Consider the following 57671-nt stretch of genomic DNA (forward strand, 5'->3'; position numbering starts at 1 on the left):
GATTCCGATTCAGATCAACTGAACTTATGGGGAAATTTCTTTGGACAGTAGTGGGTTTGTGCATTCTTTTCATGCTCAGATAATGATGAACCGGTCAATCTAACGATTACGCCTGTCGTGCCGGACGCAACATTGTCATTGGCGGTACAAACTGATAATAGGGTAAAAACGAAAGGCGGGTTTATTGCGGATGGAACAGGCGATATCACTTGGGACTACAAAGTGAATACATTGACTGCTGTGGTATTTAATAATGGAGCATACGGTGATATCCTGGGGAAAGGGCATATTGCTGATGTCTTTACTAGTAAATATAATATAGCAACTAAAACTCCCACGTTAGAAGTAGAAGTACATTCTGGTGGAATCATGTTGCTCCTCATTGCTAATTTGGATGTGGATGGTCAGATTGTGAAAGATTTAAGAGCTTCTGCAGCGAGCAGTGATGCTTCAAAACATTTGAGTTATCAAGACGTTTTAGCTCTCACAACTTCTTTGTCTGATGAAGGAGATGTCAAGGGCTTAACAATGAGTAGTGAGCTGTTAACGGGGTTGAATATTGTTCCTGGAGTTAATTATATTGGGTTTGATAATAAAGGAGCAAATAAACCTTATAACGATGGTACAGAAATATGGGGGCAAGGTCCGGTTGATTTAGTACGTACAGTTTCTGCAATTACTTTGGAGAAGATTGACTTGCCAACTGTCTCTGGTGAAATTTATCAGAGTGTAAAGTTTGAACCGAAGGAAGTATTTGTTGCAAACGTAAAGAGTACGGCTGGTATTGGAGCGTCAAGTACTGATAATATCACAATAGAACAAACTGCTAAAGATGGTGTTTATTACTTGGCTCCTGCAGAATACTTCAAAGAGACTGGCTCTTTGAAGTATGGTATATCTTCAGAAGCTCCTGCAGGTACCGTTTTATTGGAAAAATTATCGGAGGTGACACTAGAAGTTGGAAATGCTTTCGAACCGAAACTTTCTCCCTGTTATGTATATCCGAATCAAAGAGGAGAAGCAGATTTTGCAAAAACAGAAGATATAACGGATCCTAGAAATTATACTTTACTTGTTGTAAAGGGTGATTATACATATCGTTTAATAGATGATCCTACAAATACACCTGTAACAGAGGAAAATCGTTATTATACTGTGATTGTAAACGATAAAAGATTTGGTGAGATGGATTATTCTGGTAGTACTGAACATGAACATATTAAGCGTAATACGAAATATAATATTAAGCTTAGTATTCAGGGATCGGGGTCTGATAAACCTTTTACCCCTGCTGCTTTCGCTCACGTAGCCGCAAAGATTGAAGTTGCCGACTGGAATGTAATCAACATCGAACAGCCTGTAGATTAAGAAATAGGGTAATAATAAGATATAAAAATAAATTATTATGAAACATATAGCAATAATAAAGCAGTCTCTTATACTGGTAGCCGGTTTGCTTGCTGCGCTGTTGACCAGTTGTATCAAGGATGATCTGGCTGAATGTAGCAAGCTGACTTTAAAGGTTGAAGGTTTGTCTGGTAATGAAATAACCGATATTACCCGTCTGGGGCTGGTTACGGATGCAACATTGTATATCTTCGATGCAAACAAGAACTTCTTGGAAGCGCGTGATCTGGATAAAGATTTTATCTTGGCAAAAAATGAGATTAAACTGGATAAGTATCCGGATAATACTAAATTGTATATTGTGGCTTGGGGTAACTTGGAAGGAGGAAACCAAACTGTTACTCAGCCTAAAAATATGGACGATCTGAAACTTCAATTGAAAAGTACCGGTGACGGTTATGCGCAGTCGCCCGACAGTTTGTATTTCGGGACGAAAGAAGTGACTTCTTTGGGTAGCGGTATCGTTGGTGGAGACGGTGAAGTTGTCATCCGCTTGAAAACCGGAACTTATACGATTAAGACTGATGGTTTGCAGACTGCATTGGATTTTTACGGATTGAAGAGTTCCGGTGATTTTGATTTTTATATCAATAAAACATTAGATACTTACGATGCTGCCGGTAAGCAACTTGGCGACTCCATCCCCTATAATCCGGAAGGACAGTATGATGACCAGGCTATCGAATGGTTGACTACAGGCGTTATCGACAGTGAGAACACCGGCGGAAAGCAGAACTCTTTTTCGGGTGAAAGAGTGGGTGTCAGAGTGAAAAGTCAGAATGGCGCTGTCGATAAAACAATCTATGAAGATATTAATGGAAAATCATTCGATATACCTGAAGGTGGACGTTTGGATGTTATTATTCAGTTCGAAGATGGTAATATTTCAATCCGTTCGCGTGTCACTCCTTGGGGTGTCGTAAACGATGATATCGAATTTTAATCTCTAAAGAAGTAAAGATATGAAACTAAGAAATATAATAGCAATCGGTTTATCGTTGGCTGCCCTGGTGAGCTGCTCGAAAGACAGCCAGCCAATAAACGTGAAGGACCTGAAGGATGCCAAAGTAAATATCTCTTTGAAACCTTCCCTTTCCGGATCAAACCTGAAAGCGGGCGGAGATGATTATGCTCTGGATGGCGAGACGAATATAAATAGTGTAACAGTCCTTTCTTTTTCTGCTGATGGTTCGCAGATTTTGGTTGATCCGTATTGGACAGACGGGATGTCGACTGCAGATGATGTAACAACTATCCTAAGTGTCCCGACAAAGGCAACAAATGCTTTGATTGCCGTTCTTGCCAATGTTCCGGAAAATGCATTTAGTGGAGTAACTACCTATGCTGCATTTCAGGATCGTTTGGCTCAGTTATCTGATCAGTCGCAAACGAATCTGGCCATGAGTGCCCAAGTGATTGCAGCCAGTGCTGAATTAGCAGAGGGTGACAACTATATCGGATATACTTCACAAACGAATATCAATAACATCAATACTCCGTTGGAATTAACCCGTCTGGCAGCCCGTATTGAGTTGGTCGGCGCAACGACGAATTTCGATTCGAAAGCATCTTTGAGAGGACGTACCGTCCGGATTAACAGTATCTATCTGGCTAACCAGAAGACAGCTTCCCGTTTTGCCAGTACGGCTTATTGGGGTGCGGTGATGGCTGAAGGAAATTTGGCTGATGGCTCTCCTGTAACAGTGGGACAGAACTTGCCGATCGCAACTGTTCCTTTCCGCCAATATGTAATGGAAAATACAGATGAGAACAATCCGACACAGGTTGTGATCAATGCTACTATTCTGGCTTCTAATGGTTATCAGGAAGAAACAAAAGCATTCGCTGCTACTGTTAATGAAAATGGTACAGTGCTTCCCGGTCGAGGCGAGGCTCACAAATATGTGAAGCGTAACTACATCTACCGTCTGAATATTTCTTTCGGTCCGAACAGTTTCACTGGTATTAGAGACGAAGATCCGACACCTCCAACGCCTCCTGCTCCGACAACGGGTGATCTGACAGTTAGCGTTCAGGTAATTGGCTGGGGAGATGTTCACCAGATATCCATAGTAAAATAAGTACGAGGGTAAAATAAATAAAAGTATAAACGATTAAAAATATAAACTGATGAAACTACGGAATATTTTTTTAGCAAGTTTGGCAGTTTGCACAATGGCAAGCTGTTCAAAAGATGAAACGATAGACTATTCGCAAATGGGACCGGTGGATGCTTATGTGTCTTTTGGGGTGACTGCAGCTTTGCAAACAAAAGCGGATGGGGAAGCATTAGCTAATGAGGGTAAAGTGCAAAAATTGACGGCCTTAATTTATAAAGGAACTGATGACAATGCAATTTTTGTTACTTCTGATACAAAGGTTAGCGAAGGGAACATTAGTGAGATCAAACATCTTACAGTAAAAGTGACTCCTAATACCGATGGAACATCCTCAGACGATGACTTTATTGCTGTTTTTTTGGGTAACTGTGAGTTGACGACTAACCCTGCAACTTTGGGTGATTTGAAAAAGCTTGTTTTGACTAAAGATGCAAGCGCATATAATATTGGTGATGTTCTTCCTATGGTTAGTAAAGAAATTAAGTTTAAAGGACTTCGCCCTATTATCAAGAAGGACAATGGTGATATTGATTATTTTGAAAACTGGGTTAAAGATGGTGGAGGTGTAGTCGCAAATGCTACTGCTTCTACGACTGATCCTGAAACTCCGCCGAGTGGATATAGTGAGTCTGATCATGTTGTTTTAACGCGTTTGATTTCAAGAGTTCAGGTTGAGTCTGTGACATTAAAGTTAACAGAATATCCGGGGGCTAGTATTACCTTAAAACAGATAGCTTTGGCAAATGTTAAAACTAAATCAAAATTTGCGGAAAGTGAAGGGGCTTATGTGAAGGGTTATAAATCTGAAGCATATACTGCAGTACAGTATTGGATTGATCCGACTAGCGACGTTGTTAAACATTTTGCAAGTAGTGAATATAATGTTAGCGCCAATAATAATGAAGTGAAAAAGGAATCTTTTGCTTCTGATAAATTTGTAAAATATGTCTTTTCGAATCAAGCAAGAACTGGAACGGAAACGGATAAAGCTCACGAAGATGGCATATATGAAACAGGTGTAATCCTTGCTGTCGATTTTAAAAATGCAGCAGGAACTGTAACGAGAAAACATATGCGTGTTCTTCTTAAAGATAATAAAGAAGGAAGTGTGCCTGAAGTTTTGAAGAATTACATATATAAATTGAACATTACAATTACTGGAGAAGGTTCTGAAAATGAAGATGATATCAAGTTGAACGCCCATGTTTCAGCTATTATTGAGGTCGCTCCTTGGAATGTAATTGAACAGAACGAAGAAGATGCTAATTAATTGATTAAAATACTACCTATAAAAAGGCAATCTGCGATGCAGGTTGCCTTTTTTTTATGTCTGTTCTTTTGATATATTGTTTTTGAATTGTGAGGAAGGGGAACGTACTTCCTAAGAATTATAATTCGTTTATCTCGTCAGCCGAAAGACCGGTAGTCTGCATGATTATCTCTATGGGAAGGTTCAGTTTTTTCATATTGCGGGCCGCTTCATGCATCCCTTCGATCTTTCCTTCGATCTTTCCTTCGATTTTCCCTTCGAGTTTGGCAGAGTCAAGAACATCGTTTTGTATCAGTATGGCATTGACATGTTCGTCATATTCCAGGCGTTCCTTAGGACTCATGCTGTAGTAGGCAAGCTTTTGACGTGCTTCTTCCAGGCCGGGAGCTTGGGTGCCGGGACGTATACGCCCTGTTTTCAAGTATTCAATCCATTCCTCGAGAGGCGTAATGGCTACTTTGTTGAATTCGTATACGCGAATCAGGAAGTATTCGGGAGATAATTCTTCAGGAAGTTGACGTACGAGAGCCTCTTTTGCTTTTGTGCTAATTTCCAGACGATTGCCGGTGTGTACGCCTTTGAATATATTTTGTCCGTGATAGAGGTAATCGTCCCCTTTTCCTATATCGAAATAGAGGATACTGACAGAGTATATCTTTTTTACTTCGTCATAACGTTCCCCTAATGATATGTGTTCCATACTGACTTTTGTTATCCCAGAGCGGATGCGTTCGAGATAATAAATCTCGCGTGCATTATTTACTTCTATGATTATTACTTCTCCATTGCTGTTTTTAGCTTTGATATCCATGTGGTTGAACTTGTCGTCAGCTGTAAACTGGTTGCTTTCACTTTCGAGCAGTTCAATGATTTCAACCTTTTCATTCAGCAAAACAGTGAGGAACCCTTCCAGCACCCCAAAGTTTGCCTTGTTCCGTAACAGGCGCTTTATTGCCCAATCAAAACGGATGTATCTGTCCTCTTGTTCCATAACCGATTGTTTTTTAGTAAGTATATGCAAAGTTACTCTTTTTTCCGGGTGGCTATATATATTTATCGATATTTGGGAGGTGTGCCAAAAATCCTATAGAGCAACTTGTGCCCCTGCAGCCATTGAAGTACCTGTTTGGAATATAATTATCAAGTATATGATGCATATAATGTGTTATTAAGATGATAAATATGGCTAAGAATAGCTATATTTGAGTGGTATTTATTGCGTGTAATTGCTTGTACGCTTTGAAAAACAACCTAATATAATTCAATTTGTAAAAAGTGGGCAATGAATTTGTAAATTCTTGTCATACAGTAGTTGAGAAGTTGAAAAACATCTGTTTTAAGGTGTTTCTATCGTATTTTAAGGGCACATCTATCAATTTAATACATTGGTATTTTCACCTATTAATCTTGACATTCTCACCTATCGCATAATCTTAATATTCACCCTACTTTTGCAATGTAAGTTAAACGAAAAAATATTAGGTTATGAAACTGAAGAATATATTATCGATTATTTGCTGCTTAGTTGCAATGGCATCTTGCTCTATGGAAGACGACACTATGATGAATGATACATCAAAAGAACTTCTGAACCGGAATTCAGACAGAGAAGCGGTATTAAGCATTAATTTATCGTCCAGCGCTCTTCTGACTAAAGCGACTGAACCAGCTAATGGAGATAAAGAAACAAAGTTGGAGAATTGCGTACTGGCTTTGATGGAAGGAAATGATGTTTTGGCTGTAAGAACTTCCAGCGATATAACAGATGGTAAAGTGAACGATGTAACATTCCTGACTAAGGTTAGAAGCGGTTTGAGCGTTATCGCAATCGTCAATGTTGCTAATCCAGCTGATTATTTAAGCGCGACAACTCGTACCGCATTAAATAAGGTGGTTACTGTCGATCCTAACAGTGCGGCATCCTTGGTTAAACAGGGTGAAGAGGCGGTTAATTTTCCTGTAGGGTTCGGTTCTGCCTCTACGGCTCCGACTGCAGAAAACACAATGCCTGTGGTAATAAAGGTTGCTCAAGTAGCTGCTAAAATCCAGTTGTCTGAATTTAATGTTACATACGCAACAGGTACCATGCAGAAAGAAAAATCAGTTACACTGACTTCCGTATCGTTTGAGAATATCAATAAGAAGAGCAATGTATTTACAGAGGCTACTTTGGATAAAGATAATACGCAAGGAGCTACAATGGCTAAGGCTTTGGCAGCCGGTACAAATGAGATTGGCACTACTGTTTATTCTTACGCTAACACGAATGCCGCCTCTCCTGTAAAAATGACATTGACATTCCGTATCGATGACGAAGGCAGTATGCAGGGTGGAACCGTTACAAAGACCTATATGATTAACAAGTCTAACGGTTCTACCTCTTTTGAAGGAAGCGGAAGCGACAATTATGTGAAAGCAGGTTATCTGTACCGTATCAAAGTAAATATGACGGTTAACACGCATGCTGTCGATACAGACGTTGTTTGCTACACTCAGGATTGGGAACACAATGAGGTGTCTGTAGATATGAGCGAAGTTAGAGTAAATAACTAATAAGAGTATAAACGGGTAAATTTATATATTATGAAATTGAAGAATATAGTTGGATTAATATCTGCAATAGGCCTGATGCTGGTTTCCTGTTCGAAGGAATCGATGGTCGACGGGCCGGATGTAACAGCAAAAAGTGATACCTCTTTTGATATCACACTGGTCTCCGAGGGAGTTGAAACAAAGGCTCCTGCTCCCGGATATACCTATGCGACAGCCGACGAAATAAAGATTCAGACTTGTGCGATCGCTATCTTTGATGCTTCCGGCAAAATGGTAGGGTTTAAGTATTCTACTTTTAACGGAGTATCCAATGATACTTATGATTCGAAAGAAGCGTACAAAGTTACGGATATTGAAACGAGGTCAGGGGACGTGAAGGTCTTGGTTGTTGCCAACCCTGTTTTATCAGAAGCGGAACTGAAAGCTTTGAATACCTATTCTACTTTTAAGGCGCAATCGGTCAAACACGATAATGCAAATGCAGCTCCGCTTACCGCTTCAAACCTAATCAAGTTCGGCGAGGTAACCGAAACATTGGGAACTGCCGTTAAACAGACAATCGTCGTTCCGCTTACCCAGGTGGCGGCACGGGTCGATGTGACATACAATGTGACGATAGGCAGTGGTTGGACTACTGAATTGGAGAATAATACGGTAAATGGCATAAATATTCAATCTAAGATCTTTTTACCTGAATATGATATTAACGGATATAACTTTGGTACTTCGACTTTAGGCAATAAATCCAATGTTGTAATCTCTGAAAATAAGATATCTTTCTATACATACGAGAAAAATGAAGCAGTAACAATAATGGTACCGGTGAAACTTAGTTACAACAGTCTGTATGTCGAGAGTAAGATATATCAATTGTCTTTGTTACCGACTTATGTAAAAGACAAGTGTTCGACAAACGGTTTTGTACATGGCCACTATTATGAAGTGACAGGTAATCTGTCTATCGATAGGGCATTTGATTGTAAGATCAAGTGGGAGGTTAAATCATTTAAGTCTGCGACTGTTACAATTCCGGCATTTGAATAACAAATAAAAAACATTGGATATGAAACGATATAAGAATTTATATATTATCACCTTCATTTTAGGCTTGTTTCTTTTTAACGCTTGTCAGGATGAAGATCTGATCAAGAAAGGTGGTCAGGTAGAGGAAGGAATCCCGGTTGTAGCGAAATTGTCTTTCGCATCGGAAGATAGAGGTAACAAAGTTGTAACGAAAAGTGCACTTTCCCCGACAGTCGAATATACCGTGCATGATATGTACGTTTATGTGTTTAGACTGCAAAACAATGCTTACGTGAAAGAATTCGGCTCCCTGTTTACCGGAAGCGAGCTTGGCATTACCTCTCAGAAAGGTGACAATGGCGGAACTACGGCTGGGGCTATCACGCTGAATATAACCTCGGGTGCGAAGAAGATTTTTGCTATCGCAAATGTAGGAGAAAGGACACAATATGAGCTGACAAAAGCATTGGAAGATGTTGAAACATTGAGCGATTTGGAAAAATTGGCCGTAGACTTGACCAGTCCTGAAGCTCCGGTAGACCGTGGTAGCGGCCGTTTTCTGATGAGCGGTTCTTTTGCCCCTGATGCAAATACGGCGACGGCTTCGTTGACGGGCGGGGATGTCTCAATCGACGGAGAAGGCCACCTTACGACTAACGGGAAAATCTATTTGATCCATCTGGACTCCCGTATGGACTTTAAAGTAAGGACATCTCCTAAAAGCGGAAAAAAGCCGAATGGAGAGACTACTCAATCAATCACATTCGTTCCTAAAGGATATCGTGTCGTTAATGTACCGGTTTCTTCTTATTTATTTGAAAGAACATATAGCGATGTAGTAGGAAGTACGCATGATGTTGTGGGCGATTCCGAGGAGGCTGATGCTGCTACCGGCTATCATGATACAAAAATAGACGGGGAGTATGTGAATTTCGATGAACAAACTTTTGATGGTGGCAATACGATTGGCGGTAACTTCTCTTTTTATATGTTTGAGAATCGTAAGCGGGCATTAAACTCAATTAACGATTATGCGGAGAGAGAAAGACAGTATAAGGATCCTAACAATGGTAGGAATGGCGATTATATCAATGCACATAAATATGCGACCTATGTTGAAATGATCGGTTCTTACTATGAAAAATACCTGGATGAATCAGGCGATCTTAAAGAGAAAACGGCGGAGGTGAAATATACCATTCATTTGGGATATGTACATGGCGCTTCTGACTTCAAAAGTGAACGTAATACCCAATATACCTATAATGTGACGATCAATGGTGTCGATAATATAGAACTGGAAGTAACTTCTTCGAATGACGAAGAAACGGGAGTTATCGAAAACCAGCCCGGTGCGGAAGGCGATGTTGTGAAATCCAAACAATTCTATTATGTGGATGCCCATTATGTGGTTGACCGGATTGTGTTTAACAAAGATAATGTTTCCGAGGCGGCCTCATTCCGCGTAAAGACACCGTTTGATGAGGATGGACGGGGTGATGATGCCAAAGATTATAAATGGGTTTGGTTTGTGAAGAATCAAAAAAATCATCAGACAGGAGGAATTACATATAAGTATTCTGATTTGAGGCAACGGTCAGGAAGTAACGTATCAGGGTATCCAGCAGAGGAAGTAACCGGGTTAAATAGTGGTTTTACATCGCCTTTTGAAACCTCAAAGAGGGTCGAAAAAAGAAATATAAGTAGAGGAAACTATTATTATACTAATCGCGAAGAACTCCCTCCTGGTACTGAAAAATGGGAGTACCCAAGCAGCGGTTATGTTAAATTCCCTCAAAATGCCGCAGAACGAATCAATATTAAAGATCTGATTGCGCTCTTGAAGGAAAAGAAAACTGAGACGGTTGGTGAAAATTCATTATATGATTCTAATGGTAATGCAGCCTTTACAGTGTTTATCGATGAGTATTATTATTATACGAATCCGATAAACGGAACATCTGTTCATTGGAGCAAATTTGTAAATGGCAATAGCCGGGAGATGCATATCCTCTGTGATACGGAATTTAGTTCTGACCACGAAAGTAGTATGACAACTTCCAATTTCCTGATCAGCCAGAAACCGATCAGAACATTTTATAGGACTGACCAAGCTACAGCCTGGGGTATCGAGTCTGTTAATGAGCAGGTACATAGTTCCGGGAAAGCAGATGGACGCTTGCCGATAGAAGGTTATACTGGAACGTTAGCGAATCGTTCCGGGTCAAATGGTCGGTACAATATGTATATGAATATAGGCTATACAAATTCCGACTGGTCAAAATATATAGATCCGGCGACTAACTATTTGGTGAAGGTAAATAATTTAGCTTTATTGCAGCAAGCCTGTCTTCAGAGAAACCGAGATTTGAATGGTGATGGTAAAATTGAACATAATGAAGTTCGGTGGTATATGCCTGCTCTGAATCAGATGACCGGTCTGTTCTTGGGAAAAGATGCCCTTCCTTTGGATGTGCAACTCATGAAGAATGGGGTAACTGTTACGAGAGATGAATCGAAAGAGGATAGTGGAAATTATCGTGATTTCCATTATACGAACAGTAATAATGTTCAGTTCTGGGCAGAAGAGGGTGCCGCTACGGGATCTCAAGGTATGAATAACGGATTCTGGGATTATCGTTGTGTCCGTAACTTGGGAGTACCTTATGAGTCAAATACTGCACCGGCAATAGCAAATGAAGTAACGGATTATGCGCAAACACAGACGCTCAACGATGGAAACGTTTTGATTGATTTGTCAGCCGTAACGCCAAATGCCCTGCGTGCTATCACTGACGGAGGAGGATCTATTGCGATTACCGATGAATTAAGTGAATATAACAGGCCATATACAAAATTCATTGTTGCAAAGGACTTGACAACCCAAAAAATAACGAAAGCACAGGTTTATGCTAATAGTGTGGTTAATCCGTGCCCAAGCGGATGGCGTGTTCCAAACATGAGAGAGTTTACCATTATGAGGGCGTATAGCGGCTTTAATTTCAATTCCGTTATCTTCTCTCAGACAATGTCTTCTCTGAGCTATAAAAAAGCGAAACGGAATGTTTATCATACGTCAACAGATGGAACCATTACTTTGGGGGATGACAACGACGGGGTTGTTCGATGTGTAAAAGATGAAAAGTGATTTGAATCAAAAAAGGTAGAATCAGATATTCAGGGGCTGAACATTATTACTCTTTGTTCAGCCCCTTCGTGTAGGAACCGGTGAAGTGAACTTTACATCATCAGGAATTAGCGGTCGACAACGTCGCGGAAAACGATTGTGTTGTACACGCTTTTCAGATATTCGTTTGCCGTTTCCTCTTTAAGAGGCAGATTGATCAGATAGGGGAGGCCACCGTATTTGCAGTATTTATCGTAACTCTCCGTATTGTCGTTGAGCTTGTGAAATTCTAAAAACTCAGGATACTTCTCTTTATAATATTCTTAGGCTGCTTCATTTTGAGGAAAGTTTTAATTATACTTCAACTTTTTGGCCTTAAACCTCTCATTTTAGCTGTGATTTTAAAGAATACCTCCTGTTTTGAGATTCCTGCCTCCGATTGTATGATAAACATACCTTGTATGAGGTATTTTTATCATCACAGGAGGGTGTGTCTATCTATTTTCATTTTGACATAACTACCGTTTATTCTTGATTTTCATACCGCCGTCCGGATCGGTGGACCCGCCGTACCTTTGCAGTGTCAGGTTAAGGGTAATACCTGAACATTTAAGGGAAATTTTTTTAAGGGTTCACAAATTAAAGTATTGTAGTTATGAATTTCAAGGGTATCACATTAGCAGTTCTTTCTTTCGTATTAGTAGCAGTTTCTTGTTCAGTAGAAAACGACACCTACATGAATGATGTAAATAAGGAAATGGCAACAGTTTCCGACGAATATGCTTATGTAGCTTTTAATATGGGAATGCAGACAAAGAGTTCTGTCGCTGGACAGCAAACCTCTATCGCTGAGACTGAAACAATATCAAACGTAACATTCTTCTTATTTGAAAATGGTAAAGTCGTAGGTTCTGCTACAGCCGGCGAAGGAGATGCTTATCAGGCTACGCGAATTCTGACAAAAGCAAACGGATCCAAGAAAGTATTCGCTATCGTGAATTTATCAGCTGAAACACAGAAAAGACTTTTAAGTTATTCTACGGAAAACGAAGTTCGTACAGCCGCTTTGAATGAAAGTGATATGAACGCATTGGTTAAGGTTGGCGAAGGCTCTGTAGAAGTTGTCGACGGTGTAGCAAGCACTCCTTCCAAATATAATGGCGAATATCCTACGGCAACAGCTTCTATTACTGTTAGCCAACGTACTGCCCGTATCGAAATAAGCAAACTGACTGTTTTCTATGCAGATGGTTGCACAAAATACCCGGTAACCCTTACAGGTATTAGCTTAAAGAATCAGAATCTGGCAGGTCAGGTAGAAGGTATCGCTTCTTCCACTAACTACAATTCCGACAATACCCAAACAATCAATGAAACAAAAGAAATCTCTGATAAAACTGTTGAATTTGAAAGCGTATCTACAAAAACTTTTTATACCTTTGCCAACGAAACAAGTGTAGAAGACTCTAAAACTGCTTTAGTATTGCATTTTTCAATCAACGGTAAAGCATACGATCGTGAAATCAAGATCAAACACATTGATACCGAGAAAGTAGAAGCCGGTTATATTTACCGTTTGACAATAAACGCTAAAGTTCAGAGCAATGATGTAGAAAGCGCTGTTGAATGCCACATTCTGGATTGGAACTATAACGAAATCAATTTGGGTGATATCTATGCTAAATAATTGAAATAGAAACAGACAATAAATAATAGGGTAAAATGGAACGTATGAGAATTGAAGGTATCTTTCTGATGCTAATAGTTTCTTTGGCAACTTTTATAGGGTGCTGTGATGAAAAGGAAATTTCAGCTCCGACTGGTCCGGTTTCCATCTCATTTGCGATATCTTCTGCTTCCGAACAGACAAAATCCGGTGACGTAGAAGCCGCAACAGAAGATGAATTATTTGTATCCCGCTTTTATCTGGGCGTATATAACGCTGAAACGGGAGTGTTAATAACAAACTATATTTGTAGTGATGTATCTCGTGCAGACCAGAATTTGGAGATTACAAGTCCCGGTAATAGCAGTAATTTGTATACGGTAAAAAATCTCTCTGTCCCTATGAATGAGAAAGTGAGATTGTTGGCGATTGCAAATTATCCTGAGACTCTGAATTTGAATCAGTCATATTCTTTATTAGCAAACACTGTGGTAAAAGATGCTTCTTTGGCAACCTTGAACTTTGATCCTAAAAGTTTGATAAAAGTAGGTACTGCGGTTCATACTTTTACGGTGGAAGACCGGACTGAGAAGATCGATTTGGCTCAGCTTGCCGCTAAGATTCATATAAAACTGACCATGGAAGAATCAGCTCCGTCTGATCCTGTCTATAATATCCAGACAAGTGGTGGAGACGATGTGCTGGCGTTAATCAATAAGATTATTGGGCAAAACAATGGTTCCGTCAAAGAAGAAGATTTTAATGGAAGTTCTTTGGAAGGGAAAATCGAGATTTGTAAGAATGGTACATCTCATGGTTTTGGAGTTAGCAATGTGACTGATCATCAAGGAGGAGAAAAATGGATGGTTGTTAAGTGTGATTCCGTAAAAACTCGTACAGTTGAGAGTTGGAGGCTTGAGAATCATTCATTGGTCATCAATAATATTGCAATTTCAAGTCCTCTGGTTTTAGAGGGGGGCAATTCTGCGGCAGAAACAGGAAATCTGTTGCCACAGGCAACAGATATGATTGATATTTTTAAAGGAAATATAATCGAACTGACATTTTATACGTATCAGAAGAATACAAATGAACTGATAATGGTTATGCGGGGGGATTTGCAGAAAATAGAACAAGTAAGTTCATGCAAAAAGGTTAATGGCATTATTCATGGTAAGTGGAATACGTCCAGTGGTTGGGGACAAGGAGATGCTTTTGAAGCCGGTGCTGATCAGATCAATTTCCCTACTGACTGGTCGGATTGGGTACCGGGGACTTTTAGCGCAGTGCCTGGTACAGAAAACCGAATAAATGGACTTACTTATGAGATTCCGATTCAAACTGCGACAGGTATCTTAAGAGGTAACTATTATAACGTAACAGGTACGGTTAAACAGGCTATCAATAGCTTGTCAATCGATGTGAAAAGCTGGAGTGAGGACGATGTGCCGGTACATTTTAATTAAGGGGGAGGATATGGAAATGAGAAATAAATATTGGTTCGTATTATTGACTTTTATTTTAGGGTTTGTTGCTTGTACGGAAGATCGCTTGGGAGATCAGGCGGATTTGCAAGATGGACTTAATCTGCTGTTGAGTGTGCCACAAAGTACGGTTGTGTCTCCTATGACAAAAGCAGGACAAGAGGATACTAAGATTGTTTCCGATCTGAATATTCTGATTTATAATAGTGGTGAGACAAATGCATTGCCGATAAAATCATATTATTATACGACTTCGGAGGAGATGAAAGGCTTATCGGCATCCAATACGTCGGCTAATCCGGTGACGTTCAATTTTCCCTTGTCTAACGGCTCTTATTCTGTTCGCGTAGTGGCAAATGCCGGTTCTGAGATGTCAGGCATGACATGTGGAGAGGTGGATACCAAGACTTTTGGTTATAAGAATGATGGTTCTATTTATATGGTAATGTCTGGAAGTGATGATGTGACAGTCGCTAATGGCCGTGGAGGGGCCTCGATTTCTCTGGAACGTATATATGCAATGATAACCGTGCAAGTTCAAAAGAATCTGGCAACAGATATCGATATAACACCAACCCAAGTGGAATTGATACATGTACCGGCTACAGGATGTTTGACGGGTACGAATGCGATTGGTACAAATTGTTTGTTAAAAGACGGTACAGGAGGATTTTTGAAAAGTGACTTAGCTGCTGACCATGCAACAGCTGTTCCCTTTTATATGTATGAAAATATGCAGCCGGAGGGTAAATGTTCATTGGTGGATGAATCTGGGAAAAAACTATCGGAGGCAACATCTCCTGCTCTTGGATATGATAAAACGCCAGCAAGTTTCTCAAAACCTATCAGCCAGAAGGAGATTATAGCTACGGACCAGGTTTCTTCTTATATCGAGGTGACGGCGAACTATAGTCGGGATAAGGCTCCACTTGGAACGATAAAATACCGGTTCTTTTTAGGGAAGAACGCGACTACTAATTTCGAGGTGCAGCGAAACCATCATTACAAAATAACGTTGATGCTGGGTGGGCAGGGCGGAAAAGATGAAGTCTCCTGGCGGGTCGACGCAGATATGGAATATGAAATCAGTACTTCTGATATTTATATAGGTTATTTGGACAAATCGACCGGAACGGTGACTGTCACGACTAAGGATGGGAATTTGTTAAATTCCTTGCGATTAGAGAATGATAATAGTAATGGAATTACTTTGTCTGGACCTTATGGAACAGGGAATACCCGTACCTTTATAGCTACGGCTCAACATACAAATTTAATGCAGGATGCCTACAAAACAGGTTCTTTTAAGATTACAGCTAATTTTAAAAATGGGACAACTAATAGTAAAACGGTAAAGGTCTCCCAAGTATCCCGTTTGGTTGATCCGATTGCCATTTATAAGAGAGCTGCGAATGTGGAGCCTGTGGATGTTAAGGTGAAAGAGTATACAAGAGGAGATTTAGATTATCATATTTTGAAATCGGATGGACCGTGGAGTCTGAAGATCGAAAAAGGAGACTGGTTTACGCTTTCATCCGGAACTCGGAATATCAGTGGCGAAGGTCAGGTTCTGGAAAGTACAGAGAGTGGGGATGTCCGATTTACTTATACCCCCAATAGTCCAAATCCGGTGAATGATTATGATAGTAATGGTTCATATGCAGACTCTGATAAGGCCCGGTATGGTGTGGTCCTGATTAAATACCATAATAATAATTGCGAACATCGTATTTATTTGCGTCAAGGATATCATCCGACTACAATGTCGGGCTCTTATGTTGCTTGGTCGATGTTCAATTGTATTGGGAATGGAAGCTATGATCGTAGGACCGGTGAGTTGCCTACGCAAACTGGATATTTTTACCAGGCGGGAAATAATACCCGGTATCATCCTTATTCTCCGGGTTTTGGACAGTCTTATGGAGAGTCTTGGTGGAGTTGGAATAATGTGTCAGATTGGACGACAAATCAGAATACGCCTTGCCCGCCCGGGTATAAGTTGCCGACAAGTGGTGATTATTCTGGCATTGCGGAAAATAATAGTTTGTTGCAAGGATTTGTCCATGATGAAGATCCGGTTGCCGGTTGGACGCGGGGTAATGATGGAAAAATTTCTTTTAACAATGAAGATGAAGGAATTCATTGTAATCCTGCGAAAGGGACTTTGATTGTGGATAGAAACTCTGGGAAAAGTCTTTTCTTCTCTTATGGGAAGGGGGTATTGACTTCACATAGTCAGTCTTATCTCGAACAAAAATCTCCTACTGATATTAATTTAGATGAGATTGGAGTGGGATTGAGAAGAGCAGGCAATGGTCAGTTAGTCTATCAATTAGGTACTGGGTCTGCCGATCGTTATGGGGCAATTTATTTGACTTCTACTAAGTCGAGTAATGGAGATGCTGTCACTTCACTCGATTTATGGTATGATATGACATCTCCTGAAAAGAATGGAAAGGTTCTTTATAATCCTTCCGGAAGTAAAGATGCGGGTTTTGTCCGCTGTGTAAGAGATGGAAGTAGCGGTTCCGGAGGTTCAGGTGGCGATATCGGAGGTGATGCTGAAGGTAAACCCGGGGGAAAATATATATTTAGTTCTGTGAGTTCTTTTGAAAGAAAAATAAATGTTATTGCAGTTAAGAATGGTTACCCTGCTAATATATTAGGCTTTTTCAAGGTTGATCAAGAGAATCGTTCTATTACTCAGATTCTTAGTGATAGTAGACCTGGTAATCCTCCTGTTACTATTGATAGTGATATTACGGATGTTCTATTACAAGAGTCAGATACCAAAGAAGAATGTTTTTGTACTGTCTCCGAATTATATGGAAGTGGTGATAAAATCTTTAAGTAGGTAATATAATATAGAAATCCTCTCATTAAAACATGTTCTCTACCAAATGCGAATTTAGAAGAAATCGTATTTGGTAGAGAACAATTTGTTTCATATCGGTTCCCTTTAATCGGTATTTCTCTCTCTTCTTACTTTTTTCATCGGTATTTATATCATCTGGATAATTCTTGGTAGCTTTGCCCGCGAAACTTGAAAGGTGTACCTATTGCGAGTGGTAAAGACTTATTATATTTTTGTATCGGAATAAACAGTTTTATCACCATTGTTGTTTAATAATAGGATAGAAAAACAAAAGATAATTAAAAAATGAAGTGTATGAAAAAAGTACTTTTCCTCTTTTTGCTTCTGGCTGGCATGACTAACGTCTATGGGCAGAAGTTTGCGGTGAAGTCAAACTTGCTGTACGACGCTACTGCAACGATCAACCTCGGGGTTGAGATGGGATTGAGCAAGAAGTGGACACTGGACTTGTCCGGAAACTATAACGGATGGAAGTTCGGTGACGACACACGTTGGAAACACTGGATGATCCAACCTGAAGCCCGCTATTGGTTGTGCGAGAAGTTTAACGGTCATTTCTTTGGAGTTCATGCTCATTATGCCGATTATAATGTCGGCGGAATGAAATTCCTGAGTGATAATATGGAGAAAAATCGTTATCAAGGTAATCTCTACGGTGCCGGTCTGTCTTATGGTTACCAGTGGTTGTTGAGTAACCGTTGGAGTATGGAAGCTGTGATCGGTGTTGGTTGGGCGCATCTGGACTACGACAAATATCCGTGTGCCGTTTGTGGTGATAAAATTGCCGGAGATAAAGATTATTTCGGAGTGACGAAAGCTGCTCTTTCTATTATTTACTTTATTAAATAATCGGAGCTATGAAGAAGACAATAAAATTATATATGGCAGCCGCTTTGTTGGCTGTTATTTCGCCGGCTATCCTGGCTCAGGCCCCGGTAAAAGTAGTTTGTAACGAACTGAAACAACAAGGAAAAGAGTTGCTGATCGACGCTGTTATTACTGTAGACGGCAGCCAGATCAAGTCGCGCGAGAATCTTACGCTGACTCCTGTGCTGGAATCCGCTTCACAGAAAGAAGGTCTGCCATCCATCCTGTTGAACGGCCGGATCAGCCAGAAAGTGTATGATCGTGAGATTGCCTTGAATAACTTGCAGGACGAACCGCGTTTTTTGGTGGTACAGACTGGAAAGAGCGAAAGCGTGATTAACTATAAGATGACGATTCCTTTCGAATCATGGATGAAAGATGCCCGTTTCGTGCTGGTACCGAATATGTGCGGTTGCGGCAAGGAAGCGCAGGGCGAACCGCTGTTGATTGCCGATAAGGTCATGACACGTCCGGACAAACGCTATGAAGTGATGCCGACGCTGGCTTATATCTCTCCGGAAGCTGAAACAGTGAAACATCGTGCCGAAGTGGGTACGGCTTATCTGGATTTTCAGGTGGGACGATATGCTATTTTGCCTGATTTCCGTAACAATGCGGTCGAACTGGCTAAGATCGACAATACGATCAAGACTGTAGTGGATGATAAGAATATCACCTTGTCGGGTATCGTATTGAAAGGATATGCTTCACCCGAAGGTTCTTATAAATCCAATGCGGTGCTGGCTGAAAACCGTGTAAAAGCGTTGCGTGGTTATATTGAAAAGAAACATGATTTCAAATCGAGCTTCTTTAAGCTGGAAACTGTACCCGAGGATTGGGAAGGTTTCAAGGCTAAAGTGGAAGCCGATAATCAGGTGCCTGACCGTGATGCCGTTTTGGCTATTATCAATAGCGATAAAGACCCGGATAAGAAAGAAGCTGAATTGAGAGCTTTGAATGGCGGGGCTGCTTATCGTTATGTATTGGCCGGTATTTTCCCGTCTCTGCGCCGTTCCGAATACCGTGTTGATTATACGGTACGTGAATTTACGGTTGAAGAAGGCCGCGAGATTATCAAGACTCATCCGCAGCAGTTAAGTTTGAGTGAAATGTTTGCGGTTGCCAACAGTTACGAAATCGGCAGCAAGGATTATAATGACGTGTTCGAGATCGCTGTCCGTATGTATAGCGATGATCCGGTAGCCAATCTGAATGCCGCAAATATCGCTTTGTCAAAGAAAGATTTGAGCGCTGCACGTAATTACCTGGCAAAAGCGGGTAACAGTCCGGAAGCGATTCATGCACGTGGTGTGTTGAACCTGATGGAAGGCAACTTGAGTGAAGCCGGCAGATTGCTCGAACAGGCAAAAGCAGCCGGAGTGAAGGGTGCAGCTGCCAATTTGGACGAATTGCGCAAGAAAGAAGCCGATAATCAGCTCTTTGATAGCTTTGAGTAGTATAATTGATACTTTTACATCGCAGCGGTTGACTTATAAGCCTGTATCTTTGCGATATAATTATTGCATATAAAGAGATTGCGTATAAAAAAGATTGAGGACTTAATAAGTAAGATTATGGAACGTGTAGCAGATGTCGAAAAAGTTTTGATGAATGAGATAGACAACCAGGATGGTGTCTACTTATATCTCGAAGGTAATGCATGGTGCGCGTATGAACGTTCTGCTTATTATCTGGCAAGGTTAAATGTGCCGGTGGTACTACAGAAAGAGGTAATTCGCGACGGGTACGATGTAGTTTTGCTAAAAGCATTGTTCGCTGTAGATGATATGTGTTTGCCGCTGGCTCCTAAAACAGAGCTGAAAAAGGTGGCAGATGATAAATTACAGTTCCATGTATATGCCAATATTGATGGTTTTCCTGAATGGAAAGCTTCTCAATTAAATAGATTACCTGCATAAAAGGTATAAAGAGAACTTTATTAAACAGCCGTGAGGCTTGAATAAATACTAAGTTGTAAAATTGAGGGTGTATTTTGTCCCGAAGGCTGATCTTAGATCCCCTTCGGGACTTTTTTTGTCCGGGATAGCTCACTTTTTCTTAGTTTTGGACCTTCTGTAAATTGAAAAATATACATTAACCCCCTGTTTCGACTGTTTTTCTATTTCGTTCGAAATCTTGATCGATTTTGGATTGACTTTTTTCATGGTTTTAACCGGCTCGGATGACAACAGAGAAAATGAAGTGCCGAGCCCATACCAAAAAGCCTACAATTTGATTACCGAAAGACGAAAACACCGGCAATGTGATAAACCTTAACTCCCGGAGAATCGAATATTTGCGAGCAAAGACGAACCGCGTTCCAAATATCCTAAGGAAATTTTGGAGGCTTATTGCTGTGAGGTGCGCAGAAAATTCCCTTGAAGTAACGCTTCAGCGCTCTGAAGGTTGACTTCGTACTATATGAAGTCCGACTTCGGGGCAACAAAGTTCCGGATCAGAGCGATAAAGTCCCTCTTCATGGCGATAAGGTGCCAGATCATAGGAAAAAGCCCCTTTTTGATAGTAGAAAAGTAGATTAGCATTTGTTCGGTTTCGGATGTTTTTTTACCCTGAAAAACGCGTTTTATACAATAAGCCCTCCGCCGCAGGCTCTCTTTTGCCGTTTCGTTTCAACGAACGGTTTTTGAGCTTAGGGATGTGCCAAAACTGCCCTGTCCCCGCGCTTGACGCGGGGCCGCAATAGAACAGTCCTTATCAATCAGTTGTTTATACGGTCGGTTTTAATGCGATCCCGCGTCAAGCGCGGGAACGGGATAGTTCACTTTTTCTTAGAAATGAACTATTCGTTTACAGGGTGCGGTAGACTAAGACCTGGCTGCCGGGCGAAAGGGTGATGGTGAAGCTGTCTCCTGTCGCTTCGTTGAGAGTCCCTTGCCACCAAGCTGTCAGCTGGCGGTCGTTTATCGGCCAGCGGAGACCGGATGTTGTTATCCTGCCGCAGGGGGAGAGGGAGAAAAGGGATACTTGCTGCCCGGGGTGGCTGTCCAGCGTTGTTGTTTGCCGGATGGGGGTGAAGATGCCATAGTCCGAAAGCATTTCCACACGGTCGAACAGGGAGGCATAATCAGCCAACAGGGAAATGTTGCCCAGTGTATGGTCTTCGCGTAACCCGGTGGCTCCTAATATCAGGACCTCTTTTTCTCCGGATTGGTGGGCAAAACGGACGGATTTTGTCAGGTCGTTGATTTCCTGGTCTTCTACGATGTGGATACGGCCGGCATACAGTTCCCGGAAGCGGGGTTGAATGCTGTCCAGATCACCGACAATGGCTGTCGGGGTGATGCCTGCATCATGCAAAGCCTGTACGGCTCCGTCGCAGGCTATGATGACGGAGGCTTCGCGCAGCAGGCGGAGCGGCAAAGTGGTTTGCGGAAAATTGCCGTTTGCGATGACGACGCAATTATAAGGTGCTATCATTTGTTTTTATTCCTTTCTTTTTCCAGGTGTATAATCCGACTGCAGCCAGTATGGCATAGCAAATATATAGAAACATGGTGGGGTATAGTCCACGCAGGTAATAAAGATAGACGGATACGCAGTTGACGATGATCCAGAATATCCAATGCTCGATGATCCGGCGGGCCAGCATCCAGGTGGCGACGATCCCGACGGCAGTGGTAAACGCATCACCGGCAGGGATAGGCGAATCGGTGAAATTATGCAGGATATAATAGAGCAAGGCATAAATTGCAAGGATTGCGAGGATTATTCCCGTAAGAAGTGGGAACGTCATGTTGCGGTAGAGGATTGCTTCATTCGCCGGGGCGTTCTGATTTGTTTTTTCCTCGTTTATTGCTTTTTTACGGGTCCATTGCCAAAAGCCATATATGCTGATGGCGACATAATAGATGTTCAACCCCATGTCGGCATATATTTTTGAAAAGAAAAAGACGAACACATAGACCAGGGAGGTCAGGAAGCCGACTACCCACATGGCACGGTGCTGCCTGATCTCTAAAAGCAGATAAAGCAACCCCGTCAATACTCCGAAATATTCCAATAATTGTTCCATTGTTTAAAACTTGAATGTTACCCGGCCCATGGCATTTATCCCCGCCTGGGTGAAATAGCCGTCTTCTTTGTAACGCTCACCGTCGACCATTGCTGAGTAAACCCAGGCATTCGTCTCGTATTGCTCGTTAAATATATTGTTTATTGTGACATCAAGAGCGATTTCTTTCATAAACTTCGGCTTGAAGACATAGCCGACACGCAGATTGCTTACAAAGTAAGGATCGATGGAGCGGTCTTTGCTGGAAGTATTGTCGATATATTGGCGTCCGACAAACTGGGAGTTAAAGCTTGCACTGAGTTGTTTCCAATTGAAGTTGAACATGCTGTTGGCGATGATATCCGGTGAAAAAGCGATATTGGTCGTTCCCAGCTTATTGTGATCCTCACGCTGATAGCCCCAATCGCCGTTAGGGAGGGTTTCGTACACTTCGATGCTTTCTGTGAAATTCTTGATTTTGTTCCGGCTCAATGTCAGGTTCCCGCTCCAATCCAGCCAACGGGCGATTTCCACGCCTCCGGTCAACTCGATCCCCATGCGGTAGCTGTCTTTGATATTGGAGGTAAGGGCTTCACCGATTTCACTGATCTTACCGGTCAGGATTAATTGGTTGCTATAGTCCATGAAATAAAGGTTTGCACCGACGTGAAAACGGGAATTTCCGAAACCATAGCCTGCTTCGTAGTCGTATAAGGTTTCATGTTGCGGACGTTCGTCCGGGCCGGCCTCTGTGAAGTTGTCCCGGTTGGGTTCGCGGTTGGCTACGGAGAATGAGACGAAAGCATTGTGCCCGTCTTTTTGGAAATTAATACCCGCTTTGGGGTTGAAGAAGTTCCAGTATTTATTGATATTTACGTTGTCACCGGCTTTATCGTCACTTCCTTTGATTGTGTAGTGGATGCCTCGGTATTGCATATCCAGGTAGCCGTTCAGGTGAGGATGGAACTGGTAGTTGGCCTTTGCGTACATATTATAATCCAGCTTATTGCCGGTATTGCGGTAGTATTCATAATCAGGTTCGGGAAGGCTGTTCGATTGTTTTGCCCACATGACGCGGCCGAAATGGTTGCCGTCATAACGGTTGATAGCGGCTCCTACTGAGAATTGCAGGCGTTCGCCCCGGAAATTGGCACTGTAGATGGCTCCATAGAAATCATTTTCCAGCCATTTGCGGCGAACGAGATCGGTCTTGGTGATCGTATCGCCCTGGCTGTTGATATAAGGATTCAGTTTGTAGCTTTTAAACTTAGCGCCGCCTTTATAATCTTCATAGTAACCTGCTCCGTGTGTGTAATGGAGAGTCAGGTTCATGTTCCAGAGATCGTTTAAGCGCTGGCTGGCGGTCAGATGGTAGTTTTGCTGCCGATAGTTGTCTGTCTGGTTTTTGTAGTATTTGGTCACTCCATCCTCTTTATATTCACCGCAGGGATTGTATGTGCGGTTGGAATCCAGCATATAGGACGGAACACCGGTCCATGCCTGATAGGTTTTTTCGATACTGCCGAATGTCTGGAAACGAATCAGCGTGTTGTCTCCGTAATAGGCGGCCGATGCGAAGTAGGAATGCATATTGGCATCGGCCCGATCTATGTAGCCGTCGCTTTGGATATTGGAATAACGGGCGTCGAAAACAAAATGGTCATTGAGAAGTCCGGTACCGAACTTGACTGTATTCTTGACAGTTCCGAACGAGCCGGCTGATACCGAATATTCGGCGTAGGGCTTCAGTTCCGATTTTTGTGTCTGCATAGAGACGGTTGCACCGAATGCGGCAGCCCCATTGGTAGAAGTCCCGGCACCGCGCTGTATCTGGATATTGTCAACCGAAGAGGCGAAATCGGGCATATTCACCCAGAAGACGGTATGCGACTCCGAGTCGTTCACGGGTACTCCGTTGACTGTGATATTGATACGGTTGGCATCTGTTCCGCGAATGCGGAAACCGGAGTAACCGATACCCGTTCCGGCATCCGAAGTCATGATAACGGACGGTGATTGTAGGATCAGGTAGGGGATACCTTGTCCGTCGTTCCGTCGTTTCAGTTCGTCTTGTGTTAACTCGCTGTAGGCGACAGGCGTCCCTTTGGCGACTTTGGTTGCTGTGACAACAACTTCATCCAGTGATACGTCTTTGGAAATTTTCAGTGAATCGGCAGGTTCGACAGTTATTCCCTGCGCAGTCAGTACAGCCCATGATGAGGCTAAAATAAATACACTTTTCATCCTTTGTTTTTTTGATAACCTAAATAAAATAAACGAACGGTGAAAAGGAGTGTCGGAAGAAATATACCATGCAAGCCCGGAAGGCTTGGTTTTTCAATTCCCTACGCCGGCATTATCCGTACAGGTAATATGGGTATGTTCTCAGCCTATGGTATTGAACCATAAGCACCCCTTTTGAATTCGGGTACAAAGAAACGTAAAAAGAGGGAATCTTACAATATCTGATACGGATATGAAAGAAATAATAATATTTGTTTGAAAACTCATTGATTATTTGTATATTTGCGGGCGATTAAGCGAAGATGAGGAGGGGGCGGGCAGTCCCCTTCTTTTGTTCTTAACTGTATGTGTATGATTGAAAAGGACGTAATAAGTCAGTTGGTTGAAGAGAAATTAGCTTCTTCCGACAATTATTTGGTAGACGTAGTAATTAAACCGGGTAACCTGATTATCATAGAGATAGATAATGATGAGGGTGTTTGCATCGACGACTGTGTGGAGTTGAGCCGTTATGTGGAAGGTCACCTGGACCGGGATGCGGAAGACTTCGAGCTTGAAGTGGGTTCCGCCGGTATAACATCTCCGTTTAAAGTGCTTCGCCAGTATGTGAAAAATATAGGCAATGAAGTGGAAATGCTGCTTAAAAACGGTACGAAGTTGGCAGGTGTATTGAAATCGGCCGATGAAAACGGGGTAGTCGTAACTGTTGAAAAACAGGTAAAACCCGAAGGTGCCAAGCGTAAGGTGGCTGTACAGGAAGACCAGTCATATACATTCGATGAAATAAAATATACAAAATACTTAATAAGATTCAAGTAAAAGATTATGGCCAAGAAAGAGGAAACAATCAGTATGATTGACACACTTGCTGAGTTCAAGGAGTTGAAGAATATAGATAAGGATACGATGATCAGCGTGTTGGAAGACTCATTCCGCAACGTGATCGCTAAAATGTTCGGTACGGATGAAAATTACGACGTAATTATCAATCCTGAGAAAGGAGACTTTGAAATCTGGAGAAACCGTACGGTTGTTGCAGATGACGAACTGGAAGACTCTAACCTTCAGCTGACATTGACTGAGGCCCGTAAGATCGACGCTGATTGCGAAGTCGGCGAAGAAGTAACCGACGAAGTGCATTTTGCAGACTTCGGACGTCGTGCCATCTTGAACCTGCGTCAGACGTTAGCTTCAAAAATACTTGAATTACAGAAAGACAGCTTATTTGCTAAATATAAAGATAAAATCGGTAACATCATTGCTGCCGATGTTTATCAGGTATGGAAGAAAGAAATCCTGTTGCTGGATGACGAGGGTAATGAGTTGCTGCTCCCGAAAACAGAACAGATCCCGACAGACTTTTACCGCAAAGGTGAGACAGTACGTGCAATCGTACAACGGGTGGATAATTACAACAACAATCCGAAGATTATTCTTTCCCGTACAGACAAATTATTCCTGCAGCGTTTGTTTGAACTCGAAGTGCCTGAAATCAATGATGGTCTGATCACTATCAAGGCAATAGCCCGTATTCCGGGAGAGAGAGCAAAAGTAGCCGTAGAGTCGTACGACGACCGTATCGATCCGGTTGGCGCCTGCGTCGGAATGAAGGGTTCCCGTATTCACGGTATCGTTCGCGAGCTGAGAAACGAGAATATCGATGTAATTAATTATACATCCAATGTATCGCTGTTTATCCAGCGTGCATTAAGCCCGGCTAAAATTTCCTCTATACGAGTGAACGAAGAAGAACATAAGGCAGAGGTTTATCTTCGTCCTGAAGAAGTTTCATTGGCTATCGGTAAGGGTGGTTTGAATATCAAACTGGCCTGTATGTTGACCGAATATGCAATTGACGTATTCCGCGATGTGGAAGGTGCAGATGAAGAAGACATCTACTTGGATGAATTCTCGGATGAAATCGATGCTTGGGTTATCGAAGCGCTGAAAAATACAGGATGCTATACCGCGAAGAGCGTGTTAGCGATGAGCCGCGACGAGATAATTGAACGTGCCGACCTCGAAGAACAGACTGTTGACGAGGTACTTGCTATCTTATCTGCCGAATTTGAAGAAGAGGTTGAAGAGAGAGAAGAAAAAGAAGAGGATGAAACTCAGGAATAAGTATTACGACAAAGTTTGATATGCCCATAAAATTAATACAAGTACAAAGGAAATTAAATGTAGGAATCAACACAGTTGTTGACTTCTTACGCAAGAAAGGGTTCGAGGTTGAGGATAACAATCCCAACACGCGAATCGGTGATGAACAGTATGCTTTGCTCGTAAAAGAGTTTGGTAAAGATTTACCGGACGGAGGGCGTGAGCGTGAGCGGGTTGTGCCCGAACGCCCTCATAAGGAAATTGCTTCTGTGAAAGAAGAAAGGAATTCGGAAATAAAGACTGTGATACCGGAAGAATTCAAGCCCAAAATTGTTACAAAGGGCCGGATCGATCTGGACAGACCGCATAAAAGAACACAGGAAGAACGACCTGAACCGGTTTCTGCTCCTGTGGAAAAGAAAGTAGAGGTGCCTGTGGAGGCTCCTGCTGCAAAAACTGCTGAAGCTCCGGCTCCGGAGGTGAAAACCCCGGAAGTAAAAGTGCCTGAGGTGAAAGTTCCGGATGTAACACAGCAGCCAGAGGAGAAAAAAGAAGAAAAAGTTATAGTAGTGGAAAAGGAACCAGCAGAAGTGGTTAAACCGGAGCCTGTAGAGGAGCCGAAAACAGCAACCATAGAGTCAACGACCGTAAATACTGAAGAGCCGGCGGCTTCTGCCGATGGCGGGTCTGACGATGAGTTATTCCGGTTGAATACTCCGAAGTTCGAGTCTAAAATCAAGGTGACAGGGAAGATTGACCTGAATGCATTAAATCAGTCTACCCGCCCTAAGAAGAAGACTAAAGAAGAGCGGAAGAAGGAACGTGATGACAAACGTGAGAGGTTTGCCGGTAATAAACCGGGACAGTCGGGTAACGGTCCTTTCAACAAGGGACCGAAAGATGCAACAGCAAGACCCGGTGCTCCTGTCAAACCGGGCGAAGGTAATCAGGATGCAAAGAAAAAGCGTAACCGTATTAAGAAAGACCGGGTAGATGTTAACAATACACCGGGTACGAACGCGCGTCCGACACGTCCGAATCATTCGAACGACGATCGTAAGCCCCGCTTGCGCAAGCCGGTGAAGGCGGAGATCAGTGAGGAAGATGTACAGAAGCAGGTAAAAGAGACACTGGCTCGCCTGACCAACAAAGGAAACAAGAATAATAAAGGTGCCAAGTACCGTCGTGACAAACGTGACGCCGTGCAGAAACGTGAGCACGAATTGATGGAACAGGAGGAAATGGAAAGCAAGATCCTGAAGCTGACGGAATTCGTTACAGCCAATGACCTTGCCAACATGATGGACGTTCCTGTAACCCAGGTTATCGCTACTTGTATGAGTATCGGCATCATGGTTTCCATCAACCAGCGACTGGATGCGGAGACTATTAATATTGTAGCTGAAGAATTCGGCTTCAAGACAGAATATGTAAGTGCCGAAGTGGTGGAAGCCATCAAGGCCGATGAAGAAGACGATAATGAAGAAGACTGGGTTGCGCGTCCGCCTATCGTAACCGTGATGGGACACGTCGACCATGGAAAAACTTCTTTATTAGATAACATCCGTAATGCAAATGTAATTGCCGGTGAGGCCGGAGGTATCACACAGCACATCGGTGCTTACAACGTGAAGCTGCAGAGCGGACGCCGTATTACATTCCTGGATACTCCGGGTCACGAGGCGTTTACCGCTATGCGTGCCCGTGGTGCCAAAGTAACGGATATCGCGATTATCATTGTGGCTGCCGACGATAATGTCATGCCGCAGACGATTGAAGCGATCAATCATGCTTCGGCTGCCAGTGTTCCTATCGTCTTTGCTATCAACAAGATCGATAAACCGCATGCCAATCCGGAAAAGATTAAGGAGGAGTTGGCTAATATGAACTACCTGGTGGAAGACTGGGGTGGTAAATACCAGAGCCAGGAAATATCAGCCAAGAAGGGTATCGGTGTAGAAGAATTGTTGGAAAAAGTACTGTTGGAAGCCGATTTGCTCGACTTGAAGGCAAACCCGAAGAGACGTGCCGTAGGTTCTATTATCGAGTCTTCCCTGGATAAGGGACGCGGATATGTTTCTACTGTATTGGTTGAAAACGGGACTCTGAAAGTGGGAGATATCGTGCTGGCCGGTACACACTTCGGTCGTGTAAAGGCTATGTTCAACGAACGTAACCAGCGTATCGAAAAGGCCGGTCCTTCCGAACCGGCTCTGATCCTGGGATTGAACGGTGCTCCACAGGCCGGTGATACATTTAACGTACTGGAAACAGACCAGGAAGCCCGCGAGATCGCCAACCGCCGTGAGCAGTTACAGCGTGAGTTGGGTCTGCGTACGCAGAAGATGCTTACATTGGATGATATCGGCCGTCGTATTGCAGTGGGTAACTTCCAGGAATTGAATGTGATCGTGAAGGGTGACGTGGATGGTTCCGTTGAAGCTCTGTCCGACTCGTTGATCCGTCTGTCGACAGAAGAAATCCAGGTGAACGTTATTCATAAGGCTGTCGGCCAGATTTCCGAATCGGATGTCGTACTGGCTGCCGCATCAGATGCTATCATCATCGGATTCCAGGTGCGTCCGGCATTGCCTGCACGCCGAATGGCTGAAAAGGATGGTGTCGAAATCCGTCTGTACTCGATTATCTACGACGCAATCGAAGAAGTGAAGAGTGCAATGGAAGGTATGCTTTCTCCGGAAATCAAAGAAGAGATCACTGCCAATGTGGAAGTACTTCAGGTATTCAAGATCACGAAAGTGGGTACGATTGCCGGATGTATGGTACGTGAAGGTAAGATCAAACGTTCTAATAAAGTACGTGTGATTCGCGACGGTATCGTGGTTCATGCGGGAGAACTGGAATCTTTGAAGCGTTTTAAGGATGACGTGAAAGAAGTGGTTGCCGGATTGGATTGTGGTTTGAACCTTGTAAACTACAATGATATTCAGGTTGGCGATATCATCGAAGCGTACGAAGAAACAGAAATCAAGAAGACGTTATAAACATGAACTGGTTGGACATTACATTGCTATGTCTGGCAGGAATAGGATTTGTGAAAGGCCTGTTTGATGGAGTCATCAAACAGGTTGTTTCGCTTATAGCCCTATTAGTCGGAATTTTTTTCTGTACGAAAGCGGCGCTCTGGCTCAGAGGGTATATTCTGGCGTTGGGGTGGTTCCCCGAACAGGGAGTGACGGTGCTCAGTTATGTGGCGGGGTTTCTGCTGATCGTGGGTGTCGTGTTGCTGGCAGGAGAGATTCTGCACCGGGTGGTAGGGGCTACGCCGCTTAGCGTATTGAACCATCTGGCAGGAGGTGTTTTCGGACTTTGTTTTATGATGCTTTTTATCAGTCTTCTGCTAAACGGTATGGAGATGATAGACAGGGGATCGGTTTTGATTCCCCGCCAGACAAAGGTCGAATCCCGCTTTTATAATTCAGTTAAAGAGATAATCCCAACTATTTACTTCCAAAATTTGTTTTTTAAGGAAGAGTAAGCAGTTGGTTTAATAATATATAATGTATAATGGAAGATTCAAACGATATATTGAATGAGGTAACGACCAGTGATTATAAATACGGGTTTGTTACCGATATCGATACGGAGGTGATTCATCGTGGATTGGATGAGGAGACCGTTCGTATTATTTCTGCCAAGAAGAATGAACCGGAGTGGTTGCTCGAGTTCCGCTTGAAAGCCTTCCGTCATTGGCAGACGTTAGAGATGCCTACTTGGCCTCACCTCGATATTCCGGCTATCGACTATCAGGATATTATCTATTACGCTGCCCCGAAGAAGAAGGAAGGGCCGAAAAGCCTTGATGAGGTTGACCCGGAATTGATGAAGACTTTCGATAAGCTGGGCATCCCTTTGCATGAACGGGCACAACTTAGCGGAATGGCTGTCGATGCCGTAATGGATAGCGTATCTGTAAAGACGACGTTTAAGGAGACACTGGCCGAGAAAGGTATTATCTTCTGTTCCTTCAGCGAAGCCGTCCAGCATCATCCTGACCTGGTACAGAAATACTTGGGAAGCGTAGTCGGCTATCGTGATAATTTCTTTGCCGCACTGAACTCGGCTGTTTTTTCCGACGGCTCGTTTGTCTACATCCCGAAAGGGGTACGCTGCCCGATGGAGCTTTCTACCTATTTCCGTATCAATGCGGCAAACACCGGACAGTTCGAACGCACATTGATCGTAGCAGATGATGAGGCGTACGTCAGCTATCTGGAAGGTTGTACCGCCCCGATGCGTGATGAAAACCAGCTTCATGCCGCTATCGTCGAAATCGTGGCGCACGAACATGCCGAGGTGAAATATTCGACTGTCCAGAACTGGTATCCGGGCGATAAAGAAGGAAAGGGCGGTATCTATAATTTCGTAACCAAGCGCGGATTGTGCAAGGGCGAAGGAAGCAAAATCTCCTGGACACAGGTAGAAACCGGCTCTGCCATCACCTGGAAATATCCGAGCTGCATTTTAGCAGGCGATAATTCGGTTGGCGAGTTTTATTCCGTAGCCGTGACCAATAACTACCAGCAGGCGGATACCGGAACGAAGATGATCCATCTCGGACGGAATACACGCAGCACGATCGTATCGAAAGGTATTTCCGCCGGACATAGCCAGAACAGCTATCGTGGACTGGTGAAAGTATCACCCCGTGCCGAAGGTGCCCGCAACCATAGCCAGTGCGACAGCTTGTTGCTGAGTTCAACTTGTGGCGCCCATACTTTTCCGTATGCCGATATTCAAAATGAAACGGCTGTGGTGGAACATGAGGCAACGACAAGCAAGATCAGTGAGGAACAGCTGTTCTATTGCCAGCAGCGCGGTATCTCGGTGGAAGAAGCGGTCGGCTTGATCGTCAACGGATATGCCCGCGAGGTGATGAACAAGCTTCCGATGGAGTTTGCCGTAGAGGCACAGAAGTTGTTGACCATTTCTCTGGAAGGGAGCGTGGGATAAAACAATGGACAATTGTCAATTATCAATTAATAAAGCTATGTTAGAAATAAAGAACTTACATGCCAATGTCAATGGCAAAGAGATATTGAAAGGGATTAACCTTTCTGTCAAGGCGGGTGAGGTGCACGCTATTATGGGGCCGAACGGTTCCGGGAAAAGCACCTTGAGCAGTGTACTGGTCGGCAATCCGGCGTTCGAAGTAACGGAAGGGGAAGTGACCTTTAACGGGAAGAACCTGTTGGAGCTTGAACCGGAAGATCGCAGCCGCGAAGGCATTTTCCTTAGTTTCCAGTATCCGGTGGAGATTCCGGGAGTAAGCATGGTCAACTTTATGCGTGCCGCCCTGAACGAACATCGCAAATATAAAGGTTTGGAACCTGTTTCGGCTACCGATTTCCTGAAGCTGATGCGCGAAAAGCGTGCGATTGTCGAGTTGGACAATAAACTGGCAAGCCGTAGTGTGAATGAAGGTTTCTCCGGTGGTGAGAAGAAGCGTAACGAGATATTCCAGATGGCGATGCTGGAACCGAAGTTAGCTATCCTGGATGAGACGGATAGCGGACTGGATATCGATGCGCTCCGTATTGTGGCAAACGGTGTGAACCAGTTGCGTACGCCGGAAAACGCTGCTATTGTTATCACGCACTATCAGCGTTTGCTGGATTATATCAAGCCCGACGTAGTCCATGTCCTTTATAAAGGCCGTATCGTTAAGACCGCCGGTCCCGAACTGGCCCTCGAACTCGAAGAAAAAGGCTACGACTGGATCAAGAAAGAGATGGGAGATGAGTAATTATGAAAGCAGAACAACAATATATCAATCTCTTTGCACAGTGTGAGTCGATGATTTGCAAGCATGCGGCGGCGGTGATGAACTTGCCGCGTGCGGAGGCTTTGGCTGATTTTGAGCGATTAGGGTTCCCTTCGGTGAAGAGTGAAGATTATAAATATACCGATGTGGCGCAGGCTTTCGCACCGGACTACGGGGTGAATATCAACCGCGTCGAAATCCCGGTCAATCCGTATGACGTGTTCCGTTGCGATGTCCCCAACCTGAGTACTTCGCTCTATTTTGTGGTGAACGACACTTTTTATGACAAGATGTTGCCAAAGGCGCATCTGCCTGAAGGCGTTTATGCAGGAGGTATGCGGACATTCATGGAGAAGTATCCTGAAGTCGCTTCCCGCTACTACGGAAAAGCCGCTTCAAGCGGGCGGGATGCTATCATCGCCCTGAATACGATGCTGGCGCAAGACGGCTTTGTGGTTTATGTACCGGAAGGAGTTGTGGTGGAACGTCCGATCCAGTTGGTGAATATCTTCCGTAGCGACGTCGACACAATGGCCAACCGCCGTATCCTCGTCATTATGGAACCCCGTTCGGAAGCCAAGTTGCTGGTGTGCGACCATAGTATCGACGATGTCAAATTCCTGGCAACGCAGGTTGTCGAGATCTTTGCCGGCGAAGGAGCCTTCTTCGATTATTACGACCTGGAAGAAAGCAGCGAGTCGACCACCCGTTTCGCTTCTGTGCATGTGAAGCAGGAAGCCGGCAGTAACGTATTGGTAAACGGTATTACGCTGAATAACGGCCTTACCCGTAACAACTATTATATCGAACTGAACGGTGAACGGGCCGAGACGACCTTGTGCGGTATGTCCATCCTGGATAAGGAGCAGCAGGTCGATACCTATAGCCATATTACACATGCCGTTCCCTGTTGTACCAGTAACGAATTGTTCAAAAACGTCCTGGACGACCATGCTGTCGGCGCTTTCAGCGGACGTATCTTGGTGAAGGAAGATGCGCAGAAGACGGCAGCCTATCAGACGAACCGTAATCTCTGTGCAACCCGTGAAGCCCGTATGTACAGTAAGCCACAGTTGGAGATTTATGCCGACGATGTGAAATGCTCACATGGCATGACAACCGGTCAGCTGGATGAAAATGCCTTGTTCTATATGCAAAGTCGTGGCATTCCCCGTGATGAGGCACGTATGCTGTTGAGCGTAGCTTTCACATCGGATGTAATTGACCATGTACGTTTGGATGCATTGAAGGACCGTTTGCACAAATTGGTAGAAAAACGTTTCCGGGGAGAACTGGCCAAATGTGCCGGTTGTCGGGTTTGTAAATAAGTATAATCTATGCAGCTAACACATATCGCAATCTGGACAAACGAGCTGGAACGCTCGCGTGACTTCTATGTCAAGTACTTTAAAGGGAAAAGCAATGAGAAGTATGTGAATCCGAAGAAAGGCTTTGCCTCTTATTTCGTAACATTCGAGGGAGGCGCTTCCCTTGAAATTATGCAGCGTGCGGATATTACCCGGGAGAGTACGGATGTTTTTATTGGTCTTGCCCATTTCGCCTTCTCTGTCGGATCGAAAGAAAAGGTCGATGCAATGATCGAACAGTTTCGTACGGACGGTTTCCGGATTACGGGTGAACCGCGTACAACCGGTGACGGCTATTATGAGGGTGCCGTGATGGATCTGGATGGGAATATTGTGGAGGTGATTGCCTGACCTAATTCAGATAAGTCAGGAAAGCCAGCAGGGGAATGTAGTCTTTCAAGTTGGCGTGAAGTTTCTTCAACGCTTGGGCAATATGGTATTCCACTCCTTTGGTTGTCATATTAAGAGCTTCTGCAATTTCTTTATGCGACTTGTTTTCATAGCGGCTCATGATAAAGATACGGCGAGTCTGTTTAGGCAGGCTTGCCAGTGTTTTATTGACGATCTCCTGAGCTTCCGCCGTAAACAGTTCTTCAGGGTTACAGGCTTCAAGTGTGGAGATGCGTGTGTTTAGTTCCCATTCGGCGTGGTTTTTCAATTGCTCGCCAACATCTTCCCTGACTTGTATATGTTGCAGGTAATTAAGGCATTTGCGTTTAATGATAGTGAGTATGTAGGCCGGGATGTTGGAGTCGGCTTTTAAAGACTGGCGGTTTTCCCAGTATTGCATTAAAGCCTCGATTGTGAAATCTTCCGCTACGGCTATATCTCTCACATACATATTAGCGAAGCGGATAAACCGCCCCTGATAATCTGCAAATAGTTGATTGAAAGCCTTTAAGTCTGCTGAATATTCCATACTTCCTCTATCTTAATAGATTAGCATGTAAATATAGTAAATATTAAAGGAAATGCTATATATATTTATTTCAGATAGATAATCTTTCCTGTTTTTGCCGACTCTCTTGCTGCATCGAGAATTTCCATCACGATCAGATTGTTCTCTAATGTAGATTGCGGATCCTCCTGCGCTTTCCCCTTTACCACTGCACAGAAGTAGGAGAAAGGATTATCATAGGGGGCAGGGCGGGCAGCCGGGTTGAGTTGCCGGACCGGTGACTTCTCGCCTGTCCGGATCAGCAGTGTTTCCTTGTCCGGTATCTGGATGTAACCGCTTTTCCCGTATATCTCGGAAGTCTTCATATTAATCGGCCAGTTCCAGGAGGCTTCGATGATGCATTGGGCTTTCGGATAGGTCAGGATAACAGTAGCCTGGTCTTCCACTTCTTCGTATTGATCCGGCTTGATGGTCTGGAAGGCGGATACGACTGATACCGGTTTCTGGTTTCCCATCAGCCAAGTCATCAGGTTAGCGCCGTAGCAACCGAAATCCATCACGGCGCCTCCACCGTTTAAGACCGGGTCTTTAATCCAGGGGATCATTTCCGGATGTGTGTTGCGTTCTACCGGACCGGTATGTCCGTCCCGGAAAATAGCTTTACGTATTTCTCCTATTTCTCCGTTCCGTATAAGTTGTGCGGCTTCCTCATGGGAGCCATACCAGGTAGTTTCGTAATTGGTCAGCAGATGTATCTGGTACCGGGTGGCAAGATCGGCCATCTCCCGGGCCTGTTCGCTGCTTGTAGCCAATGGTTTTTCAACCATGATGTGCACTTTTTTAGGAGCGAAGAACCGAACCACATCCTGGTGGTAATAAGTCGCGTTGAAGCAGGCAACAGCCTCGGGATGTTGTTTGTCGTAAAGTTCCTGCATCGTGGGATATACGATATCCATGCTGAAACCGAACCGTTTGGACATGCGTTCCGCCAACTGTTTGTTCGGTTCGACAATACCGGCTATGACATAAGGTTTGTTTTTGTCATTCAAAACGCCCCCCACATGCGAGTGCGTCAGCCCGATGATTCCTAATCTGACGGGCGTATCCTGCCCGGCCTTTACCGTCAGGACGGTGAGGCAGAGCAGGAGTATATAAATTATTCTTTTCATACGTTGTTATTTTATAAACCGAGTGAAGGAGGAAGCGATTCGTTGGAGGATGCCCATTCTTTGTTGGGAGTATCTCCCATGATAAACGAGAGTGTGCCTCCGTTCATAATGTCTTTATGGAGGATGTAGCTCTTGTCGTATGGTTGGCCATTAAGTGTGGCAGACTGGATGTATATGTTCTTGTCCGATGCCCCTTTGGCTTCGATTGTGAATTTCTTTCCGTTTTCGAGGGTGATTACACTTTCTTCAAATGTCGGACTGCCGATCACGTAGTATGGCATACCCGGGCAAACCGGATAGAAACCGACCATGCTGAACACCAGCCAGGCAGACATCTGTCCGGCATCGTCATTACCGGAAAGTCCGTCGGGAGTCGTGAAATATTCGCGGTTGATGATGTCATGCACCCACTTCTGCGTTTTCCAGGGTTCGCCGGCATAGGCGAAAAGGTAGGCGATGTGGTGTCCCGGTTCATTGCCGTGCCAGTAGTAGTCGCCTTCGAAGAAAGTATCCAACCGATCGATGAAACGTTCTTTTCCACCCATCTGCTGCATGAGCCCGGCGATATCTTGCGGAACATACCAAGTATAATGGTAAGGAGTGCCTTCCGTTATGAAATTGACAAAATCATAAGGGGCAAAGGGTTCAATCCAGCTTCCGTCGGCATGCCGTCCACGCGCATAGCCTGTTTCGGGATCGATAACGTTGCGGTAGTTTTCCGCCCGCTTGATCAGTGCGTTATAATCGTCCGTTTTACCTAACTTCTTGGCTACTTGTGAGAGGACGAAATCGTCATAAGCATATTCCAGCGTGCGGGAAACCTGTTCGCGGCGGTGGAAAGCTTCCATAACAGGGTCTTCCAATGGGACGTAGTTATATTTCAAGTAAGATTCCATTGCCCGGCGTCCTTTTCCATCGCGGTAGCTGTTGGAATCCGTATTGGCTTCAAAGGCGTTTTTGCGCATCAAGGTGTAAGCCTCTTCGTAGTCGAAGCCCGGCGCATCTTTGACGATAGCGTCTCCGATCATGGCGATACAATGGTCTCCGATCATCGCAGCCGTGTAGCTGTTCCAAGATGGGAAGATCGGCAGCCAGCCGCCTTGTTGTCCCTTCAGAACAAGCGAATGGGCCATATCGCCATTACGTGTCGGGTTCAGGATGGAGAAGAGGGGATGAACGGCACGGTATGTGTCCCATTGTGAGAAATCACAGTAATAAGTGCCGTGGTCCATCTTCATGATTTGTTCTCCGCCGTCGAATTTCGGATAGGAACCATCCGTGTCGCTAAATGTACGCGGCAGGAAATGAGCATTGTATAGGGCAGAATAGAATTTGACTTTCTCTTCTTCGTTATTTCCTTTTACGGCAATTTGTCCCAATGCCTGGTTCCAGGTGTCGGAAGATGCCCGGCGTACTTTGTCGAAGTCCCATCCCGGTATCTCGGCGATAAGGTTCTTGCGTGCATTTTCTATGCTTGTGAAAGATGTGCCCACTCTGACCAGTGCTTTCCCTGGTTTGTCGGAAGCCAGTTTAACCCAGGCACCGACGTTGTGTTTCCGGCCTTGCGTTGACTTCTTGCCTGAGGTCACGGCTGTACTGTCCCAAACGCCGTAATCGGCGATCTCTTCATTCAGCTGAATGACGAAATGGCCGCTGAATCCGGCCTCTTTGCCGCGTCCCTGATAGATACGGTGTACGGGGTTATAGCCGGTAATTTCTTTTTTCTCCGGATCGATTTGAATAAAGGCGACACCTTCGTCGCTGTTCGGTTCGATCACGATGTAATGGTCACCGTCTTGTTGAAAGGTGAACTGCATGATACCGGCACGGGAAAGTCCGGTCAGTTCGGCATGTATGCCGTAATCTTTCAAGTCGACTGTGTAATATGAAGGGGTTGCTGTTTCTGCTGTGTGGTCGAAAGATGAGGCGCGTTTGAGCGGATCTGTCTCGAGTTTGTTATTTAGCGGCATGATTGTGACGCTCCCGTAGTCTTGTGTACAGGAACCGTTCATCCAGTGGCTTGCCCGGAATCCTTGGATTGCATCTTGAAAATAATAGTAGGGCGGATAACATTTCTGTTCGGTAGCCTGTGTCTGTGCCACCCAGTTGGTCATACCATGGGGGACACCGACGGCCGGCATGATCTGTCCGCGTTCTTCCGTCGAGTTTTTGTCTTTTCCCTGTACGACACGGATATCCGTACCTATCAACGGGTTTACGTACTTTTCAAATTTGTTGTCTTGTTGGTTGCAAGAAAATAAACACAATGTGCTTAATAAAACTGTCCAGGTCTTCATGAGATTAGAATTGTTGATTGTGGCAAAGATAGAATTTTAGTTATCAATTAACAAATTACAAGTGGCGGGGAAGACTCCCCACCACTTGTCTTCTATGTAATATCGAATTGCTTATTAGTTAATTTCTCGATTCGATCTTATAATCGTTCTGTGTCAACTTCGGATTCACGTCGATCTGTTTCTGCGGGATCGGGCAGGTCAGGTTTGTCTCGTTCAAGGAGAAACCTTTGCTTTTCATTACTTCAACAGCCCGTCCGGTACGGATGAGGTCGAACCAACGATGATTTTCGAAAGCCAGTTCCACACGACGTTCCTGTTCCACCATCCGTTCGAACTGAGTCTTGTCGGTGGTCTGCAGGTCAACCGGAGATGTTTCTGTTGTCTGATATCCGAAACCACGGCGGCGTGTCATATTTAGATACTTGCAGGCTTCTGCCGTCTTACCGTTCTGGTTCAGTGCTTCTGCATACATCAGGATCACATCGGCATAACGGATTACCGGATAGTTGTTGCTGGCATCGTTACCCTGATAAGGAACGTCCATAAACTTGCGAACATAGCGCGATTCTACCCATTCATCGTTCTTACGATTGTCATTATAGCCTAACGACATGGAGAAATCACGGCGCAGGTCACCTTCTTCATATGCGTTATAGATATCCATTTCCGGAATATTGTTACCGCCTGTACCACCAACCGTCACTACGTTCGTTCCTGAGTTTTCGGGTGCGAAGTTGTTGGCATAGTTGGAACCTTCACCGTAACCGCCTTTCAGGAACTGTATTTCGAAGATTCCTTCTTTGCTGTTGTGGTTAACCGGGCTGAACACTTCCTTATAACCGTCGATATTCAGGCTGCCTGCCGTATTCTCCAGTAAACCGTAGCGTCCGCTGTTGATCACTTCGCCCAGGATTGCTTCTGCTTCTGCATATTTGTGCAGTGTCATGTAGACTTTACCCAGCAATGCTTTTGCTGCACCCTGTGTGGCACGTCCGTCTTCTGCTGTCGGATAGGATGCCGGCAGACCCTGTGCTTCTTTCAGGTCGGCGATGATCTGGTTGTACACATTGTCTTTCGGTTCGCGCAGAATGTCGTAGGATTCCGAGATACTGATCTCTTTCAATACCAAAGGAACGTCGCCGTAAACGCGTACCAGATTGAAATACATCAGGGCGCGGATAAATTTGCATTCCAGTTTGTACCGGTTTGCCAAGTCGGCGTTGATTGTGATACCGTCGATACGTCCCAATACCGTGTTTGTACGGTTGATTACTTTATAGGCCGCTTTCCAGAAATCGGCTATATAGCTGTTCTGGGTGTCGATATAGAATTTGTCGAACTCATCCTGGCTGGTCACAGAACCGGACAGCTGGTTACGGGTATTGTCGGAAGGTATTTCGCCGAATACATACCAGTTACCGTAGATGTTGCTTTCCTGCATGGAGGAGTAAGCTCCGTTTACCGCTGATGTAATGTCGTCGGCGGTCTTGTAGAAATCGTTTTCACTTAAATCCGTTTGCGGATTCTGCTCCAGGAAATCGCTGCAAGAAGAAAAGCCGATTCCCAGCAAGGCTATTGCGATCAGATTATATTTTAGTTTCATAATTCGTCTGCTATTTAAAAGGTTACGTTAATACCGAAAGTACAGGTGCGATACAGCGGGTACATACCGTAGTCGGTACCGGGAGCTGTTACATTGTCTTCCTTGAAACTTGTTTCCGGGTTGTAGCCGCTATAACTTGTGATCGTCAGCAGGTTCTGTGTAGAAACATAGAGGCGTGCCCGTTGCATACCGCATTTTTTTGTAAATGCATCTGGCAAGGTGTAACCGACAGTCAGGTTGTTGACACGGAGGAAAGAACCGCTTTCCACCCAACGGGAAGAGATGGCATTGTTCTGTCCGGTCGGCTGTGAGTTAGCTCTCGGAATCCATCCGCTACCCGGGTTTGTTTCTGATTGCCAGCGTCCCATCATTTCCTTCAACTGATTCTGGTTACCTTCACCCTGTGTGTAGAAACGTCTTCCCAAATGCAATACATCATTTCCGACAACCCCCTGTAAAGAGATGCTGGCGTCGAAGTTTTTGTATGCGAAAGTATGCGTCATACCCCAAGTGAAGTCCGGCATGTTGTTACCGATAATGGTTCGGTCGTCCGCGTCGATTTTCTGGTCTCCGTTGACATCCTCGAACATGACGTCGCCCACATGTGTATCAGCCAGATGCGGATAAGAGTTCAGTTCGTCTTGCGTCTTGAAGATACCCAACATCTTATATCCGTAGAAGGAACCGATCGGTTGGCCGATCATCGTAATATGTGTCGTACCTGCTCCACCGTCGCTTAAGATCGGGTCACCTGTCGGGCCTAAAGCCAATACCTTGTTACGGTTGACAGAGATATTTCCGGTTGCATCCCAAGTAAAGTCCTTGCTTCTGAACGGAATACCGCTAAGTGTGATTTCAAGACCTTTGTTACGCATCTTACCGATGTTCTGCATGGCTTTGTCGAATCCGGTAATAGTCGGAATGTCAACATTCATCAACAGATCGGTAGTCTTGCGGTAATACAGGTCCAGAGACAATGACAAACGGCTGTCCAAGACAGAGACTTCAAAACCCAAGTCGGTCTGACGTGTTTTTTCCCAGGTAAGGTCTGCATTGGAGAAACTCTTTTGAGCTGCACCGTTTACAATGTTTCCTGTTCCCGTTCCCAATACATAATTGGCATTTTCCATGATACCGATAGAAGCGTAATCGCCGATATTGTTATTACCGGTGATACCGTAGCTGGCACGGATCTTCATGTCTGACAACCATTTCACGTCCTTCAGGAAATCTTCCTGTGACAGACGCCATGCTACAGACCCGGAAGGGAAGTAACCGTAGCGGTTGTTCTTACCGAAGCGTGAGGAACCGTCGGCACGGATAGATGCTGTCAGGTAATATCTGTTGTCGTAGCGATAGTTCACACGTGCCAGGTAAGAAAGCAATGTCCAAGTGTTTCGTTCGGATTTACTGCTTTTTACAGTCGCATTGTTGATCGTCTGGATCTGGTCGTTCGGGAAATCGGAACCCGTAGCTTCTGTGTACCGGTAGATGTTCTTCTGTGCGGTGAAACCTCCGACAGCATCGAGTTCATGTTTGTCCCATGAACCGAAGTAAGTAATGGTATTTTCATTCAACCAGTTTACAATTTCGGTGGATTTTTCTGTTGCTTTTCTTTCCGTAGAAGGAAGGGGAGCGACGTTTCCGTTGTTCGGAATAGTTGCCGGGCGGAAATATTCACCTCTGTATTCGCGGATGTCGGCACCGATCGTTGATTTCAGTTTCAGGTTTTTCATCAGGGAAAGTTCGATGTAACCGTTACTGAAGAGACGGAGATCTGTGTCGTAATTGTGGATATGAGTCAATGCAACTGCATTCGGTACTCCGGTCAAACCGTCGCTAGCGACAGCGTACATGGCCTGAGAGGCCCATGTACCATCTTCATTATATACAGGTACGACGGGTGATGTTGCCAGTGCCGCGTTGATAACACCGTCACTTGCCCAGTGGCCCTGGGTCGTCTTGTTGGCATTCATATAGGTAGGAGCCAGGTTGACACCCATCTTCAACCAACTGTTCAGTTCGCTGTCGATTTTAGCTCTGGCCGAGAAACGTTCGTAATCACTGTTGATCACGACACCTTCCTGTTTGAAATAGCCGGCGGAGAACATATACTTGGTCTTTTCGTCACCACCTGTCACTGTCAACTGGTAGTTCTGTACCGGAGAAGTGCGGAAAATTTCATCTTGCCAGTCTGTTCCGGCTCCCAAAGAAGCGATATAGGACGCATCGTCGTAGATGCCCGGATAGCGATAGCGGTTTCCGGAAGGACGCATGCTCAGCGGATCACTGGCAGATGCTCCCGGAACGGATTCTACGTAGTGGTTGTTGAAGGCTTCCCGGCTGAATTCCACAAATTCCTGTGCATTCATCAGGTCCATCTTTTTTGTTACGTTCTGGAAACCTGCATAGATATCCAGGCTGACACTTACTTTACCGGCCTTTCCTGATTTGGTTGTGACTAGTACGACGCCGTTTGCAGCACGTGAACCGTAGATAGCTGCTGCGGAAGCATCTTTCAACACTTCGATTGATTCAATGTCATTCGGGTTGATTGCATTCAGGTTCTGTTCTCCCAAAGGATATCCGTCGACAACATACAACGGAGCGCTGGATGCGGTGATAGAGCCGGATCCACGTACGCGGATCGTGGCAGCCTGTCCCGGTTGTCCACCTACCTGCTGCACCTGTACACCGGCCAGTTTACCGGCCATTGCTTCTGTCGGGTGGGAGACCTTCAGGTCTTTCAAAGAGTTGCTTCCCACTTGTGCCACAGCGCCTGTCAAATCTTTTTTCTTCATCACGCCGTAGCCGACTACTACTACTTCGTCCAGCGCTTCGGAATCTTCCTGAAGAGTAATATTGAAAGACGTCTGGTTGCCTACACGTATTTCCTGCGAAGTAAAGCCGATATAGGAAACGACAAGGATTGCGTTGGCGGGCACATTCTCGAGTGTGAATTTACCGTCCATGTCCGTAATGTTCCCGTTTGTCGTACCTTTCACAATGATGTTGGCTCCGGCAATTGGGCCCAATGCGTCTTGCACGACTCCGGTGATGGTCTTCCCGTTTTGCTGCATGTCGGCAGGTAACGTGTTCAGTTTTGTTTTAGAAAGGATTATCTGCCGGTCGGAGATATAATACTTGGTATTAGTCCCGGAAAAAACTTGCTCGAGAATTTTTTCTACTTGTTGCCCTCTGGCATTGACTGAGACTTTGCGGTTCAAATCAATCGATTTGTCCATGTAAAAGAAGATGTACTCACTTTCATTTTCTATTTTGTTGAGGACATCTTTGACTGTTAAACTATTAGATTCGATCGTGAAAAAAGTCCGTTGCGAATATATGTCGGCTGCAAAACAGACTCTGATTCCCATAAATAAGAGAAATAGGCAAAAACTAAGCCTTGTGTTATTTTTCATATTTCTATGGAGATTTAGGTGAATAAATTAAATAATACATTAGAATAAAAACTGTCTGTGATAATTTAAGGATCCATAATTGAATGATTTAATGTTTAACATTGATTTTTATACTCTCATTTTTGTTCTCAATTTCAAGTGGAATTGCCCTTTTCAGTGAATTCAGTACGTCTTCAAGGTTATCTTTAAGATCCAGCTTTCCGCTGCAACTAAGATCGTTGTCCGTATTATCACAGTAAATCAGTGTACCGTAATAGCGGGATAGCTTTCGCAAAATCACATTGAGCGATTCGTGGTGGAACTGGTAATAACCATCTTTCCAGGCTACATAATCATTTATATCGACCGTTGAAATCTTTACTTTCTGCAACCGGCCGTCATAGTGGAACATTTGGTTGGGTGCTAACAGGCTTTTATTTTTATTGTCCGTGTTAACTTCCACTTTGCCTTCGACCAGGACGACTTGCATGTTGTTTTCATTTTTGTAGGCACTTACATTGAATTTAGTACCCAGGACTTTAATTTCCATTTGTTTCGTCTTTACGATAAAGGGCCTTTTGGCATCATGGCTGACTTCCAGGAATATCTCTCCTTCAACAAATATCTCTCTTTTCTCGTTGGCGAAAGCAACCGGGTAAACCACTTTCGTGTCTGAGTTAACCCATATCTTCGTCCCATCGGAAAATGTAACGGAGGAACGTTTCCCTACGGGTACTACTAATTGATTATATGCCGGTTGAGTACTTTCTTGTTTTTCCAATTCTACTTTCTTGGAATTGACATTTACTTGCCCTTCTTTTTTATATTCCAGTTGCGCCTCGTCTCCTTCGAGATCCATTTTCTCATTATTATCGAGGATTAACTGTACTTTTTGGGAAGCACTGTCCGGAATATTTATAGATTCGATAATTGCCAGATAGTCCGTGCCCTGTTTTTTCGGCTCAAAAGCCATATACCATCCGACAGCAAACAAAAGCGTGATGGTCGCAGCAATACTGAAAACTTCTCTTATGATCCGGGAACGTCTGTTTTTTCTTTCCGTCTCGATATTAGTCTGTTCAATCTGTTGCCACAATGTATTTTCTTCCGTGCTTGTCAAAGAAGGGATCTCCGTATCTTTTTCTAATGCGTTCAGTAAAAGACGGGCGATTTCGATCTCGGCAGCCAGTGGTTCGTTTTCCTCCATAAGATTTTGCCAAAAGAGGCGGCTCTCTTCTGTCGGATGTAGCTCTGACTGCAAAAAGTAATCGTCATTCAGGAGCTGGTCTGCTGAGTATTTTGTATAATCTGTATGCATCTGATGCGTGCTTGCTTTCTATAAGGACAAAGCATCCCTCTATTTATACTCACTTAAAATGATATTTTTTTTAATTAATGTGCGAGACAGGTCAGGATAAGCAGGAATATCTCTGGAGAACCATATTCTTCCCGGATTTTTTTCAGCGAACGCTGGATCAGGTTTTGTGCTGACTGGTAGTTCATATCCATCATGGTACAGATTTCTTCAAAACTAAGTTCTTGAATGTAGCGGTAATAAATGATTTCTTTTTGGCGGGGAGTCAGTATATTCAATATTTCCTGTATCTTTTTCTGCTGGTTTGCATATTGCTCGTTATCCAGATATTGTTCTTCGACGCTCAATCCTAATGCGAATGGAACTGCTTCGCTGTCATAAGGTGCATAGCGGTCTTCGCGGTATAACGCATTGACCAGGCTGTTCTTTATGGAAATGAGCAGATAGACCTTTATGTTTCTGGGAGTGGTCAGTTGTTCCCTGTTTTTGTATAACCCGGTAAATACGTCTTGGATGCAATCTTTGATCAGTTCAGTGTCGGATGTAAAGCGACGCCCGTACCGGAACAACATTTGTATGTGAGCTTTATATATCCAGCTATAGGCGTTGTTATCGCCCGCCAGAAATTGATCCCATTTTATTTTGCTCTCGTCTTCCCACATATTATTGTTGTCTCAGCGCAAATATAGCCTTTTTATCCTAAAATATATAGAATGAGTTTAAAAATACCTGGTATCCATCATTATATAGAATCTTATATCGTTGCATCAGGCGTTCTTTATCAAATTATCTGCCTCATTTGCCAAAATATTCCGTAGGACGGTCATGAGCCTTCCGAAGTGCCGTGAAGGAAGGAATAACCCGGCAGACAGAGCCATTTATGCGGAGTATCTTGTTTCTCAATATTTATCCGCTATTCATGTTACAGTCGTGAAACAAAAGAAATCCAACTGTAACACAGAAGGCAGACAGTTGTGACATGAAAAGAATACGGCTGTGACATGTAATAGAGGAGCGGGGAAAACAGTCAAAATGAAATTTTTTTTTCAATTCCAACTAGGGATACCGTTTTATGAACTGTTAGTATTATGTAAGCGTAACCGAAAAGTTATAAAATGAACCGGAAAGTATTATATAAATTCTTTGAAGGCACGGCTTCTTATGAAGAGGAAGTCGAGATCCGGCAATGGATGGAACATTCTCCGGAGAACAGGCGTGAGTTTCTGAGAGAGAGGAAGTTATTTGATTCGATGTTGCTTCTTGGCGATGAAAAGGCAATAGGAAAAGCGCAGCGGGTAAAATCGCGACATAATAGTTCTCTCAGAACTGAGATATTGAAAGTCGCAGCAGTTGTGGCTGTGACATTGGGACTTAATATCTTGTATCAATTTGTTTCGGATAAAAATCAGACAGTGCCGATGCAATCTATTTATGTTCCTTCCGGACAACGGGTAAATCTTACGTTATCAGATGGAACAAATGTTTGGCTAAATGCCCGTACGAGAATATTGTATCCGGCAGTATTTGATAAATCCATACGTCAGGTGACGGTAGACGGAGAAGCTTATTTTGATGTTGCAAAGGATAAGCAAAGGCCATTTATCGTAGAGACGAATAAATGTAAGATGGAAGTATTAGGAACTAAATTCAATGTAGAAGGATATTCCGATAAAGACGATTTTGAAGTAACCTTAATGGAAGGTAGTGTGAAAGTTGCGTCTAAACAGGGAGTTGGGAATACATTGATTTTAGCGCCGGACAGTAAGGCATGCCTTGAGAAGGACGGTCGGTTGACTGTAGTTCCGGTAGACGATTATAACCCGTATCGTTGGAAAGAAGGATTGATTTGTTTTAGAGCCGAATCATTCTCCTATATCATGAATGATTTGGAGAAATATTTCGGAGTTAGTATAATTATAGAGAATAAAGCAGTATTGAAGTATAATTTCACCGGGAAGTTCCGGCAGGCGGATGGTATTGATTACGCATTGAGAGTTCTACAGAAAGATATCAGTTTTCGATATGAGCGAGATGACGAAAATCAAGTCATTTATATCAGATAAACACAAATAAGTAATTATAAGAACAAAATAAAAAACACAATATTAGTATTAACCTTGTAAATTCAGGAGACATGAAAACAGACAATAGCTAACAAAAAAATGCCGGCAAGCGCTGGGGGGCATTTACCGGCATTCAAATCAACACAATTTTTTTAAATTTATTGTATTAACTTCAAATCAGTTACAAAGGTATGAAAAAAAACTTTTTGTCGGGTGGATATTATCCGAAAACCCCGTCAGGTAAAAAAATCTTGAGAACTATGCGAATCTCCACATTCCTTTTGGGAGCCTGCGTATTCTGCTCGTATGCCGAAAATTCACATTCGCAGAACGCCCGGGTTAGTATCAACAAAAACAACACTCAGTTGGAAGAAATTCTGAATGAGATTGAAAGTCAGACAGATTATTTGTTTATTTACAATAATCAGGTCAATGTTAACCGCAAGGTTTCGGTTAAGGCAAAAACGAAACCTGTATCCGAAGTATTGGATAACTTGTTAAAAAATGCAGGTATTGAATATGAAATGGAAGGCACTCACATTGTATTGTCTGCAAAAGGTGCGAATGTCGTAGCTGCTGTAAAACAACAAACACAAACAGTGACAGGCCGGATTGTCGATAATATGGGTGAGCCTATTATCGGAGCAAATGTTGTTGTAAAAGGTACTACGAACGGAACTGTTACCGATATTGACGGTAATTTCTCTATTGAAGCCGATCCTAAATCTGTTTTGAATATTTCTTATATCGGTTACCTGTCAAAGGAAATAGTGGTTGGAAACCAGAAAGTAATCAATGTCGTACTATTGGAAGATACGAAGGCCTTGGACGAAGTAGTCGTTATTGGTTACGGTACGCAGAAGAAAGCGGATTTGACCGGTTCGGTTGCGAATGTCAGTACGGAAAAGCTGAATACACAGAGTAACACGACTATCGGCCAGGCTTTGCAAGGAAAGATTGCCGGTGTCGATATCGTTTCGCAGGGAGGTGCGCCGGGCGGAAGTACCCGTGTCATGGTTCGTGGTATCGGTACGTTGAACAATTCATCTCCTTTGTATATCGTGGATGGTATGTATATGAGCGGAATCGACCATATCAATCCGAACGATATTGCCAGCATCGACGTGTTGAAGGATGCTTCTTCGGCAGCTATCTACGGTTCACGTGCAGCCAATGGTGTTGTGATCGTCACGACAAAAGAGGGTAGCAATACGGAAGGGAAACCTATTATCGACCTGTCGGCCAATGTCGGTGTCAGCTCTCCGAGTAAATATCTGGACTTGTTGGATGCTGCCGGATGGGCGGAAGTGACGACGGTTTCCAGAAAGGCAGCCGGGATGAATCCGCTTGATATGGCAATGGATCTGGCTTCCAAGCCGGATAATGACTGGCAAAGCCTGATGTTCAGCCCGGCTTTGATGCAGAACTATAACCTGTCTGTAAAAGGGGGTGGTAAATATTCTACCTATTATAATAGTGTGGGGTATACGAACCAGGACGGTGTGATGAAAGGAACGAACTATCAGCGTTATACGTTGCAGAGTAAACAGGATTTCAAGAAGGGTATTTTCCAGGCAGGGACGAATATCGTTCTGACTTATAGCCAGGATAAACCTCTGCTTTCTGAGATTCGTGGAGGATATGTAGGCCATACGATACAGGCTATTCCAACGTTGGAACAGTATGACGCAAACCAGACTGGTGGCTATGGCGCTTTGTATGGTGATGTTGTAAACCTGTATAACCCGCTGGGTATGGTGGATGACAATTTGATGAACCGTTACAGTGATAATGTGAAGATATTTGCAAATGCTTATGTCTCTGTGGAGTTCATGAAAGGACTGAAATATAAATTGAATCTGACTCCGGACTTCCAGTTCTACCGTTACAATAGCTATTTAGGATTGTATGATTACGGATTGAATAAGAATGATATCACGCAGGTAACAGAACAACAGACCCGGACACGTAATGTCTTGGTTGAAAACTTGCTGACTTTCGACCGTACTTTCGGTGATCATAAGATTTCCGTACTTGCCGGTTATACCTATCAGGATTCCCGCTATCGCTATATGCAGGGATCAGGTCAAGGAATGCCAACTGGTATTAAGGAGATAGATGCCGCTGCACAGGGACTGGCCGTAAGTGGTAATTCCAGCCGTAGTGTGTTGACATCTATTTTGGGACGTGCTTTCTATTCTTACAAGAACCGTTATTTATTGACTGCGACTATCCGTCGTGACGGTTCTTCCAAGTTCGGTTCTAACAACCGTTATGGCAATTTTCCATCAGTGTCTGTTGGTTGGAATATCGCAGAAGAAGATTTTGTGAAGAATAATACTTCATGGCTTGATCAGCTTAAGTTGAGAGGAGGCTATGGTGTGCTGGGTAATCAAGAGATCGACAATTACCAGTATGTATCAGTTGTGACCACCGGTATTAATTATCCGGACGGAAAGAGCGGATTGATACAGGGAGCTTTCCCGAAAACATTTGCCAATCCGGATATCAAATGGGAGGAAACTGCCATGACGAATATCGGTATCGATTTCATGGCATTGCGAAACCGTTTGACATTGACTGCGGACTGGTATGTGAAGAATACGAAAGACATTTTGCTGAATGTGCCTATTCCGATCTCGTCCGGTGGTGCGAATGATCCGATCAAGAATGCAGGTAAGATACGCAATCAGGGCTTTGAGTTTAATTTAGGATGGAATGAATCTCTAAATAAAGATTTGTCCTATGGTGTCAGTTTTTTAGGAACATATAACAAGAATGAAGTTGTTGAAATGGGAGCTGAATCGCAATCTATTATCGGTGGAACGATTCATGGTGGAACGTATACCAGTAAGACATTGGCCGGTTATCCTATCGGTGGTTTCTGGTTGATCCCGACTGATGGATATTTTAACAGCGCAGAAGAAGTACAGGCATACCAGAAAGACGGTGTCCTGATTCAGCCAAGTGCGGCGCCGGGTGATATTCGTTTTAAGGATACGAACAACGACGGAACAATTGATGATGACGATCGTGTATATTGCGGTAGCCCATTTCCGAAATTCACCTATTCAATCAATGGTAATGTCACTTATAAGAATGTAGACTTCTCTATTGGATTCCAGGGGGTCTCTGGAAATAAGATTTATAATGCGACACGATTGGAATTGACAGATGTAACCCGTGGAACCAATTATCTGGCAAGCACATTAGATTACTGGACACCGGAAAATCATAATGCATCCCAGCCGCGCCTGATCTGGACTGATCCCAACCGGAATGCCCGTTCGGAATCCGACCGTTATCTGGAAAGCGGATCTTATTTCCGTCTGAGAAACTTGCAGGTAGGTTACACATTGCCTAATGTATGGTTCCATGGACTGATACAGAAAGCCCGTGTTTATTTCAATGCGGAGAACCTCTTTACGATTTCGTCTTATTCGGGATATACTCCGGATGTAAACTCTTCGGATGTTTATTCCCGTGGTTTCGATGAATTTATATATCCTTCTAACCGTACATTTATGGTGGGCCTGAACGTAACATTTTAAATAAAGTAATTATATGAAACGAATATATCTATATTTTATATCTTGTGCAGCAGCTGTTATCGGCTTGTGTACATCATGTGACGCCCAGTTGGAACAGATCAATCCGAATAAGGCGACAGAAGATACTTTCTGGCAGAATGAAGCTGATTTCGAACTGGCTTTAACATCCTGCTACACCCCTTTGAAGAATGCCTTGAACGGCGGATATTATGGAACCCGTGGTGTAATGATGCGTATCGCACGTGCCGACGAAGTTGAATTCCGAAATGATATCAGTGATGTTTTTCAGGCCTGTTATTTTACCAATACGAATGGTAATACTTTGTCTCAGGGTATGTTCTACCAATTCTATAATGCGTTGTACAGAACGAATTCGATTATGCAGAAACTGGATGAAAAGAGTGCGGAGTTCTCTGCGGATTTTGTAAACAAAGTCAAGGCTGAATGTTTGTTTATTCGTGGATTTTACCTGTTTCAGTTAGGCAAAGAGTTTAAAGATGCTCCTTTGCGCCTGACAGCATCGCAGTCTCCGTCCACTTTCCCGTTGGCAAAATCGACACAGGCTGAAATTTGGGCACAGGCAGAGCAGGATTTGACTACGGCTGCATCTCTACTGCCGGTTGAGAATAGTGTTATCGGGAAACCGACTAAAGGCGCAGCTTTTGCTGTTCTGGGCAAACTGTATGTATATGAAGAAGAGTTTGATAAAGCAATCGATGCCTTGGAGCCTTTGACACAAGCTCCTTATACCTATCGTTTGGTCGAAGACTTTTCCTGGAACTTTGATGAAGCGCACGAGAATAACGCTGAAAGTATTTTTGAGTTGTTGATGGAACCGGTCGGAGGTACCGATATCTGGGGAGATGGAGAGAATATCAATTCGACCCAGACGAATACGCGTCCGAAGGAATATGCAGCACCGGAAGCCAGTGGTTGGTATGAAGCAAATCCTACTCAGCAGATGATGAATATCTTCTTGCAGGAAAAAGACAAGGACGGTAATTCCGACTATCGCGCCCGTTCATCCGTAGCCTGGGATTATGATGGCTGTATGTATTATATGCAACCGTTCCGCGAGATATTTAAAACAGAGGATCGATGGAGCACATATTGGATACTGAAATATCAGAATTCAAGTACGGCAACATCGGAAGCTGATCCTCCTATGTCTGTTATTAATGAACGCGCCGTGCGCTATGCCGACGTTCTTCTGCTGCTTTCCGAATCTTATCTGCGCAGTTCCGGCAGACAGGATTTGGCAAAGGCTGTCGGTTATCTGAATCAGATTCGCGAGCGTGCCAACCTGAATCCGTATAGTGGGGCGCAGACCTCGGAAGCTATTTTCAGCGATCTGGAACACCAGCGCGCAATCGAATTCTTTGTGGAAGGAGAACGTTTTTACGACTTGCGTCGTTGGGGATTGCTGGAAGAACGTATGCAGACTTGTAATGAGGCTCGCTACAACCAGTTAAAAAACGGAAAAGTCGGAAATACAAACCGTTATTACTATTATCCGATACCTTCGAAGGAAATAGAAACAAATCCGTTGTGTACACCGAATGAAGGTTGGTAATTAAAGGCTTTTTTTAATAGGTATTATTCTATATGGGCCGGCTGTAATGGTGTAAGACGTGTTATAGCCGGCCCTTTTCTTCCTTTATTTTTAGGTCTTCCCTTTCGGACCATGTATCTTTGGCCAACGGTAACGAGGTTGCTTTCCTTGTGTTAGAGAGAGCGTCTTCCCACCCTTGGAGAGGTGTTGTGTTTAAAGAAAATATTAAAACGATTAATATAAAGTAATATGAGAAAATTAGAAATGTATTTGATATTCTGGTTGATGGCTTTGCCTTTATGGGCAGCCCATCAGCCCGAGTTCTCGACGGCCGGTTTCTTCCGATTGGAAGACAGTGGGCGGGAAGTTTATTCCATGAATCCGGCATGGTGTTTCCATAAAGGTGCAGCGGACGGAGCAAATGCGAAAGAGTTTAATGATAAGGACTGGACAGTCGTTTCCCTGCCGAACGGTATTGAATACCTGCCGACGGAGGCAAGCGGTTGTATCAATTATCAGGGTGAAGTCTGGTATCGTAAGCATTTTACACCCGACGCATCGTTGAAGGGCAAGAAACTTTTCCTGCATTTCGAGGCTATCATGGGAAAAAGTAAAGTATTCGTGAATGGAAAACTGCTAACGGAGCACTTTGGTGGCTATCTGCCTGTTGTACTGGATGTGACGGATGCGCTGGACTGGAATGGCGATAACGTCATTGCCGTCTGGGCCGATAACAGTGACGATCCTTCCTATCCTCCCGGAAAGGCGCAGGATGTGCTGGACTATACCTACTTTGGCGGCATCTACCGGGATTGCTGGTTGATCGCCCATAACAACGTGTTCATTACCGACCCCAATTATGAGAATGAGATAGCCGGAGGCGGCTTGTTCGTCTCTTTCGGGAAAGTTTCGGATGCTTTGGCGGAGGTGCAGTTGAAGATACAGGTGCGTAATGCGACAAAGAAATCTTTCACCGGTGTGGTGGAATACACCTTGTTACAGCCGGATGGCACGCAAGTTGCATATCTGAATGATAAGATTCAGGTGAAGGGCGGTAAGGCAATCACTTCTTCCGATAAATTACTGGTGAAGCAGCCGATGCTCTGGACACCTTCGACGCCGACACTGTATAACCTTTTGGTACGAATCTTGGATAAAGACGGGAATGTGGTAGACGGCTACCGCCGCCGTGTCGGAATCCGTAGCATCGAGTTTAAGGGGAAAGATGGCTTCTGGCTGAACGGGAAGCCCTATGGAAAGCCATTGATCGGAGCGAATCGTCATCAAGACTTTGCTGTAGTCGGCAATGCTGTCGCCAACAGTATCCATTGGCGGGATGCCAAGAAACTAAAGGCGGCTGGAATGGAGATAATCCGTAACGCCCACTGTCCGCAAGACCCGGCATTCATGGATGCCTGCGACGAGTTAGGGTTGTTTGTCATCGTCAATACGCCCGGCTGGCAATTCTGGAACGATGCGCCTGAATTTGCCGAGCGTGTATATGGCGATATCCGCAATGTCGTACGCCGCGACCGCAACCATCCTTGTGTCTGGCTGTGGGAACCGATCCTGAACGAAACCTGGTATCCGGCGGACTTTGCCAAGAACACCCGCGATATAGTGGATGCCGAATATCCTTATCCATATTGTTATAGTGGGAGTGACAGCGAAGCGCGCGGACACGAGAACTTCCCGGTCTATTTTGCCCATCCCGCCAATATGCAGGATGCTTCGAAAGAGATCGATCCGACAAAGACCTATTTTACCCGTGAATGGGGAGATAACGTGGACGACTGGAGTTCGCACAATTCCCCCAGCCGTGTAGCCCGCAACTGGGGCGAACAGCCGATGCGCGTACAAGCCGAACATTATGCCTCGCCTTCCTATCCGGTGACCAGCTACGACGTCTTGTATCAACAGCAGCCGCAGCATGTCGGTGGCTGTCTTTGGCATTCGTTCGATCATCAGCGCGGCTACCATCCCGATCCGTTCTACGGAGGTTTGATGGATGTCTTCCACCAGCCGAAGTATTCCTACTATATGTTTATGGCGCAACGTCCGGCAGTGAAGAACGATCAGCTTGCCGGAAGCGGTCCGATGGTCTATATCGCACACGAGATGACGCCGTTCTCCGGTAAGGATGTGACGGTTTATTCGAACTGTGATGAGGTGCGGCTTACGTTCAATAAAGATGGAAAGACCTATACTTATAAGAAAGACAAAAAACGTTCGGGAATGCCGTCTCCGGTCATTACTTTCCCCGGCGTTTATGACTTCATGGTAGACAAGGCTCTCTCCAGAGAGAGAAAGCAAGATGACGTCTATCTGCTTGCTGAAGGTCTGATCGACGGCAAGGTCGTGGCTACGCATAAGGTCGTTCCTGCCCGTCGCCCGGAAAAAATCCTGTTATGGGTAGATAACGAAGGGACAGACCTGAAAGCCGATGGCTCCGACTTCGTAACGGTAGTGGCCGCTGTTGCGGATAAGCAGGGAAATATCAAACGTTTGAACAATTATAATATCCGTTTCTCCATCGAAGGGGAAGGGCGTATCTTAGGTGGTCCGGATGTCTTGGCTAATCCCGCTCCTGTCAAATGGGGAACAGCCCCTATTCTGGTTCAGTCTACCTTGAAGCCCGGTAAGATACGGATCACTGCCAGTGTCTTGTTCGAAGGTTCGCAGATGCCGGTAAGCGGCGAACTGGTGCTCGAATCGAAACCGGCCGCATTCCCGCTGGTCTATAACACCGAAGACGCATCCCGCATCACGCTGAGCAGTGTCTCCGCTGGGCAATCGGCCACATCGAAAACCGATGCCGAACGAGAAGTGGAACGCCTGCGCAAGGAATTGAATACCTTAAAGTTGAAAGAGGTGGAGCGGCAACAGTCGGATTTTGGAGAATAAGAAATAATGACGTAAATATGAATATCCGACAGCTCGGTTATATTCGTGAAACATAGCACGCAGAGGACGCATCCTTTTTTATTCTGTCATCTGTGTGCTGTGTATTGAAAAATGTTACCTTTGTGAAAATTGATATTTGTATGAGGTATCTTTTGATTATATGGATGATGGCATTTTTGTGTGGCTGTGCCGGTAAGAGTACGGATAACGAAGTCTTGCAAATCGACCTCAATGCGGAACATTCATCCATTCGATTAAATTTAAAGGATATTGCAGATGTTACATATATAAAACTTGCAAGCAATACCGATTTATTAGTTAGATCAAGAGCTTTGGTTTGTAATGAAAATTATATACTGACCAAAGGGGGTGCAACCGGTGAGATTCTGATGTTTGATAGGGAAGGACAGCCGGTCCGTAAGTTTTCTCATTATGGGAATGGCCCTCACGAATATAATTATATCACCAATTTGCGTATGGATGAAAAGAGAGGGGAGATTTATGTCCATGATGTTTTTTCCCGGAAGATCGTTGTTTATGATCTGAATGGCGAATATATCAGGGAATTTGCTCCTGGGGATGCGCGTTTCATTTACAATTTTAATGATGATGCTTTTCTCGTTTACAATACGGAAACGAATCGGGTAAACTCTGATCTGAAACCTTATTTCTCGATTCTGGCTAAGAATGACGGGGAAATCCAGAAGAAAATAGAAGTTCCTTTTTCTTCTGGTAAGAAATATGATTTGACGGTGACTAAAGAAGGTGATGGCGGTCGTTTTTCATATACAGCCATGCATCTTCCTGTTGTAAGAAATTCGGAAGGTTATATTTTGAACGAACTTTCGTCGGATACCATCTATCAGTATTCATACGATGGGGTTTTGACTCCGGTTATATTGAGAACACCTGCAATTAGCTCCATGAGTGCCCCTGTTTTTTTACAGTATGGAATTGAAACAAGTAAATATGTGTTCTTGACTCGGATTTCTGTAGATGAAAGCAATGAACGGGATATGTTTCCTGAAACCAACTGGGTTTACAACAAAGAAAATGGAGATATAAATGAGTATGAGATAAGGAATGATGATTATCCGGATGCAAAAATAGTTTTGAGCTCTCATCTTGTGAATTGTGATATGCAATCCGGTTATGGCATATCCCGGTTTAATGCCGATGAATTATTAGAGGCTTATCAGGAAGGGAAATTGTATGGAGAATTAAAAGATTTGGCATCCTCTTTAAAAGACGAAGATAATGATGTCCTGATATTGTATAAATTCAAATAACGGCGTAATGAAACAAGGATTATTTGCATTAGGGCTGTCAATCGCCCTGTCGCTAATGGCAGGTTGCCAGCCACAGAAAAACGGGTGGAAGTTGGTATGGGAGGAGAACTTCGACCAGACGGAGCATTTTGATGAGGCTTCGTGGAGTAAGATTCCACGCGGGACATCGGATTGGAATAACTATATGTCCGACTTCGATTCTTGTTATGGGATGCGCGACGGTAACCTGGTCTTGCGCGGATTAGTTAATTACAGTTTGCCGGCGGATACGGCTCCTTTTATCACTGGTGGTATTTATTCAAGAGGAAAAGTCGGCTTTTCCGACGGGCGTCTGGATATCCGTGCAAAGCTCTACGGGGCAACCGGAGCCTGGCCGGCGTTCTGGCTATTGCCGGAAAACGAAGGCTGGCCGGAAGGCGGGGAGATCGATATTATGGAGCGTTTGAATAATGATACCATCGCTTATCAGACCGTTCATTCTGCCTATACGCATATATTGGGTATAAAGGATAATCCGAAGCAGGGTGGGATCGGGCCGATAAACCGTGACGATTATAATGTCTACAGTGTAGAGATGTATCGCGACAGCCTTGTTTTCTTTATCAATGACACCCGGACTTTTGCTTATCCCCGTATCGAGACAGACAAAGAAGGGCAGTTCCCGTTTACCGATAAGAAGTTCTATCTGCTGCTTGATATGCAGTTGGGTGGGAGCTGGGTTGGCGCAGTCGAACCTGCTGATCTGCCTGTCGAGATGGAGATCGATTGGGTGCGTTTCTACCAGAAAGAGAAGTAGATATAAGTATTTATCAGATATTAAAAAAGCTTTTCGTTTCTTACGGGAGGCTTTTTTATGTGCTGCAATTGATCGTTTACCTGATAAACATAGTATCTTTGACGCTTGTTATTAAGTTAAATAGATACAGTTATGTTAGATATACAGTCTATCCGGAAGGATTTCCCTATCCTGGATCATAAGATATACGATAAGCCGCTTATTTATTTCGACAACGGTGCGACGACTCAGAAGCCCCGTTGTGTGGTGGAGAAGATAGAGAGCGGCTACTATAATGTGAATGCTAATATCCATCGCGGTGTCCATTTCCTGAGCCAGGCGGCTACGGAAGCACATGAAGATGCACGTCGGACTGTGCAGCAGTTCCTGAATGCCCGTTCTTCCAACGAGATCATCTTTACGCGTGGGACGACAGAGGCGATCAATCTGATTGCTTCCAGTTTTACCGACGAATGTATGTCGGCAGGCGACGAGGTAATCGTTTCCGTGATGGAGCACCATTCCAATATCGTCCCCTGGCAGATACAGGCGGCCCGCAAAGGTATCGCGCTAAAAGTGATTCCGATGAATGAGAAAGGCGAACTCTGTATGGATACGTTCCGCAGCCTGTTTTCGGAAAGGACGAAGTTGGTTTCCGTTACGCATGTTTCCAATGTGCTCGGTACGGTCAATCCGGTAAAGGAGATTATAGAAGAAGCGCACAACCATGAAGTGCCGGTGTTGATCGACGGTGCACAGGCCGTTCCCCATCTGAAGGTGGACGTGCAGGACCTGGATGCCGAGTTCTATGTCTTTTCCGGTCATAAGATATACGGTCCGACTGGTATCGGTGTTTTGTATGGTAAGGAAGAATGGTTGGACAAATTGCCGCCGTATCAGGGAGGAGGAGAGATGATTGCTTCTGTCTCTTTCGAGAAGACGACTTTCAAC

The 57671-nt window shown here is 44.1% G+C and carries 39 protein-coding genes and 1 riboswitch (1 of these 40 running past the window's edge); of the genes, 28 read left to right on the forward strand and 11 right to left on the reverse strand.

Features of this window, described 5'->3' with window-relative positions:
* Positions 1-117 precede the first annotated feature (117 nt).
* Genes DWW90_RS05595 through DWW90_RS05610 form a run of 4 tightly spaced genes read left to right on the forward strand, consistent with a single transcriptional unit; the run spans position 118 to position 4797 of the window.
* Positions 118-1368: a fimbrial protein gene (locus DWW90_RS05595; RefSeq protein WP_122344295.1), complete on the forward strand. Its 1251-nt coding sequence runs from the start codon at positions 118-120 to the stop codon at positions 1366-1368.
* Between the two features lie 37 nt (positions 1369-1405).
* A complete protein-coding gene (locus tag DWW90_RS05600) occupies positions 1406-2350 on the forward strand; it encodes a FimB/Mfa2 family fimbrial subunit (protein WP_122344296.1) in 945 nt (314 codons plus the stop codon).
* Positions 2351-2369: 19 nt separating this feature from the next.
* Positions 2370-3488 (forward strand): fimbrial protein, encoded by a 1119-nt coding sequence (locus tag DWW90_RS05605; protein ID WP_122344297.1) that lies wholly within the window; start codon positions 2370-2372, stop codon positions 3486-3488.
* 49 nt (positions 3489-3537) lie between these two features.
* Positions 3538-4797, forward strand: a complete 1260-nt coding sequence (locus tag DWW90_RS05610; protein WP_147382398.1) for a fimbrial protein — start codon at positions 3538-3540, stop codon at positions 4795-4797.
* A gap of 118 nt (positions 4798-4915) precedes the next feature.
* Here the strand turns inward: DWW90_RS05610 and DWW90_RS05615 are convergent, their stop codons facing one another.
* Positions 4916-5788 (reverse strand): Rpn family recombination-promoting nuclease/putative transposase, encoded by an 873-nt coding sequence (locus DWW90_RS05615; protein ID WP_122344299.1) that lies wholly within the window; start codon positions 5786-5788, stop codon positions 4916-4918.
* 494 nt (positions 5789-6282) lie between these two features.
* On the opposite strand from DWW90_RS05615, the gene DWW90_RS05620 reads away from it, so the two are divergent.
* From DWW90_RS05620 to DWW90_RS05665, 9 genes are all read left to right on the forward strand, one after another.
* Complete coding sequence (locus DWW90_RS05620; protein ID WP_147382399.1) at positions 6283-7350, forward strand: hypothetical protein; 1068 nt, start codon at positions 6283-6285, stop codon at positions 7348-7350.
* 30 nt (positions 7351-7380) lie between these two features.
* Positions 7381-8394 carry a fimbrial protein gene (locus DWW90_RS05625; RefSeq protein ID WP_122344301.1) on the forward strand — a complete coding sequence of 338 codons (1014 nt, stop codon included), beginning with the start codon at positions 7381-7383 and terminating at the stop codon, positions 8392-8394.
* 19 nt (positions 8395-8413) lie between these two features.
* Positions 8414-11521: a fimbrial protein gene (locus tag DWW90_RS05630; protein WP_122344302.1), complete on the forward strand. Its 3108-nt coding sequence runs from the start codon at positions 8414-8416 to the stop codon at positions 11519-11521.
* A gap of 634 nt (positions 11522-12155) precedes the next feature.
* Positions 12156-13187, forward strand: coding sequence for a hypothetical protein (locus DWW90_RS05640; RefSeq protein ID WP_122344303.1), 1032 nt, complete (start codon positions 12156-12158; stop codon positions 13185-13187).
* 35 nt (positions 13188-13222) lie between these two features.
* Complete coding sequence (locus DWW90_RS05645; RefSeq protein WP_122344304.1) at positions 13223-14632, forward strand: hypothetical protein; 1410 nt, start codon at positions 13223-13225, stop codon at positions 14630-14632.
* Positions 14633-14642: 10 nt separating this feature from the next.
* Positions 14643-17504, forward strand: a complete 2862-nt coding sequence (locus tag DWW90_RS05650; protein WP_158582812.1) for a fimbrial protein — start codon at positions 14643-14645, stop codon at positions 17502-17504.
* Between the two features lie 315 nt (positions 17505-17819).
* Positions 17820-18374 carry a DUF3575 domain-containing protein gene (locus DWW90_RS05655; protein ID WP_115500983.1) on the forward strand — a complete coding sequence of 185 codons (555 nt, stop codon included), beginning with the start codon at positions 17820-17822 and terminating at the stop codon, positions 18372-18374.
* 8 nt (positions 18375-18382) lie between these two features.
* Positions 18383-19849 (forward strand): DUF3868 domain-containing protein, encoded by a 1467-nt coding sequence (locus DWW90_RS05660; RefSeq protein ID WP_115500982.1) that lies wholly within the window; start codon positions 18383-18385, stop codon positions 19847-19849.
* A 117-nt stretch (positions 19850-19966) separates the two neighbouring features.
* Positions 19967-20311, forward strand: a complete 345-nt coding sequence (locus tag DWW90_RS05665; RefSeq protein ID WP_115500981.1) for a hypothetical protein — start codon at positions 19967-19969, stop codon at positions 20309-20311.
* Between the two features lie 889 nt (positions 20312-21200).
* Here the strand turns inward: DWW90_RS05665 and DWW90_RS05670 are convergent.
* The 3 genes from DWW90_RS05670 to DWW90_RS05680 are packed head-to-tail and all read right to left on the reverse strand — an operon-like array spanning position 21201 to position 24648.
* The gene (locus tag DWW90_RS05670) at positions 21201-21830 is read right to left on the reverse strand and encodes a thiamine diphosphokinase (RefSeq protein WP_122344306.1); all 630 of its coding nucleotides are present in this window, start codon (positions 21828-21830) and stop codon (positions 21201-21203) included.
* The gene (gene pnuC, locus DWW90_RS05675; protein WP_122344307.1) at positions 21814-22425 is read right to left on the reverse strand and encodes a nicotinamide riboside transporter PnuC; all 612 of its coding nucleotides are present in this window, start codon (positions 22423-22425) and stop codon (positions 21814-21816) included. Before pnuC ends, DWW90_RS05670 begins: the two co-directional genes overlap by 17 nt.
* A 3-nt stretch (positions 22426-22428) precedes the next feature.
* Positions 22429-24648, reverse strand: coding sequence for a TonB-dependent receptor (locus DWW90_RS05680; RefSeq protein WP_122344308.1), 2220 nt, complete (start codon positions 24646-24648; stop codon positions 22429-22431).
* A gap of 81 nt (positions 24649-24729) precedes the next feature.
* A riboswitch (TPP riboswitch) is annotated at positions 24730-24831 on the reverse strand.
* Positions 24832-24999: 168 nt separating this feature from the next.
* On the opposite strand from DWW90_RS05680, the gene rimP reads away from it, so the two are divergent.
* From rimP to DWW90_RS05720, 8 genes are read left to right on the forward strand one after another with little or no spacing between them, the layout of a single operon-like run.
* Entirely contained in the window at positions 25000-25467 is a 468-nt protein-coding gene (gene rimP / locus DWW90_RS05685) for a ribosome assembly cofactor RimP (RefSeq protein WP_199662175.1), read from the forward strand.
* A gap of 6 nt (positions 25468-25473) precedes the next feature.
* Positions 25474-26772: a transcription termination factor NusA gene (gene nusA / locus DWW90_RS05690; RefSeq protein ID WP_115499266.1), complete on the forward strand. Its 1299-nt coding sequence runs from the start codon at positions 25474-25476 to the stop codon at positions 26770-26772.
* Between the two features lie 20 nt (positions 26773-26792).
* On the forward strand, positions 26793-29756 hold the full coding sequence (infB, locus tag DWW90_RS05695; protein WP_122344310.1) for a translation initiation factor IF-2: 2964 nt from the start codon (positions 26793-26795) through the stop codon (positions 29754-29756).
* A gap of 2 nt (positions 29757-29758) precedes the next feature.
* Positions 29759-30250, forward strand: a complete 492-nt coding sequence (locus DWW90_RS05700) for a CvpA family protein (protein ID WP_115499264.1) — start codon at positions 29759-29761, stop codon at positions 30248-30250.
* 29 nt (positions 30251-30279) lie between these two features.
* Positions 30280-31725, forward strand: a complete 1446-nt coding sequence (gene sufB, locus DWW90_RS05705) for a Fe-S cluster assembly protein SufB (RefSeq protein ID WP_122344311.1) — start codon at positions 30280-30282, stop codon at positions 31723-31725.
* A gap of 37 nt (positions 31726-31762) precedes the next feature.
* Positions 31763-32518 carry a Fe-S cluster assembly ATPase SufC gene (gene sufC / locus DWW90_RS05710; RefSeq protein ID WP_115499262.1) on the forward strand — a complete coding sequence of 252 codons (756 nt, stop codon included), beginning with the start codon at positions 31763-31765 and terminating at the stop codon, positions 32516-32518.
* A 2-nt stretch (positions 32519-32520) separates the two neighbouring features.
* The gene (gene sufD, locus DWW90_RS05715) at positions 32521-33864 is read left to right on the forward strand and encodes a Fe-S cluster assembly protein SufD (protein ID WP_122344312.1); all 1344 of its coding nucleotides are present in this window, start codon (positions 32521-32523) and stop codon (positions 33862-33864) included.
* Positions 33865-33873: 9 nt separating this feature from the next.
* Positions 33874-34254, forward strand: coding sequence for a VOC family protein (locus DWW90_RS05720; protein ID WP_122344313.1), 381 nt, complete (start codon positions 33874-33876; stop codon positions 34252-34254).
* Position 34255: 1 nt separating this feature from the next.
* On the opposite strand, the gene DWW90_RS05725 is transcribed toward DWW90_RS05720, so the two are convergent.
* From DWW90_RS05725 to DWW90_RS05755, 7 genes are all read right to left on the reverse strand, one after another.
* Positions 34256-34822, reverse strand: a complete 567-nt coding sequence (locus DWW90_RS05725) for an RNA polymerase sigma-70 factor (RefSeq protein ID WP_115499259.1) — start codon at positions 34820-34822, stop codon at positions 34256-34258.
* A gap of 65 nt (positions 34823-34887) precedes the next feature.
* Positions 34888-35970 carry a Gfo/Idh/MocA family protein gene (locus DWW90_RS05730; RefSeq protein ID WP_122344314.1) on the reverse strand — a complete coding sequence of 361 codons (1083 nt, stop codon included), beginning with the start codon at positions 35968-35970 and terminating at the stop codon, positions 34888-34890.
* Positions 35971-35981: 11 nt separating this feature from the next.
* Positions 35982-38267 carry a GH92 family glycosyl hydrolase gene (locus tag DWW90_RS05735; protein WP_122344315.1) on the reverse strand — a complete coding sequence of 762 codons (2286 nt, stop codon included), beginning with the start codon at positions 38265-38267 and terminating at the stop codon, positions 35982-35984.
* Between the two features lie 118 nt (positions 38268-38385).
* Positions 38386-39870: a RagB/SusD family nutrient uptake outer membrane protein gene (locus DWW90_RS05740; protein ID WP_122344316.1), complete on the reverse strand. Its 1485-nt coding sequence runs from the start codon at positions 39868-39870 to the stop codon at positions 38386-38388.
* A gap of 14 nt (positions 39871-39884) precedes the next feature.
* Complete coding sequence (locus DWW90_RS05745) at positions 39885-43292, reverse strand: TonB-dependent receptor (protein WP_122344317.1); 3408 nt, start codon at positions 43290-43292, stop codon at positions 39885-39887.
* 88 nt (positions 43293-43380) lie between these two features.
* Positions 43381-44589 carry a FecR family protein gene (locus DWW90_RS05750; protein WP_122344318.1) on the reverse strand — a complete coding sequence of 403 codons (1209 nt, stop codon included), beginning with the start codon at positions 44587-44589 and terminating at the stop codon, positions 43381-43383.
* A gap of 74 nt (positions 44590-44663) precedes the next feature.
* On the reverse strand, positions 44664-45248 hold the full coding sequence (locus DWW90_RS05755) for an RNA polymerase sigma factor (RefSeq protein WP_122344319.1): 585 nt from the start codon (positions 45246-45248) through the stop codon (positions 44664-44666).
* A gap of 453 nt (positions 45249-45701) precedes the next feature.
* On the opposite strand from DWW90_RS05755, the gene DWW90_RS05760 reads away from it, so the two are divergent.
* The 7 genes from DWW90_RS05760 to DWW90_RS05790 form a co-directional block, all read left to right on the forward strand.
* Positions 45702-46649 carry a FecR family protein gene (locus tag DWW90_RS05760; protein WP_115499252.1) on the forward strand — a complete coding sequence of 316 codons (948 nt, stop codon included), beginning with the start codon at positions 45702-45704 and terminating at the stop codon, positions 46647-46649.
* A gap of 260 nt (positions 46650-46909) precedes the next feature.
* Entirely contained in the window at positions 46910-50200 is a 3291-nt protein-coding gene (locus DWW90_RS05765; RefSeq protein WP_122344394.1) for a TonB-dependent receptor, read from the forward strand.
* A gap of 13 nt (positions 50201-50213) precedes the next feature.
* Positions 50214-51773 carry a RagB/SusD family nutrient uptake outer membrane protein gene (locus DWW90_RS05770; RefSeq protein ID WP_122344320.1) on the forward strand — a complete coding sequence of 520 codons (1560 nt, stop codon included), beginning with the start codon at positions 50214-50216 and terminating at the stop codon, positions 51771-51773.
* Between the two features lie 228 nt (positions 51774-52001).
* A complete protein-coding gene (locus DWW90_RS05775) occupies positions 52002-54656 on the forward strand; it encodes a glycoside hydrolase family 2 TIM barrel-domain containing protein (RefSeq protein ID WP_122344321.1) in 2655 nt (884 codons plus the stop codon).
* 122 nt (positions 54657-54778) lie between these two features.
* Positions 54779-55945, forward strand: a complete 1167-nt coding sequence (locus DWW90_RS05780; protein WP_147382400.1) for a 6-bladed beta-propeller — start codon at positions 54779-54781, stop codon at positions 55943-55945.
* A gap of 55 nt (positions 55946-56000) precedes the next feature.
* The gene (locus tag DWW90_RS05785; RefSeq protein WP_233547657.1) at positions 56001-56741 is read left to right on the forward strand and encodes a glycoside hydrolase family 16 protein; all 741 of its coding nucleotides are present in this window, start codon (positions 56001-56003) and stop codon (positions 56739-56741) included.
* Positions 56742-56873: 132 nt separating this feature from the next.
* Positions 56874-57671: the 5' portion of an aminotransferase class V-fold PLP-dependent enzyme gene (locus DWW90_RS05790; protein ID WP_122344324.1), read on the forward strand. The gene runs 417 nt beyond the window's last position; only the first 798 of its 1215 coding nucleotides appear in the window; the start codon lies at positions 56874-56876; its stop codon lies beyond the right edge, outside the window.

Origin of the sequence: Parabacteroides sp. AF17-28, from assembly GCF_003479205.1 — a bacterium.
Lineage (GTDB): Bacteria > Bacteroidota > Bacteroidia > Bacteroidales > Tannerellaceae > Parabacteroides > Parabacteroides acidifaciens.

Coding starts and splice junctions, on each gene's coding strand:
- DWW90_RS05600 (WP_122344296.1), top strand. CDS start 1,406: ATGAAACATATAGCAATAATAAAGCAGTCTCTTATACTGGTAGCCGGT.
- DWW90_RS05605 (WP_122344297.1), top strand. CDS start 2,370: ATGAAACTAAGAAATATAATAGCAATCGGTTTATCGTTGGCTGCCCTG.
- DWW90_RS05610 (WP_147382398.1), top strand. CDS start 3,538: ATGAAACTACGGAATATTTTTTTAGCAAGTTTGGCAGTTTGCACAATG.
- DWW90_RS05615 (WP_122344299.1), bottom strand. CDS start 5,788: ATGGAACAAGAGGACAGATACATCCGTTTTGATTGGGCAATAAAGCGC.
- DWW90_RS05620 (WP_147382399.1), top strand. CDS start 6,283: ATGAAACTGAAGAATATATTATCGATTATTTGCTGCTTAGTTGCAATG.
- DWW90_RS05625 (WP_122344301.1), top strand. CDS start 7,381: ATGAAATTGAAGAATATAGTTGGATTAATATCTGCAATAGGCCTGATG.
- DWW90_RS05630 (WP_122344302.1), top strand. CDS start 8,414: ATGAAACGATATAAGAATTTATATATTATCACCTTCATTTTAGGCTTG.
- DWW90_RS05640 (WP_122344303.1), top strand. CDS start 12,156: ATGAATTTCAAGGGTATCACATTAGCAGTTCTTTCTTTCGTATTAGTA.
- DWW90_RS05645 (WP_122344304.1), top strand. CDS start 13,223: ATGGAACGTATGAGAATTGAAGGTATCTTTCTGATGCTAATAGTTTCT.
- DWW90_RS05650 (WP_158582812.1), top strand. CDS start 14,643: ATGGAAATGAGAAATAAATATTGGTTCGTATTATTGACTTTTATTTTA.
- DWW90_RS05655 (WP_115500983.1), top strand. CDS start 17,820: ATGAAAAAAGTACTTTTCCTCTTTTTGCTTCTGGCTGGCATGACTAAC.
- DWW90_RS05660 (WP_115500982.1), top strand. CDS start 18,383: ATGAAGAAGACAATAAAATTATATATGGCAGCCGCTTTGTTGGCTGTT.
- DWW90_RS05665 (WP_115500981.1), top strand. CDS start 19,967: ATGGAACGTGTAGCAGATGTCGAAAAAGTTTTGATGAATGAGATAGAC.
- DWW90_RS05670 (WP_122344306.1), bottom strand. CDS start 21,830: ATGATAGCACCTTATAATTGCGTCGTCATCGCAAACGGCAATTTTCCG.
- pnuC (WP_122344307.1), bottom strand. CDS start 22,425: ATGGAACAATTATTGGAATATTTCGGAGTATTGACGGGGTTGCTTTAT.
- DWW90_RS05680 (WP_122344308.1), bottom strand. CDS start 24,648: ATGAAAAGTGTATTTATTTTAGCCTCATCATGGGCTGTACTGACTGCG.
- rimP (WP_199662175.1), top strand. CDS start 25,000: ATGATTGAAAAGGACGTAATAAGTCAGTTGGTTGAAGAGAAATTAGCT.
- nusA (WP_115499266.1), top strand. CDS start 25,474: ATGGCCAAGAAAGAGGAAACAATCAGTATGATTGACACACTTGCTGAG.
- infB (WP_122344310.1), top strand. CDS start 26,793: ATGCCCATAAAATTAATACAAGTACAAAGGAAATTAAATGTAGGAATC.
- DWW90_RS05700 (WP_115499264.1), top strand. CDS start 29,759: ATGAACTGGTTGGACATTACATTGCTATGTCTGGCAGGAATAGGATTT.
- sufB (WP_122344311.1), top strand. CDS start 30,280: ATGGAAGATTCAAACGATATATTGAATGAGGTAACGACCAGTGATTAT.
- sufC (WP_115499262.1), top strand. CDS start 31,763: ATGTTAGAAATAAAGAACTTACATGCCAATGTCAATGGCAAAGAGATA.
- sufD (WP_122344312.1), top strand. CDS start 32,521: ATGAAAGCAGAACAACAATATATCAATCTCTTTGCACAGTGTGAGTCG.
- DWW90_RS05720 (WP_122344313.1), top strand. CDS start 33,874: ATGCAGCTAACACATATCGCAATCTGGACAAACGAGCTGGAACGCTCG.
- DWW90_RS05725 (WP_115499259.1), bottom strand. CDS start 34,822: ATGGAATATTCAGCAGACTTAAAGGCTTTCAATCAACTATTTGCAGAT.
- DWW90_RS05730 (WP_122344314.1), bottom strand. CDS start 35,970: ATGAAAAGAATAATTTATATACTCCTGCTCTGCCTCACCGTCCTGACG.
- DWW90_RS05735 (WP_122344315.1), bottom strand. CDS start 38,267: ATGAAGACCTGGACAGTTTTATTAAGCACATTGTGTTTATTTTCTTGC.
- DWW90_RS05740 (WP_122344316.1), bottom strand. CDS start 39,870: ATGAAACTAAAATATAATCTGATCGCAATAGCCTTGCTGGGAATCGGC.
- DWW90_RS05745 (WP_122344317.1), bottom strand. CDS start 43,292: ATGAAAAATAACACAAGGCTTAGTTTTTGCCTATTTCTCTTATTTATG.
- DWW90_RS05750 (WP_122344318.1), bottom strand. CDS start 44,589: ATGCATACAGATTATACAAAATACTCAGCAGACCAGCTCCTGAATGAC.
- DWW90_RS05755 (WP_122344319.1), bottom strand. CDS start 45,248: ATGTGGGAAGACGAGAGCAAAATAAAATGGGATCAATTTCTGGCGGGC.
- DWW90_RS05760 (WP_115499252.1), top strand. CDS start 45,702: ATGAACCGGAAAGTATTATATAAATTCTTTGAAGGCACGGCTTCTTAT.
- DWW90_RS05765 (WP_122344394.1), top strand. CDS start 46,910: ATGCGAATCTCCACATTCCTTTTGGGAGCCTGCGTATTCTGCTCGTAT.
- DWW90_RS05770 (WP_122344320.1), top strand. CDS start 50,214: ATGAAACGAATATATCTATATTTTATATCTTGTGCAGCAGCTGTTATC.
- DWW90_RS05775 (WP_122344321.1), top strand. CDS start 52,002: ATGAGAAAATTAGAAATGTATTTGATATTCTGGTTGATGGCTTTGCCT.
- DWW90_RS05785 (WP_233547657.1), top strand. CDS start 56,001: ATGGCAGGTTGCCAGCCACAGAAAAACGGGTGGAAGTTGGTATGGGAG.